The organism is Sphingomonas sp. CFBP 13714, from assembly GCF_014842205.1.
In the GTDB taxonomy this organism is placed as follows: Bacteria; Pseudomonadota; Alphaproteobacteria; order Sphingomonadales; family Sphingomonadaceae; genus Sphingomonas; species Sphingomonas aerolata.
This window is the reverse complement of sequence record NZ_JACYVG010000002.1, coordinates 167403-225073: the sequence shown is the minus strand read 5'-3', so window position 1 is coordinate 225073 and position 57671 is coordinate 167403. Positions and strand designations below refer to the sequence as shown.

Here is a 57671-nt window from a genome sequence, read left to right as displayed (position 1 = left end):
ACCCGTTCGTCCTGAGTAGGGACTGAGCGAAGTCGAAGGTCCGTATCGAAGGATGTGCCCCAAGCGGGCCGATCCTTCGATACGCCGCTTCGACAAGCTCAGCAGCTACTCAGGACGAACGGAAGAAGTTTAGGAATACACCATGCGCCCATCCGGCCGTGCCCCAGACCAGATGCGCAGCATCACGATCGAACCCCGCTTCACCAAGCATGCCGAAGGCTCCGTCCTGATCGGCTTCGGCGACACCAAGGTGCTCGTCACCGCCAGCATCGAGGAAAAGGTCCCGCCGTTCCTGCGCGGCAAGGGCGAAGGCTGGGTGACCGCCGAATACGGCATGCTCCCGCGCTCGACTAACACGCGCAACAACCGTGAAGCGGCCAAGGGCAAGCAGTCGGGCCGCACGCAGGAGATTCAGCGCCTGATCGGCCGTTCGCTCCGCGCCGTCACCGACCTGAAGCTGCTCGGCGAGCGCCAGATCGTTCTGGACTGCGACGTGCTTCAGGCCGACGGCGGCACGCGCACAGCGTCGATCTCGGGCGCCTGGGTCGCGCTGCGGCTCGCGATCGACGGGCTTCTGGAAAGCGGCAAGCTGACCGCCGACCCGCTGACGCAGAAGGTCGCCGCGATCAGCTGCGGCATCTATCAGGGCAATCCGGTGCTCGACCTCGATTACATCGAGGATTCGGGCGCGGACGCGGACGCGAATTTCGTCCTGCTCGAAAACGGCAACATCGCCGAGGCGCAGGCGACCGCCGAGGGCGCGACCTATGACGAGGAGGCGCTGCTCCGCCTGTTGCGGCTCGCCCGGATCGGCTGCGCGGACATCTTCGCGGCACAGGCCAAGGCGGTCGCCAAGTGAGCGGCGAAGGCAGCACCCCCCAGGCGATCCGCAAGCTCCAGCCCGGCAAGCTTGTCATCGCGAGCCACAACAAGGGCAAGGTCCGCGAGATCGCCGACCTGCTCGCGGGCCGCGGCTTCGACGTCGTGTCGGCGGCGGATCTCGACCTGCCCGAGCCGGTCGAAACGGGGACGACCTTCTTTGTCAATGCCGAGCTGAAGGCACGCTCCGCCGCCGACCTGTCGGGCTATCCCGCGCTCGCCGACGATAGCGGGCTGTGCGTCGATGCGCTGGGCGGCGATCCGGGCGTGTACACCGCCGACTGGGCGGAGACCCCGAACGGTCGCGACTGGTCGATGGCGATGCAGAAGGTCGAGGATGCGCTCGCCGCCAAGGGTCCCGACGCGACCCGCGGCGCGCATTTCGTCAGCGTGCTCGCACTCGCCTGGCCCGACGGCCATGTCGAATGGTTCGAAGGCCGCGCCGAGGGCACGCTGGTCTGGCCGCCGCGCGGCAAGGTCGGCTTCGGCTATGACCCGATGTTCGTGCCGCTGGGCCATGACCAGACCTATGCGGAGCTGCCGCACGAGACGAAGAACGCGATCAGCCACCGCAATGTCGCGTTCGAACTGCTGAAAGCCGCCGTGTTTTGAAACGCCGCCGGGCCGTCACCCCCCGTGACGGTCCGGCGCTCTCGGGTGCCTAGTAACTCCGCTCGCCCACCACATTGCCCGGCGGCGAATAGCGGCACACCAGATAATCGTCGCGTTCGTTGCTCGCCATCGCGCATCCCACCGCGGTCGAATTGCGCCAGACGATCTGCGTGTAGTGCGCGACATCCTCATATTTGCCGGTGCGGCTGAACGCGGGCGTCACGCCGTTGACGAAGTCCTTCCGTTCGGCAACCCAGTGGCCGATCATCTCGGGATAGGCATAGGCATAGCGCGTGCCGGTCCACAGATTCTCGCCCTCGCGGCCGGGCCCCTGAACCTGATGCGCGTGCGCAAATTTGCGCGTGTTGGCCATTTCCTCGGCATAGGCGCGCGCGGTGGTCGCCAGCGTATCGCTCCATATCAGCGGCGGAACACCCACCGCCGCCCGCGCGGCATTATGCCCGTCCATCATCGCCGCCTTGAGAAGCGCAGGCCCGCGGGGCGCCGGCGCCTGCGTCTCGCGCCGCTCCACGACGCGTTCCGGCCCCTGCGCGCAGCCTGCGGCAAGCAACGCCGCCGCAACTGCCAGACCCAACCGAACCGTCATTACGCTTCCTTCTGTCGCTCCGTGCGACCATATGCGCGAGATAATGCCCCCGATCGAAACGCCAAGCCCCGCCCCGCCGCCTTCGGGGGACCTCGCGCTCTACGTCCATTGGCCGTTCTGCGTGTCGAAATGCCCCTATTGCGACTTCAACAGTCATGTCCGTGATGGCGTCGACCAGGCGGCGTGGCGCGCGGCGCTGCTCACGGACCTTGCACACGAGGCGTCGGTCCTGCCGGGACGCAAACTCCAGTCGATCTTTTTCGGCGGCGGCACGCCCTCACTGATGCCGCCCGCAACGGTCGCCGCGATCCTCGACGCCGCCGAACGCGCCTGGGGCTTTGCCGAGGGAATCGAGATCACGCTCGAGGCCAATCCCTCCTCGGTTGAGGCCGCGCGCTTCGCCGACCTGGCCAGTGCGGGCGTCAACCGCGTGTCGCTGGGATTGCAGTCGCTCGACGATCAGGCGCTGAAATTCCTCGGCCGCGCGCATGACGTGAACGAGGGGCAGGCGGCGCTGGCGACCGCGCAGAGCGTCTTTCCGCGCGTGAGTTTCGACCTGATCTATGCGCTCCCCGGCCAGCGGCTTGCCGACTGGCGCGCCGAACTCGCGCGCGCGCTGAGCTTCGGGACCGAGCATCTGTCGCTCTATCAGCTCACCATCGAACCCGGTACGCGGTTCGCGACCGAAGCGCTGGCGGGCCGCATCGTCATCCCCGACGGCGACAGCGCAGCCGACCTGTTCGAGGCGACGCGCGCCGACACCGCCGCCGCCGGGCTCCCCGCCTATGAAACCTCGAACCACGCGCGACCGGGGTCGGAGAGCCGGCACAATCTCGCCTATTGGCGCTATCAGGATTATGCCGGGATCGGCCCCGGCGCGCATGGCCGCCGCGGTGGCCTGGCGACGGTGCGTCGCAAGAAGCCAGAAAACTGGCTCACCGCGATCGAGCGCAACGGCCACGGGATGGAGGTCGAGGACCCGCTCACCCCCTCGACGCGCGCGACCGAGGCGCTGTTGATGGGACTGCGCCTGGCCGAGGGAGTCGATCTCGACCGGATCACGCGGCTCAATGGCGGCGCGATGCCGGTCGATCTCGCCGCGGTGGCGCGGCTCGAAGCGCTCGGGCTGATCGCCCACACGCCGGGCCGGCTGCGCGTGACCGATGCGGGTGCGCTCCTGCTGGACGCGATCCTGCCGGAGATCGTGACGGCGTAACGCCCCCACCCATGTCATTCCCGCGGAGGCGGGAAGCCAGACTGGCTAGCCGCGCGACTCGAATCGCAACCGATCATCCGTATGGATCCCCGCCTCCGCGGGGATGACGAACGGAGTCGGCGTCAGCCGCCGAAGCCGCTCGGCGCGGGCGAGACAACAGTGGTGGTCCCCCCGCGGATTTCCTTCACCTCCAGCGCGCGCTCGGCGACATTGTCGCGGCCGAAGCGGAACGCACCGTCGATGCCCGAAAAGCCGTCGCCATCGCGCAGCCGCGACACGGGGAACGCGGTCCCCGGCTTCCAGTCGCGCGCGATCCGCACCGTCAGCAGCACCGAATCATAGCCGAGGCTCGACAGGCGGTACGGCCCGCTGCCGAAGCGTGCGCGGTATTTGGCGGCATATTGCCGGTACAGCGTATCCGACACGCTAGCATACCAGGCGCCGTTCAATGCCGGCTTGGCGGCGACGCTCGATTCGGAATTCCACAGCTCGGTGCCGAGGATCCGGGTCGATGCGCCCGCCCCGCGCTTCACCAACGCCGCCGCCGACGCCGCGGTAGAACCACTGTCGGCGATCAGCACGGCGTCATAGGGTGCCTTCGCCGCGAGCCGCGTGACCGCCCCCGACACGCCACCGGCGGTCCGGCCATAGGTCTGCAGCGACACGACCTGGCCGCCCGCCCCCTCGACCGCGCGGAGGAATGCGGTCGAGGCGCGCTCGCCATACAGTCCGTTCGGGACCAGCCCGGCAAAGTTCGACACGCCGCGCTCGCGCGCGAAATCGACGACGCGCGAAATCGACTGGGTCGGCACATAGCCCATCAGATAGGCGCCGTTGCCGGCCACCCCGAGATCGTTCGAGAAGCTCAGCACCGGCACGCCCGCCGCGCGCGCGATCGGCGCGACCGTGCGCACGTCCTCGGACAACAGCGGCCCCAGGATCAGCTGCGCACCCTCTGCGATCGCGCGCTGGGCCGCAGCCGCGGCACCCGTCGCGGTATCGTAATTGGTGATCCGCACGCGCTGGTTCTGCGTGTCGAGCAGCGCCATCATCGTCGCATTGGCGATCGACGTGCCGACCCCCGCATTGCTTCCCGACAGCGGCACGAGCAGCGCGACGCGGTTGCGCTCGGCATCGCGCGGGATGCCGGTCTCGACCCCGATCGTGGGCGTGTCGGCAGGACGGGTGGTGGGGCGCTGCTGCGACGGCTCGACGGGACCGCGCGGGACGATCGTCTGGCACGCGCCCAGCAGGCAGGCCATCGTAAGTGCCGCCGAGCGCCCAAACGCGCGCATCCGGTGCCGGGCCGATTGCCCTATCGTCGCTGCGTCTGCCATGACAATCCCCATGAACCCTGAAACTCCACTGAACCCCGGCCTTTACATCGTCGCGACGCCGATCGGCAATCTCGGTGATCTGTCGCCGCGTGCCGCCGATATCCTCGCGCGTGCCGACGTCGTCGCGGTCGAGGACAGCCGCGTCACCGCCGGTCTGCTCCGCCATGTCGGGACCAAGACGCCGATGGTCCCCTATCATGATCACAGCGCCGAGGGCGTCCGCCCCGCGCTGATCGCGCGGATGGCGACCGAGGCGGTGGCGCTGGTGTCCGACGCGGGCACGCCGCTGATTTCCGATCCCGGATTCAAGCTGGTGCGCGACGCGCGCGCGGCGGGGCATCTCGTGGTGACGATCCCCGGCCCCTGCGCCGCGGTCGCCGCGCTCACGCTGGCGGGCCTGCCGACCGATCGCTTCCTGTTCGTCGGCTTCCTGCCGTCCAAGGCGCATGCCCGGTCGGAGGCGATCGCCGAGATCGCGACGATCCGCGCGACGCTGGTGCTCTACGAATCGGGTCCGCGTCTCGGTGCCAGCCTTGCCGCGCTCGCCGAAGGACTCGGCGACCGTGAAGCGGCGGTCACGCGCGAGATCACCAAGCGGTTCGAGGAGGCGGTGACCGGTACGCTGACGACCCTCGCCACCCGCTACGCCGACGCGCCGCCGCGTGGCGAGATCGTCATCGTCATCGCGCCCCCCGGCGACGCCCCCCCGGCCAGCGCGGAGGACGCCGACACGGCGCTGGCCGATGCCCTCACCCGCCTCTCCACCGGCCAGGCCGCGAGCGAAGTTGCGAAGGCACTCGGGCTCGACCGCAAGACGCTCTACGCCCGCGCGCTCGAACTGAAGGCGAAGGGGTGACCCTCCCGGCCCCCCGCCCCTCCCGCAGGCGGACGGCGAGCACCGCCGATCGACAAGTCGCGGAAGCTGCGGGGCGGCGCGGGGAGCGGCTGGCCGGCTGGTGGCTGCGACTGAAGGGCTGGAGCATCCTCGACCGTCGCGTCCGGACGCCTGCGGGCGAGGTCGACATCGTCGCGCGCAAGGGGACGCTGGTCGCGTTCGTCGAGGTGAAGACGCGCGCGACCGCCGCCGAACTCGACTTCGCGATCGACGAGCGGCGGCTCGCGCGGGTCGCCGCGGCGGCAGAGTTTTTGATGCCGCGCTATGCCGGACCCGGCGACGATATCCGCGTCGACGTGATCCTGCTCGCCCCCGGCACACGCCCCCGCCATATCGAGAATGCATGGATCGGCTGAGCGGGTCGGGTGACTTGCGGCCCGCGCGCACCTACATGCGCTCGACCGCATAGAAGGAAGACGCATGAGCCTCACCGTCGCCGTCCAGATGGACCCGCTCGACAGCATCAATATCGCGGGCGATTCGACCTTCGCGCTGATGCTCTCCGCACAGGAGCGCGGGCATCGCCTGTTCCATTACGCGGCGGAGGATCTCAACTACCGCGACGGCCGGGTCTGGGCGAAGGCGCACCCTGTCACCGTGCAGCGCGTGACCGGCGATCACTTCAGCGTCGGGGAGCCGGTGAACCTCGATCTCGGCGACGAGGCCTCCGTCGTGCTCATGCGGCAGGACCCGCCCTTCGATCTCGGCTACATCACCGCGACGCATCTGCTCGAGCGGATCGCCGGCAAGACGCTGGTCGTGAACGACCCCGCACAGGTCCGCAACGCACCCGAAAAGGTGTTCGTGCTCGACTATCCGCAGTTCATGCCGCCAACGCTCGTCACGCGCAGCCTCGACGAGGCGCGCGCCTTCCTGGCCGAACACGGCGCGATCGTGATCAAGCCGCTCCACGGCAATGGCGGCAAGGCGATCTTCAAGGTCGAATCGGATGGCGCCAACCTGTCCGCGCTGATCGAGGTGTTCAACATGACGTGGCGCGAGCCGCACATGGTCCAGGCGTTCCTTCCCGACGTGGCCAAGGGCGACAAGCGCATTGTTCTGGTCGACGGTGAAGTCGCCGGCGCGATCAACCGCCTGCCGGGCGAGGGTGAGATCCGCTCCAACCTCGCGGTCGGCGGCTCGGCGGAAAAGACCGAGCTGACCCCGACCGAGCGCGAGATCTGCGCGGTCCTCGGACCGGAACTCAAGAAGCGCGGGCTGCTGTTCGTCGGCATCGACGTGATCGGCGGCAAGTGGCTGACCGAGATCAACGTCACCTCGCCCACCGGCATCGTCGCGATCGAACGGTTCGACGGTACCGACGTCTCCGCGATGATCTGGGACGCGATCGAGGCGAAAGTCGCGGCGCGGTAGGAAAACCACCATCCCGGTTCAGGCCGGGATGGTGCGACCGCGCTGTCGAGGGAACACATGCGGCCTCCCGGAAGTATCGGTTAGCCATGACCGAATTCATCATCAACCTGATCGCCTGGGGCGGCTATTTCGGCATCTTCCTGCTGATGGCGCTCGAGAATATCGTGCCCCCCGTGCCGTCCGAGGTGATCATGGGGCTAGGCGGCATTGCCGTCGCGCGCGGCCATATGGCGGTCGTGCCGCTGATCGTCGCGGGGACGGTCGGATCGGTCGCGGGCAATTACTTCTGGTATTATATCGGCCGGAACATCGGCTACGAGCGCTTCCGCCCGTTCGTCGAGCGGCATGGCCGCTGGCTGACGATCGAATGGTCCGACATCGAGAAGGTCCATCGGTTCTTCGTGAAACGCGGCGGCTGGGTCATCTTCGTCTTCCGCTTCATGCCGACCTTCCGGACGATCATCTCGCTGCCGGCGGGGATGACGTACATGCCGTTGTGGAAGTTCGTGATCTGGACCGCTGCGGGCAGCGCGATCTGGAACACCGTGCTCGCCTATGCGGGCATCCTGCTCGGCTCGCGCTTCCAGCAGCTCGACCGCTATGTCGGCCCGGTTTCGGTCGCGACGTTCGTCATCATCGCGCTGGCCTATGGCTGGCGCGTGCTGACATGGAAGCCGAAAGGCTGACCCTGCGCTACGCCCGCGGATGCGCGTTGCGGTACACGTCCATCAGATGCGCGGCGTCGACCTGCGTATAGATCTGCGTCGAGCTGAGGCTCGCATGGCCGAGCAGCTCCTGCAACGCGCGCAGGTCCGCCCCGCGTCCCAGCAGATGCGTCGCAAAACTGTGGCGCAGTGCGTGCGGCGTCGTCCGCTCGCCCAGCCCGAGCCGCCCGCGGGCCCCGCGAACCGCCCGGCGCACGATCGCGGGGGCGAGCGGGCCACCCTTCGCGCCCCGGAACAGCGGCTCCCCCGGCACCAGCGCCCAGGGGCACGCTGCGACATAGGCCTCGATCGCGGTCCGGACCTGCGGCAACAGCGGTACGATCCGCGTCTTGGCGCGCTTGCCGGTCACCGACAGCGTCTCGCCGAGCGGCAGGATCGCCGGCGTCAGCAGCAGCGCCTCGCCGATTCGCAGCCCCGCGCCGTATAGCAGCATCAGCACCGCCCAGTCGCGCGCGCCGATCCACGGCTCGGCAGCGTCGTCGGCGACCTCCCCGGCCAGCGTTACCGCCTCGGCCGGCGAGATCGGGCGCGGCACGCCGCGCTGGACCCGCGGCCCCTTCAGTCGCGGCGGTTCGGCATCCGTATTCGCCCATGCGAGGAAACCGCGCACCGCGGACAGCTCGCGCGCCGCCGATGCATTCCCCAGCCCCTGCCCTCGCCGATAGGCCAGATAGGCGCGAAGATCCGCCGTGCTCGTCCGGCCCAGCGCCGCGCGGTCGACCGCCCCCGCCCAGTGCCCGACGAGGAACGCCGTCAACCGCTCGGCGACTGCGCGATAGGCGCGCACCGTGTGCACCGACCGCATCCGGTCCCGCGCCAGATGCGTCGCCCAGAGCATCGACGGGGGAAGCGTGTCGGGTGAGGTCATTCCGGCATGCTAGAGCGTTTGAACGACAAAGAAAATTAACTAACGCAGGCCTATTCGAAGACATGTCGCTCCCCGAGTCCGCCCCTCGCGAAATGCCCGGATCACCATCGCGTTTTGCTTCGGCCGACGAGGAACGCCGGGTGGCGACGCTCAACGCGCTCGCGCTGCTCGATACCGAACCGGAGCGCGAATTCGACGCGCTCGTCGCGCTGGCAGCCGAAATGCTCGACTGCCCCAGCGCGATGATGACGCTGATCGATCGCGACCGCTTGTGGATCAAGGCCGCCAATGACGGTGAACGCGGCGAGATCGCGCGCGACGTGACCATGTGCAACGTCACCATTCAGGGATCGGCGCCGCTGGTCGTGGAGGACCTGTCGGGTGATTCGCGATTCGCTGCCAACCCCCTGGTTGCCGCCTCCGACGGGGTGCGATTCTATGCCGGTGCCCCGATCCACGCGATCGCCGACGACGGACGACGTCACCCGATCGGCGCGCTGTGCGTGCTCGATACCCATCCACGCAGCCTGAACGCGGCCGGGCGGAAAGCGCTTGTGCATCTCGCCACGCTTGCCGAAGCGGCGATCGCCGCGCGGACCGCGGCAATGCAGGCGCTGGCGATCGCGGTGACCGCGGATCGCCAGTCGTCCGTTCTCGCTCGCCAGGACCGCATCTTCCGCCAGGCCGAGCGGATGGCGGCAATCGGATCGTGGCGGGTGCTGTGGCCCGACGGTCCGCTCGAATGGTCCGACGGCGTCTTCCGGATCCACGAGCTGCCGCTTGGCGCGCAACCCGACCCGTCCAAGGCGATCGATCACTATCCCCCCCATGCCCGCGAACAGATCGCGCAGGCGCTCACCGACGTCATCCGCACCGGCGTCCCGATCGATCTCGAACTCGACTTCACCACTGCGCTGGGCAATCCACGACGCGTGCGCGTGCAGGGCGAGCTCGAACATGCGGCCCAGCGCAACGTGGACGGTCCCGTCGCGATCGTCGGCATCTTCCAGGACGTGACCGATCGTCACGCGCTCGAACTCACGCTGCGACGCACGGCCGAAACCGATGCGCTCACCGGCCTCGCCAACCGGGCCGCGTTTGACCGGGCGCTCGACGCGGCCATCACGCGTGCGCGTGCGGAAGCGACGCCGTTGCTGCTCGCGCTGGTCGATCTCGACGGGTTCAAGGCGATCAACGATACGCTTGGCCACAACGCGGGCGACGACGTGCTGCGCGGCGTCGGCCAGATCCTGCAGGCGCCATGGCTCCGCGGCAGCCTCGCTGCCCGGCTTGGCGGTGATGAATTCGCGGTGATCGTCGACGACCCCGCGCTGGTCGGTGCACCCGACGAGATCGTCAGTCGGCTGCAGGAGGCGTTGCAGGTGCCGGTCTCGGTCGACGGCCTGGCGATGATCAGCGCGGGCACGGTCGGCATCGCCGCGCTCGAACCCGATTGCCAGACGGTCCGTGATTTCGTCCACCGCGTCGACATCGTCCTCTACCGCGCCAAACGCGAACGGATCGGCGAACGGCGCCGCGCCGCCTGATCGGGTTCACCGCGATGCGCGCCGCGACGACGACCACACGCCGCTAAAAGGTTTCCGTCGAGTCGATCTGCCCCCATATGCGTCGGCCATGTTGTCGCGCGCCCGTGTCCTGATCCTCAACGCCGCCCTTGGGCCGCTCGACTACCGCGTGCCCACGGGCATGGACGTCGCGCCCGGATCGATCGTCGTCGCGCCGCTCGGCCCGCGCCAGCTGCTCGGTGTGGTGTGGGAGGCGGAGCGGATGCCGTCGGATGCGGAGGTCGGCGACAACCGCCTGCGCAATCTGCTCGCGGTTGCGGACGTACCGCCGCTCGGTGCGCCGCTTCGCCGGCTGATCGAATGGACCGCCGATTATTATCTGGCGCCCCCCGCCTCGGTGCTGCGGATGTCGCTCGCCTCGACTTCCGCGCTCGAGGGCGCGCGCACCGCGACCGAATATCGCGCGACCGGCACGATCCCCCCGCGCCTGACGCCGCAACGCGAACAGGCGCTCGAACGGATCGGCGACCGCCAGGGCCTGATCCGCGAGCTGGCGCAGCTCGCCGAGGTGAGCGACGCGGTCATTCGCGGTCTCGTCAAGGTCGGCGGGATCGAGGCAGTCGAGGTGGATATCGACAGCCCCTATCCTGTCCCCGACCCGCTGCATCACGTCCCCTTGCTGTCGCCCGATCAGCGCGCAGCGGCGGACTCGCTCGTCAAAGGCGTCGCCGACCACATCTTCACGCCGACATTGCTCGACGGCGTGACCGGTTCGGGCAAGACCGAGGTCTATTTCGAGGCGGTCGCGCAGGCGATCCGCGACGGCCGCCAGACGCTGGTGCTGCTGCCCGAGATCGCGCTGACCGAGCCGTTCCTCAAGCGCTTCCACGACCGGTTCGGCTGCGAGCCGATCGCGTGGCATTCGGGACTGCGGTCGACCCAGCGACGACGCGCGTGGCGTGCGATCGCGAGCGGCGAGGCGCTGGTCACGGTCGGCGCACGCTCCGCGCTGTTCCTGCCCTATCGCGATCTTGGCCTGATCGTCGTCGACGAGGCGCACGAGACCAGCTTCAAGCAGGAGGAAGGCGTGCATTATCATGCGCGCGACGTCGCGGTGATGCGCGGCAAGTTCGAGGGATGCCCGGTCATCCTCGCCTCCGCCACGCCCGCGATCGAGACCCGCCAGCAGGTCGCGACCGGCCGCTATGCCGAACTGAAGCTGCCCGGCCGGTTCGGCGTGGCGGAGATGCCGACGATCGAGCCGATCGACCTGATCAAGGAGCCGCCCGAGCGCGGTCGCTGGCTCGCCCCGCGGCTGGTCCAGGCGATGCAGGCGACACTGGAGAAGCGCGAACAGGCGCTGCTGTTCCTCAACCGCCGGGGCTATGCACCGCTGACGCTGTGCCGCACCTGCGGGCACCGGTTCCAGTGTCCGAACTGCACCGCGTGGATGGTCGAGCACCGGCTGACGCGGCGGCTCGCCTGTCATCATTGCGGCCATGCCGAGCCGACGCCGCGCGTCTGTCCCGAATGCCAGGGCGAGGATACGCTCGTCGCTTGCGGTCCCGGCGTCGAACGGATCGCGGACGAGGTCGCCGCGCTGTTTCCCGAGGCGAAGACCGCGGTCGTCACGTCGGACACGATCTGGTCGCCCGCCAAGGCAGCGGAATTCGTCGACCGGATGGAGGCGGGCGATATCGACATCGTCGTCGGCACGCAGCTGGTGACCAAGGGCTATCACTTCCCCAATCTGACGCTGGTCGGCGTGGTCGATGCGGATCTGGGGCTCGACGGCGGCGACCTGCGCGCGGCCGAGCGCACCTTCCAGCAGATCCGCCAGGTGTCGGGGCGTGCTGGGCGCGGCGAGAAGCCCGGCCATGTCTTCATCCAGACGCACAGCCCCGCCGCGCAGGTGATGCAGGCGCTGATCACCGGCGACGCCGACGCCTTTTATGCGGCCGAGACCGAGGCGCGTAAGGATGCGGGCGCCCCGCCCTTCGGTCGTTATGCCGCGATCGTCGTCACGTCCGAGGATCAGCGGTGCGCGCACGAAACCGCCAATCTCGTCGGGCGAAGCGCGCCGCAGGTCGAGGGGATGCATGTCTATGGCCCCGCGCCCGCACCGCTCGCGATGCTGCGCGGCCGGCACCGCTACCGCCTGCTCGTCCATGCGAAGCGCGCGCTCGACGTACAGGACGTCATCCGTGCATGGCTCGGCACGCTCGACTGGCCGTCCAAGGTACGCGTTACCGTCGACGTCGATCCCTATAACTTTCTCTGATACGACAGCAACCGACGCTTAACCGCTTGCACGCTATCCAGGGTGGATGTCGGCGCAGCGTGTTACCCCGATCCAATGGCTGCGCGCGCTGGCGGCGACGATGGTCGTCGCCGCGCATGCAGCGAACCTGGTCGATGCGGGTCCGGTCCGGATCACCGGCGCGTTCATCCCGTCGGTGCCCAATCTCTCCGTGGTCGGCATCAGCGGCGTCGATCTCTTCTTCGTCATCAGCGGCTTCGTCATGGCGCAGTCGCTCGCGACCGCACCACGCGATCCCTGGGGTTTTCTCGTCCAGCGCTGGCGCCGCATCGTCCCGCTCTTCGCGCTCGCCAGCATCGCCTATATCCTCGTCGCGACCGAGCCGCAGCCGGTCGAGGCGATGCTGATGTCGATCACCGTCCTCCCGCTGCTCGATGGCGCCGACTATCATCAGCCTTCGCTCTATGTCGGCTGGACGCTGGGCTTCGAATTTGCCTTCTACGCGCTCGTCGCACTCGCGATGACCGCCCGCCACCACAGGACCCGGTGGCTGCTGGTCGCGACGCTCACCGTTGCGCTGCTCGGCTGCATCGTCCAGCCCGGCTGGGCGCCGGCGCGGCTCCTCTTCAATCCGATGCAGCTGGAATTCGCCTTTGGCCTGCTCGTCTGGATCGCCTGGCGACGGGGCATCACCGCACCCGTCGCGGCGATGGCCACGGTTCTGGGAACCGCGCTGCTCGCTATCGGTATCGCCGTCGGGCTAGGTCCCGCGGTCTCGGGCGATGTCCAGGCGGCAGTCGCCGGCACCTCCGGTCTTGCACGCAGCTGGACCTGGGGGCTGCCCTGGGCGCTCGTCCTGCTCGGGGTGATCGACACGCCGGGTGGCGGCCGGTTCGACCGGATCGTCGCGCGGATCGGCGACGCCTCCTATTCGACCTATCTCGTCCACCCTTGCCTGATCGCGCTGCTGTGGCGCATCGGCGGGATGTTGCCGGAATGCCCGGCGCTGGTCTTCGTCGCGCTAGTCGTGACACTGTCGACGGTCGCGGGGCTCATCGTCCACCGCTGGATCGAACGGCCGCTGCTGCAGGTCTTAGCCCGGCCGCGCAAGGCGGCAGCGCCCGTCGCTACCGACGCGGCGCTCGCCTGAGGCGGTTTACTCGCCCGCCTGCTCGGCGAGGATGGTCAGGCCCTTGGCGTTGACCTCGGCGAAACCACCGCGGATCGCTATCGTCTCGGACGTGCCGTTCTGCGTCCGGTACACCTGCACGCTTCCGTCACGGACGGTCGACATGAACGGCGCATGGCCTTCCAGCACGCCGAAGTCGCCTTCGGTGCCGGGGACGACGACCATATAGACCTCCTCCGACCGGACGAGCTTTTCTGGCGTGACGAGTTCGAAATGCAGCATCTTGTTTGCCTTCTCCCTCTCCCGTCGGGGAGAGGGTCGGGGTGAGGGGCAGTACCGGGCGAGAGCGCTCGTGGCGGCCCCTCACCCCAACCCTCTCCCCCGAGGGGAGAGGGAGTAGCAGAGGCTTACGCCTCCGCAGCCATCTTCTCGGCCTTGGCGACCGCTTCGTCGATGCCGCCGACCATGTAGAAGGCGCTCTCGGGCAGGTGATCATACTCGCCCTCGACCACCGCCTTGAACGAGCGGACGGTGTCCTCAAGCTGGACGAACTTGCCGCTGATGCCGGTGAAGACTTCGGCGACGTGGAACGGCTGGCTCAGGAACTTCTGGATCTTGCGCGCACGCTGCACGGTGAGCTTATCCTCCTCGGACAGCTCGTCCATGCCGAGAATCGCGATGATGTCCTGCAGCGACTTGTACTTCTGCAGCGTCGACTGGACCGCACGCGCGGTGTCGTAATGCTCCTGGCCGACAACGCGCGGCTCGAGCAGACGCGAGGTCGAATCGAGCGGATCGACCGCCGGGTAGATGCCCAGCTCCGAGATCGCACGGTTGAGGTTGGTCGTCGCATCGAGATGCGCGAACGACGTTGCCGGTGCCGGATCGGTAAGATCGTCCGCGGGAACGTACACGGCCTGCACCGAGGTGATCGACCCCTTGTTGGTCGAGGTGATGCGCTCCTGCAGCGCGCCCATGTCGGTCGACAGCGTCGGCTGATAGCCCACGGCCGACGGAATGCGGCCGAGCAGCGCCGAAACCTCTGCGCCCGCCTGCGTGAAGCGGAAGATGTTGTCGACGAAGAACAGCACGTCCTGGCCTTCGACGTCGCGGAAATATTCGGCGATCGTCAGGCCCGACAGTGCAACGCGTGCGCGTGCGCCCGGCGGCTCGTTCATCTGGCCGAATACGAGCGCGACCTTCGAGCCTTCCGACTGCGGATTGCCGTCGGCGTCCTTGGCGATGACGCCCGCGTCGAGGAACTCGTGGTACAGATCGTTACCCTCGCGGGTACGCTCGCCGACGCCCGCGAACACCGAGGTGCCGCCGTGGCCCTTGGCGATGTTGTTGATCAGTTCCTGGATCAGCACGGTCTTGCCGACGCCGGCGCCGCCGAACAGGCCGATCTTGCCGCCCTTTGCATAAGGTGCGAGCAGATCGATAACCTTGATGCCGGTGACCAGGATCGCGCTCTCGGTCGACTGATCGACGAACAAAGGCGCCGATGCGTGGATCGGGGCGGTCTGCTCTGCGCCGACGGGGCCGCGCTCGTCGATCGGCTCGCCGATGACGTTGAGGATGCGGCCGAGCGTCTTCGGGCCGACGGGCACGCGGATCTGCGAGCCGGTGTCGGTGACGGTCTGGCCGCGGGTCAGACCCTCGGTCGCGTCCATCGCGATCGTGCGGACGGTGTTCTCGCCGAGATGCTGCGCGACTTCGAGGACGAGCCGGTTGCCGTTGTTATCGGTTTCGAGCGCCGACAGAATCGCGGGCAGGTTGTCGGGGAAATGCACGTCGACGACCGCGCCGATCACCTGCGAGATGCGACCCGTGTTGTTCGTTGCCGCCACTGGGGCGATGGTCTCTGGGGCGGTTGCCATTATCTGCTTCCTTGGGCTTACTTGAGCGCTTCGGCGCCCGAGATGATTTCGACCAGCTCGGTCGTGATCGCGGCTTGGCGTGTACGGTTATACTGGATCGAGAGGCGCGTGATCATGTCGCCCGCGTTGCGCGTGGCGTTGTCCATCGCGTTCATGCGGCTGCCCTGCTCCGACGCTGCGTTTTCGAGCAGCGCGCGGAAGATCTGGATCGCGACGTTGCGCGGCAGCAGATCGGCGAGGATCGCTTCCTCGTCGGGCTCGTACTCGACCACGGCTTCCGCCGGTGCGTTGGGTTTTGCCTCTGCGCCGGGGATGGTCGAGAGCGGCACGGGAACGATCTGGATGCCGGTCGGCACCTGGACCAGCGCCGACACGAACTTGGCGTAGAACAGATGCGCGACGTCGAACTGACCCTCGCCGAAGCGCTTGATCAGGTCCTCGGAGATCGCCTGCGCGTCGCTGAACGCGAGCTTCTTGATCCCGCCCATCTCGTGATCGGCGAGAATGTCGTTCGGGAAGAAGCGCTTGATCACACGCCCCTTCTTGCCGGCGACATAGAATTTCACGGTTTTGCCGGCCGCGATCAGCTCCTCGGCCTTGCGGCGTGCCGCACGGACGATGTTGGTGTTGAACGCACCGGCCAGACCACGCTCCGACGTCGCGATGACGATCAGATGGACCTGGTCCTTGCCGGTCCCGGCCAGCAGCGGCGATGCGCCCGGCGCGATGCCGACGCGCCCGGCAAGGCTCGCCATCACCGCTTCGAGCCGCTCGGCATAGGGCCGGCCGGCGACCGCTGCGTCCTGCGCACGGCGCAGTTTCGCAGCGGCGACCATCTTCATCGCCTTGGTGATCTTCTGCGTCGACTTCACCGAGCCGATACGGATCTTGAGTGCCTTGAGGCTCGCCATCTACGTCCCTTTGTTCCCCCGCGACGGCGGAGGCCCAGCCTGCCCCCGCATCAGCGGGGGCATGTTCTACTTATGCAAACGTCTTGGCGAACGCCTCGAGCGCTGCCTTCAGCTTGTCCTTCGCCTCGTTACCCAGATCGCGGGTATCGCGGATCAGCTTGAGCACATCGGCATGGTTCGCGCGCATGTCGGCCAGCAGTGCCTGCTCGTAACGGGTCACGTCGGCGACGGGCACCTTGTCGAGGAAACCGCTGGTGCCGGCGAAGATCGAAACGGTCTGCTCCTCGAACGGCAGCGGCGAGAACTGCGCCTGCTTGAGCAGCTCGGTCAGACGCGCACCGCGGTTGAGCAGCTTCTGCGTCGACGCATCGAGATCCGACCCGAACTGCGCGAACGCCGCCATCTCGCGATACTGCGCGAGCTCGAGCTTGATCGAGCCCGACACCTTCTTCATCGCCTTGGTCTGTGCGGCCGAGCCGACGCGGCTGACCGAGAGACCGACGTTGATCGCCGGGCGCACGCCCGAGAAGAACAGGTCGGTTTCGAGGAAGATCTGGCCGTCGGTGATCGAGATCACGTTGGTCGGGATGTACGCCGAAACGTCGCCCGCCTGGGTCTCGATGATCGGCAGCGCGGTCAGCGAGCCGCCGCCGTTCGCGTCCGACATCTTGGCCGCACGCTCGAGCAGACGGCTGTGGAGATAGAACACGTCGCCGGGATAGGCTTCACGGCCCGGCGGACGACGCAGCAGCAGCGACATCTGGCGGTAGGCGACGGCCTGCTTCGACAGATCGTCGTAGCAGATCAGCGCGTGCATGCCGCGATCGCGGAAATACTCGCCCATCGCGACGCCGGTATAGGGCGCGAGATACTGGAGCGGTGCGGGGTCCGACGCGGTGGCTGCAACGACGATGGAATATTCCATCGCGCCATTCTCTTCGAGCGTCTTGACGAGCTGCGCAACGGTCGAGCGCTTCTGGCCGATCGCGACATAGACGCAATACAGCTTCTTCGACTCGTCGTCGCCCGCGTTCGCGGTCTTCTGGTTGATGAACGCGTCGATCGCGACCGCCGACTTGCCGGTCTGGCGATCGCCGATGATCAGCTCGCGCTGGCCACGGCCGACGGGAACGAGTGCGTCGATCGCCTTGAGACCGGTCTGGACCGGCTCGCTGACCGACTGGCGCGGGATGATGCCCGGCGCCTTGACCTCGACGCGGCTGCGCTCGGTCGTGTGGATCGGGCCCTTGCCGTCGATCGGGTTGCCGAGACCGTCGACCACGCGGCCGAGCAGCTCCTTGCCGATCGGCACGTCGACGATCGTGCCGGTGCGCTTGACGATGTCGCCTTCCTTGATCTCCGAGTCAGACCCGAAGATCACGACGCCGACATTGTCGGCCTCGAGGTTGAGCGCCATGCCCTGCACGCCGTTCGAGAATTCGACCATCTCGCCGGCCTGAACGTTGTCGAGGCCGAAGATGCGCGCGATGCCGTCGCCGACGCTCAGCACCTGGCCGGTCTCGCTGACCTGGGCCTCGGTGCCGAAATTGGCGATCTGATCCTTGATGATCTTCGAGATTTCTGCGGCGCGGATATCCATGGTCAGCCTTTCATCGCCTGCGCGAGCGTGTTCAAACGAGTGCGGATCGACGAATCGATCATCTGGCTGCCGACGCGGACGACGAGTCCGCCCAGCAGCGATGGGTCGACGTTGAGGTCGACAGAAACTTCACGGCCGACCCGCTGGCGGAGCTGATGCTTCAGCTCGATCACCTGCTCTTCGGACAGCGGATGCGCAGAGGTCACTTCGGCCGCGATCTCGCCGCGATGCTGCGCAGCAAGCGTGCGATACGCCTTGATGATCTTGGCCAGCGCGCCGAGCCGGTGGTTCTCGGCCAGTACGCCCAGGAAATTCTTCGTGGTCGCATCGACGCCAAGCTCGTCGGCGACGGCGGAGATCGCCTTCACCGCCGCGCCGCGCGATACCATCGGGCTCGTCGTGAGGTCGCAGAGCGTGTCGGACTGCGCCAGCGCGTCGCGCACGGTCGACAGGCTCTGCTCGACCGCGTCGATCGTCTTGGCGTCACGCGCCAGTTCGAACAGGGCGAGCGCATAACGCCCACCTAAGCTCGCCTGGATAGCGCCGCCGCCGTTACCGGGAAGTGTCTCCACGGACCTGTCAATCCTCGTCTGAAACCGAATGTCGCCGTCCCACAAGGGAAGAGGGCGCGAAAGCACCTCTACCGGGACGCGGCGCGGGTAGCATCGGGTTCCACCATTGGCAAGCCGGGCGGGCGGCCGAGACGACTGGTTTGTGACTGTTTTGTCATCGGCAGATGGTTGGAAGGCCCACCTCACCCTCTTCGTCATCCCCGCGCAGGCAGGGATCCATATCCTCCGGACCCAGCGCATTCATCGCAGGGCCTGCCACTATGGGCTCCCGCCTCCGCGGGAATGACGATAATGGTCGGAACAGGATCACACGACAAGGAATCGGAATGACCGGCACGATGAAAAGCATGACGATGTCCGACGGCGCGACGATCGCGGTCTATCATGCGCAGCCGACAGAAGACCGTCGCGGCGGGCTCGTCCTCGTGCAGGAGATCTTCGGCGTCACCGACCATATCCGCGATCTGTGCGACGAATATGCCGCCGATGGCTATGAAGTGCTGGCCCCCGCCTTGTTCGACCGCGAACATCCGGGCTTCGAGGCGGACTATTCGGGTGACGGCCTGGCCCGCGGGATCGAGCTCGCGCGGCAACTCCACCCCTTCGAACTGTCGCTGACCGACGTCCAGACCTGCATCGACTCGCTCGCCCCCGCCGGGCCGGTGTTTGTCGTCGGCTATTGCTATGGAGGGTCGGTCGCGTGGTTCGCCGCAACCCGCCTCACCGGCGTGGCCGCCGCGAGCGGCTATTATGGCAGCATGATCCCGGCGGCGGCCGACGAGGAGCCCAAGGTCCCCGTCATCCTCCATTTCGGCCGCCACGATCACGGCATCCCGATGGACGGCGTCGAGCAGGTGATCGCCAAGGACTGGCCGAACGCGACCGTGAATGTCTACGAGGCGGGCCACGGCTTCAACTCGGATCGCCGCAAGGATTATCACGAGCCGAGCGCCGATCTGGCAAAGGCCCGCACGCTTGCGCTGTTCCACGCGAACGGCGGCTGACAAGCGCTGGCGTCTGCTCCCCGGTTTAACCGCAAGCCGCGGGATGCAGCACCCCGACCGACGCGCTACATCTTGGCCATGACGCACATCGCCCCAGATCCGGACACCGCCTGGACCGCCTTTGCCAACCGGGACCGGGCGTGGGACGGTCGGTTCATCGTCGCGGTGAAGACCACCGGCATCTATTGCAAGCCGAGCTGTCCGGCCCGCCATCCCAGACGCGAGAATGTCGTCTTCCTTGATGACCCGGCTAGCGCCCGTGCGGCCGGGTTCCGGGCCTGCCTTCGCTGCATCCCGGACTCCGTGGGCCGCGACCGGATCGCGGTCGCCGCCGCCGTCGCGCTGCTCGAAGCCACGGACGACCGCCTCTCGCTCGACCAGCTCGCGGCGCAGGCGGGCTATGCGCCGCATCATTTCCACCGGCTGTTCAAGCGCGCGACCGGGGTCACGCCGGCCGCCTATGCCCGCGGCCTGCGCAGCGCACGCGCCGCCGACGCGCTGACCCGGGAGGCGCACGTCGCCGCCGCGATCTACGATGCTGGCTATGCCGCGCCGAGTCGCTTCTACGCCGGCGCCGCGTCGCGCATGGGGATGCCGCCGAGCGTCTGGGCGCGCGGCGGCGACGGGGTCCGGATCCGCTGGACGATCGTCGCGACCAGCCTCGGTCCGCTGCTGATCGCCGCGACCGATACGGGGCTGTGCCGCGTGGCGTTCGACGAGGACGCGGCCGCCCTCGTCGCACGCTTTCCCAGGGCGATCGTCACGCCCGGCGATACGGCACTCGCCGATCTCGCGGCGCGCGTCGTCGCCAGCGTCGAATCACCCGAGCGCCAGCACGACCTTCCGCTCGACGTCCGCGGCACCGCGTTCCAGGAGGCGGTCTGGCAGGCACTCGCCTGCATCCCCGCGGGCGAGACGCGCACCTATACGCAACTCGCCGCTGCCGCCGGCACCCCGGCCGCGGTCCGCGCAGTCGGCAGCGCGTGCGGCGCCAATCCGATCGCCATCCTCATCCCCTGCCACCGCGCGCTTCGCACCGACGGGACACTCGGCGGCTACGCCTATGGCCTCGATCGAAAACGTGCGCTGCTGGCAAAGGAAGCGCAGCGCCAACCCGCCCCGTTACGAACACACGCAGGTAATCCCCAAACGCCGACATCGTGACGACGGTCGGGGTGCAGGCCCCCGCGCACCGCCCTCCCTGCTAGTTCGCCGGCGTCGGCCCCGACGGCGTCACCACGACCGTCTCCCCCCGTGCCTTTGCAAGCGCCAGCATCGCCGCGGGCCCCGTCACGCCGGTATCGAGGATCGCGATCAGCCGCGCCGCCGGGTTGTCCGCCGACTGGTGCGGATCATAGGCGAGCGGGCGCAGCGCGCGTCTGGCGGCATCGGTCTGACCATCCATGATCGCCTGCGCCGCGACCTTGAAGCGCAGCGCCGGGTCCTGCGGCACCAGCTCGAGCGCGCGACCGATCCCCAGGATCGCGGCCGCGCTGGGAGCCTCGCCCGCCGCGGCGAAGCTGTCATAATAGAGCGACAGCGCCTCGGCATCGTCCGGCGCCTGGCGATTGGCCGTGACGATCCAGCGCCGTGCCGCACTCCATGCTGAAGCGTCGCGCGGCGTCGCCGCAGCGGCGCGCCGCATCAGCACCTGCGCCTTGTACAGCATCGCCTGGCGCGACGTCGGATCGGCGGCGAGCGCGCGGTCGGCAGCACCCAGCGCCGCACCGTCCTGCCCCGCATCATACGCCATCTCGGCCAGCCAGCCCTGCGAGAGCGCATCGTCGGGATAGGCTGCCGCGATCCGGGCGGCGCGCGCGAAGATCGGTGAGGCGGTGGCACGGTTGACGCCGCGCTCCGACTGCATCCGCAGCTCGACCATCGCCGCGGCGCCCGGCGACAACGGAGTCACGACCACCGGCGCGACGGGCAGCTTATCATATGCGATCCGCAGCCCCGGGATGCGCGACTGGCGAAGATACGCATCGAGCGCCTTGTCGAGCGTGCGCAAGTCGCCGAACGCCGCAGTGGCCGCAGCAACGCTCGGCGTCCCCGCGTTCAGCGCGGTCAGATACTGCTGGAACTGCCGGTCGCGCGCCGCGTCGAACATCAGATAGTGCGTCAGCAACCAGCCGCGCCCGTACATCACCCCGCGCTGCTCGTCGGTCAGCTTCTGCCCGGTCGCGAACAGGGTCGCCGCGGGCACCGGCTTGGCCGCGAGCAGGCTGTACGCCCGGTGCTGCGCCGCGCCGCCGAGCTGGACATACTCCTTCTCGAACGCGGCGGTCGAGACGAACTCGGCATAGCCCTCGGAGAACCATGCCGGATAGGCGGCGGCGTAATTGCCAAGCAGGAAGTGATGCGCATATTCGTGAAACAGGACGATCTGCGGGATCCCGCCGCCGCGCGTCGAGCGGCTGCCGTCCCCGCCCTCGTCGATCCGCGGGGTGAAGGCGACCGACCCGCTCGCGCGCGGAAGGTAGAATCCGGCGATGCCGCGATCGCCGGACAATCGGCGGATCGCCGCGACATCGTTCGCGACATAGACGGTAACGCGGTTCGCGCCCTTCGCGCCGGTGCCCTCCGGGGTACGGTGGAGATGGCGGATCGCCCCGTCGAACTGCTCGAGCCGCGTCGCCATCGTCGTGAGCGCGGCGGGCGGCATGTCGGCATAGATCTCGAAATGATCGGAGGTCGCGCGCGCCCATTTCGCCGCCGCCGGCGTCCAGGACGCGACCAGTCCCGCCATGATCGTGACGCTCCACGCCACCCCATGCCTAACGCTGTGTATTACCCGCATCGCCATCCCCCTCGACCCCGCCATCCTGCCATGCGGATCGGCGCGTGCCGAGGGGGTAAACGAGACTCGATCAGTCTGCCGACGCGCAGGAATAGACGAGCTTCTCATTGGGCAGCGGCGGCAGCGTGGCCCGGACCGCCGACTGCTGACCGACCAGCCGCGTGATCGCCGCCGGATCGTTCGTGCACTGCCCCGGCGTGTCGCCACGCGCCGCCCGCGCCGCGGTCATCCCCGCCGCCGACATCAGATAGCGCGTATTGGCATAGGTGCGCGTCGCCGGGTCGAACGATAGTAGCGACACCGTCTGTTCGGCCTCGGGCACCAGCACGCGCTCCCACCGGCCATTGCCCGCGACATATTGCGTCTTGCCGTTGACGCAGCCGCCCGCGCCCCAGCCGAGCGGCACGTCTTCGCTCGACGAGATCGTGATCCGGCTCCGCTCGGGGATCAGCCGGCACATTAGCCGGCCGAGCGCCTTGTCCTCGACCACCGGCCCCGATCGCGCGACCGACGCCGTGGGAAGGTCGACCGCGCCCGACGGCCTGGCCACGAACACGACGACCGCCGCGACCACCGCGACGCCACCGCCTGCTGCCGTCCAGATCGCCGCACGCTGCCGGCCGCGCGATTCGAGCAGCCCCGCCGCACCGATCCCGAGCGCGCCTGCGACCAGCAGCAGCCCCGCGATCGCCATGACGTTCTCGCGCCGCCGCTCCGCCTCGATACGCGCCTGTTCCAGCGCGCGTTCACGCGATAGCGCCGCCTGCGTCGCCACATCACGCCGCGCCGCCGCCGCATCGGCCGCCGCGCGCACGTCTGCGTCGCTGTCCTGCCGCAACCGCTCCTCGATCGAGGTGCACGGCGTTCCGACCGCGCTATAGGGCTGCTTCGCCTCGCGCAGGAACGCGGCGAGTTCGGTATCCGCGATCGCGAAACCGAACGTCGAATCGCCTTCCTCGCCGCGCGTGATCGCGGAATTGACGCCGATCACCCGCCCGCACCGGTCGAGCAGCGGCCCGCCCGAATTGCCGCGTGCGATATTGGCGGTGTGCAACAGCACCTCGACATCGCTCAGACTGCGCCGGCCCGAGAACACGCCCTCCGACCGCACCGGGCTGGTCGGGCGGATATAGTCCGCGGCCGAGCGCGCGGTGGCGAGGTCGACATTGCCGGGAAAGCCCAGCGACACCACCGCCCCGCCCTCATCGATCGGTCCCGTATACAGCGCGGTCTGCGGCAGGCGCGCGCCGGTGAACTCGATCAGCGCCAGATCGCGCTGCACGTCATAGGCAATCACCTTGCCCTGATAGGATTTGTCCCCCTCAGTCGGCACAACGCCGACGACGACATTGTCGGGATAGCGTTCCGCCAGCTCGACGACATGCGCGTTGGTGACGATCCGGTTGGGCGCGACTGCGAAGCCGCTGCCATGACCGAAGCCGACGACCTGATCGTCGACCACCGCGATCGTCACGACACGCACGACCCCTCGCCCGGTCGCGCTGATGTCGTCGGCGCTGGCGGGGGCGGCGATGCCGATGAGCGCGGCGAGCGGAAGGGCGAGCAGGGATAGCAGGCGGATCAGCATGCGCCCCCCTTATCCGCCCGCGCGCCGCGGCAGAACCCGTTTCCGGACGCCGCGCGGTCGCCGACCGATTGGTTAGCGAATTGGCAAGGCTTCGCCGGTAACCCCGGCATTAACGATCGAGGGACTGGTGCATGAGCGCGTTCGGACGACGCAGTGGGATGAGTGGCGGAACGGCAGCGCGGCCCGCGTTCGGAGTCGCGCGACCGATGCAGGGCGGTGGCCCCGCCCCGCGACCCGATCCCGAGGGCGGCGCGCAATTCCCTGCGCTCGACACCCTCCTGCCGATGCCCGGCGAGACCGAGGGCGGCGTGCCGATCGGCCAGGTCGACGCGATGCAGCGACTCGCCGATCGTCAGGCCGCGTCGGGCGATGCGGGCGCGAGCAAGGTCGAGGGCTTCGAACAGTCGATCCACAAGATTAAGGAACAGGTACTCCCCCGCCTGCTCGAACGCGTCGATCCCGAGGCTGCGGCGACGCTCGGCAAGGACGAGCTGGCAGAGGAATTCCGCCCGATCATCGGCGAGGTGCTCGCCGAGCTGAAGCTGACGCTCAACCGCCGCGAACAGTTCGCGCTGGAAAAGGTGCTGGTCGACGAGCTGCTCGGGCTCGGGCCGCTCGAGGAATTGCTCGCGGATCCGAACATCACCGACATCATGGTGAACGGCCCCGAACAGACCTATGTCGAGCGCAAGGGCAAGCTCGAGCTCGCCCCCATCCAGTTCCGCGACGAGGAGCATCTGTTCCAGATCGCGCAGCGGATCGTGAACTCGGTCGGCCGCCGCGTCGACCAGACCACCCCGCTCGCCGACGCCCGCCTCAAGGACGGCAGCCGCGTCAACGTGATCGTGCCGCCGCTGAGCTTGCGCGGCACCGCGATCTCGATTCGTAAGTTTTCGGCCAAGCCGATCACGCTCGACATGATGGCCGGGTTCGGCAGCATGAGCCCCAAGATGGCGACCGCGCTCAAGATCGCCGGTGCCTCGCGGTTTAACGTCGTCATCTCGGGCGGTACCGGTTCAGGCAAGACGACGATGCTCAACGCGCTGTCGAAGATGATCGACCCGGGCGAGCGCGTGCTGACGATCGAGGATGCGGCGGAGCTTCGCCTGCAACAGCCGCACTGGCTGCCGCTCGAGACGCGCCCCGCCAATCTGGAGGGCCAGGGTGAGATCAGCATCCGCGATCTCGTCAAGAACGCGCTGCGTATGCGCCCCGACCGGATCATCCTGGGCGAAATTCGTGGCTCCGAGTGTTTCGACATGCTCGCGGCGATGAACACCGGTCACGACGGATCGATGTGCACGCTCCACGCCAACTCCCCGCGCGAGGCGCTCGCGCGTATGGAGAACATGGTGATGATGTCGGACATCAAGGTGCCGAAGGAGGCGATCTCGCGTCAGATCGCCGATTCGGTCGAGCTGATCATCCAGGTGAAGCGCCTGCGCGACGGCTCGCGCCGCGTCACCAACATCACCGAAGTCATCGGCATGGAGGGCCCCGTGATCGTCACGCAGGAGTTGTTCAAGTTCGAATATCTCGACGAGAGCGCGGACGGCAAGATCCTCGGCGAATACCGCTCGATGGGCCTGCGTCCTTACACGCTCGACAAGGCCAAGCAGTTCGGCTTCGATCAGGCCTATCTCGAAGCCTGTCTCTGATCCCTGCTGACCGCATAAAGGACAGGTGGTTGAGACCGTGCTAGAAATGCCAGTCTGTGTGTGCCCAGTTCCGGACGTTCAGGTCGTCTGCGCGACTACCCAAGGATTGTCGTTTATTGATTTTGATCTGATGATCTTGTTCGAGTTGTTTTACCTGTCCTCCGAACGGTGATTGTAAAGCGAGCGGCGGACCGTCCGGCCCAAGAGCGCGCCAGCGTTATCAGCGTCGATATGCACCACCAACCTCCATCCAGCTTAGCTTTTCTCGTTCGTCACCGAATGGTGTTGTTGTGTGCACTGTTGATCGTGCTGGGCTTGGCCGAACGGCTTGCATTTTTGCCGGTGCGCACGTCGGACATGGGGATCTATCAAACGCCATGGTTGCAGGCTGCCGAACGGGCAGGCGGAAGCTATCTGCGACACAAGTTCACTAACTACACGCCATTCTACGAACATTGCATGGCGCTCATGGCGCTGTTTCCCGGAACCGCGGTCCTGCGGATCAAGATCTCTGGGGTATTGTTTGACGGGGTGCTGGCATTTACCGTCACGCGTCTCGTGCCGCGAGGCAGACGACTGCTCGCCGCGGCAGTTACGCTGGCGCTGCCGACCATCGCGATGAATTCGGCCCTGCTCGCCCAGTCCGATGCGATCTATGGGGCCATGGTCGCTGCTTGCATCGCCGCTGCTCTGCGAAAGAAGCCGGTATGGGCAATGCTTGCCTTCTCGGCTGCCATTGCGGTCAAGCTGCAAGCGCTTTTGGTCGCGCCGTTGCTTGTGCTGCTGTGGCTGGACCGTCGCCAACCTTTATGTTCGTTTGCGCTTGTCCCGCTCACGTACGTGCTGTTCGCGCTGCCCATGGCCATGGCGGGCCGTTCAGCGATCGAGATCTTTGGCGTCTACAGCCAGCAATACGACTTTTTTGCAATCCTGTCCGTCAATGCGCCGAATGTCTGGCAGGTTGGGCAGAGCATGATGAGTTACGAACGCGGCCTGATGCTGGGCCTGCCCTGCGCGGTGATGCTGACGGGTACTGCCATCCTGCTGCTATGGCGCGCAGGCACGCTGCATGCGCGCAACGGGCTTCTGTTGGCTGCGGCGATCCTGCTGATCATTGTCCCCTACGTCACACCTAAAATGCATGATCGATACTTCTATCTGGTCGATCCGGTTATGGTAGCGCTGGCTTGCCGTGACCGTCGTTTCCTTGCACCCATGCTCCTCGCCCAAACAGCGTCTCTCCTGTCCTATGTGCCATTTATTGCCGACAGCTACATCGCGTTTGACCCGGTATGGGGCCGCGCCGGCGAGGTCGCGCAGGTAACCAGGCTCAATTACGGGATACTGCCCCTGTTCGGCGCCGTTGCGATGGGGGCTGCGCTGATCCTGTTGATGGGTGAGGCGTACCGGTGTGCCAAATGGGACACCGGCATTCTACGACGCTGGCCTTGGGGGGGCGGTTTTCAGGCTTATCGCTTCGCGGACGACGGGCGGCACTCGCTGTCGGGTACGCGGTAGGCGTCTGACGGACAACGCCGCCGTCGTCAGGAGCGACGGGACAAGCGTCGGACCATTGCAATGGAAGCGTAAGACAGCGGCAGGAAGGGCAGACAGCGCACTCTTACGTGCGAGCGGCGCACCAGTCTGGATGAACGGCGCCGACAAACTGCGGCTTCACCAGACGCCGCCCGGCCGGTTTCCTCTCTAGCCTACCTGCCCCCGAGGGAGGTGCAGCTTGTAAGGCCCCGCCAACGCGCTAGGGACGGGTGCACATGCGTATGCTTACCCTCGCCATCGTCCCGCTATTGGCGGTTCTGAGCGTTTCGGCGCGGCAGCCGGCATCGCAGGCCGTGCCCGAGGCCAATCCGTCCGGTTCCACCCCCGGCACATCCCCCGGCCCCGCCACTTCCCCCGCCGACCGCGACCAGGGCGTCGCCCGTCTTGCCGCCGATACCGAAACACGCTGGGTGCCATTCGACCTGACGCCGGGCAACCAGATCCGGTTCGCGATGCAGATCGACGGGCGCAGCATCACCGCGATCCTCGATACGGGGGTCAGTTATACGTTGCTCGCCGACACCTCCCCCGCGGTCGTCCGGCGCGCGCTGAAGCCCGGCGGGCGGGCGAGTGCGATCGGCGGGTCGGTTGCGCTGCGCTGGATGGCGACGCGGTCGATCGTGCTCGGCGGGCTGACGCGCAGCGGCGGCGGCGTCAGTGTCGCCGCGCTGCCAGCGCTCGCGACCGGCAGCGCGACCGCGGTCGACCTGCTGGTCGGGCGCGACCTGCTCGCCGCGCATGCGCTCGACATCGATTATGCCGCGCGCCGCTTCCGGCTGATCCCGACCGGACGGCTGCCCTTTGCGGGCGAGACCGCGCCGCTGACGATCTCGTCCGATCGCCGCGTCTATGAAAGTGCGATCCGGATCGGCACGCACGCGCTGGCGCCGATCGTCGTCGATACCGGCGATGGATCGGCGATCACCGTGACCGCGGCGGGCTGGCGCCGTGCCGCGCCGCCGGGGCTGCCGACCACCACCGCTATCGCCTATGGGCTCGGCGGCTCGGTCATCAGTGGCCTCGCGATCGTTCCCGAGATCCGCGTCGGCACGCTCGTCGCGCGCGACACCGAGGTGCGGATCGAACCCGAGGCGGGCTTTTCGCAGTCGATCGGCGCCGCCGGGCGGCTCGGCTCGGGGTTTCTCCAGCATTATCGCGTGCTGCTCGACCCGAGCGCGGCGCGGATGGTCCTGCGCCGCGGCGACGTCGCCGATCCCCGCCCGATCCGATCGACCAGCGGTCTGCTCATGGGGGTCGAAAGCAACCGGCTGAAGGTCCTGCACGTGATGCGCGGCGGCCCGGCCGAGGCGACCGGGTGGCAGGTCGGCGACCTGATCTGTTCGATCGACGGCCAGCCCATCCCCCGCGACTATCCAACCAGCCCGCTGGCGAACTGGACCATCCGCTCACCCGGCAGCGTCGTCCGGCTCGGGCTGTGTGACGGTACGACGCGCACACTGACGCTCAGGACTTTCTACTGATGACATCGGCCACGACTGCACCGTCCGGATCCCGCTGGACGCCTGCGCTGATCCTGCTGCTGATCGCGCTGGCGATCCGCGCCTGGGATTTCGGCAATCCGGTGATTGCCGTCGACGAGCAATATTATCTGCTGGTCGGCGACCGGATGCTGCACGGCGCGATCCCCTTTGTCGACATCTGGGATCGCAAGCCGATCGGGCTGTTCCTGCTGTTCGCGGCGATCCGGCTGCTCCCCGGCGACGGGATCCTCGCCTATCAGCTCGTCGCGACCGGCTGCACCTGGCTGACTGCGGTCCTCGTTCATCACGGCGCGATCCGGATCGGCGCGACGCGGCGTGGTGCGCTGGCGGCGGGAGCGACCTATCTGGCCGGGCTGTCGCTGCTCAGCGGCGGCGGCGGGCAGGCGCCGGTCTTCTACAATCTGCCTATCGCCATCGCCGCGCTGCTGACCTTCCGCCTGCCCGCACTCGCGGCGGCGAACGACCGCCGCGCGATCGTGCGTGGCGGCGCGCTGGCCTGCCTGCTCGCAGGGATCGCGATCCAGATGAAATACACGCCCGCCTTCGAGGGCGCGTTCTTCGGGCTGGCGCATCTCTGGTTCCACCGCCGCACCGGCGCGCCGGTCTCAGCGACGCTGGGTGCGGCGCTGCTATGGATCGCCGTCGGCCTCGCGCCGTCGCTCGCCGCGCTCGGCTGGTACACCGCGCACGGCCTGTTCGCGACCTTCTGGTTCGCCAACGTCACCTCGATCTTCCTGCGCCCGGGCTATCCGCTCGGGCAGGTGGTGATGCGGCTGCTCGGCATCCTCGTCCAGCTGCTGCCGCTGATCGCCGCCGCGGCGATCACCTGGCATCGCCGCGCGCATCTCGGGATCGACCGTGCGGTCGCGCGGCTCGCCTTTGGCTGGCTGATCGCGGCGTCGCTCGGCTTTCTCGCGATCGGAACCTTCTTCGATCATTACGGCCTGCCGCTGGTCGCGCCGCTGGCGATCGCCGCCCCGCCCGCGCTGTCACGCCATGCGAAGCTGCTCGCGATTGCGCTGATCGTCCCCTTCACGATCCTCGCGGTCGAACGCGTCGTCCGGCGCGACGACGCCCCCGGCGCCTATGCGCTGGCCCGCATCGTCCAGGCGAACAGCGGCGACGAATGCCCTTATGTGTTCCGCGGCGACACGGTCACCTATCTGCTCGCGCGGACCTGCGTGCCGACGCCCTACGCCTTTCCCAACCTGCTCAGCCTGTCGACAGAACAGGGCGCGACCGGGATCGACGAGGCGGCCGAGGTTCGCCGCATCCTCGCCAACCGTCCGCCGGTGATCGTCACCTCGACGCGCCGCCTGTCGATCTGGAACGTCGGCAGCCTGCGCGCGCTGAAGGCGACGCTCACGAGCAACTATCGCCTCGTCTTCACCACGCGCCGCCTGAAGGATCGCAGCGCCGTCTATCTGCGCAACGACCGCATGTTCGTCGCGCCTGGTCAGCGGGCCCCGTCGAGTCCCGTGCCCACCGCCGCCGACGGCAGGTAACGCGGCGCGGTCCGCGCGTTGGCGAGCTGTTCATAGGCATAGCCTGCGTTCAGCACCGTTCCGTCGCCGTAGCGTGTCGCGATGAACGACAGCCCGACCGGCAGTCCGCGGACCAGCCCCATCGGCACGGTCAGGTTCGGATAGCCGGCGACCGCGGGCAGTTCGCTCGCGCTCGGTCCGCCATATTGGTCGCCGTACACTGGCTCGCTGAGCCAGGCGGGGCCATAGGTCGGCTCGACCAGCACCGTCGCCCGCGCGGTCTTCAGCATCGCGTCGATCCCCTCCGCGCCTGCGAGCCGCAGCGATTTCGCACGTGCCGCCTTGTAGGCCGGGTCGTCGAGCCCCTTGGTCTTGGCCGCCGCCTCGAACGTCTCCTGCGCGAAGAACGGCATCTCCGTTGCTGCATTGGCGCGGTTGAACGCGATCACCTGGTCGAGCGTCCGGGTCCGCACCGCTGCGGGGGTGGTCGCGAGATAGGTGTCGAGATCGGCCTTCAGCTCGGTCTGGAGCACCAGCAGCTCCGCCTCGCCGATCCCGTCGAGCTTGGGCTGCTTGACCTCGACGAGCACCGCGCCCGCGGCCTTGAGCACGCCCAACGCCACCTCGTACCGCGCCGCGACGTCCGCGGTCATCTCGGGCCGGACGACGCCGATCCGCAACCCCGAGAGTGCGCTGGTCGACAGGGCGGCGGCATAGTCGCGCTTGTACGCGCCTGCCCCCGCGGTCGCGGCATCCGCCGGATCCGCCGCGATCATCGCCGAGAACATCGTCGCCACGTCGCGCACGCTGCGCGCCATCGGCCCGGGCGTGTCCTGGCTATGGCTGATCGGCACGACATGCGTGCGGCTGACCAGCCCGATCGTCGGCTTCAGCCCGACCAGCCCGTTGATCGACGACGGGCACACGACGGAGCCATCGGTTTCGGTGCCGATCGCGGCTGCTGCAAAGCTCGCCGCGATCGCCGCGCCCGACCCGCTCGACGATCCGCACGCGGTCCGATCGAGCGCATAGGGATTGCGGACCAGCCCGCCGACCGCGCTCCACCCGCTCATCGACCGGGTCGAGCGGATGTTCGCCCATTCGCTGAGGTTGGTCTTGCCGAGGATCACCGCCCCCGCCGCGCGCAGATGCGCGACCACGGGCGCGTCGCGGCGCGTCATATTGTCCTTGAGCGCCAGGCTGCCCGCGGTGGTCGGCATCGCGTCGGCGGTCTCGACATTGTCCTTGATCAGCACCGGCACGCCGTGCAGCGGCCCGCGCACCCGCCCCGCCCGACGCTCGGCGTCGAGCGCCTTGGCCTGGGCCAGCGCGTCGGGATTGAGCGCGATCATGCTGCGCAGCGTCGGCCCCTTGCGGTCCATCGCCGCGATCCGCGCGAGATATGCCCGGACCAGATCGACGCTGCTCGCCGTCCCCGCCGTCATGCTCGCCTGGAGCTGTTCGATCGAGCGTTCCTCGACCGCGACGGTCCTGGCCGCCGCCGCCATTGGCATGGCGGCGGTGGCGAGCAGGATTCCGGTGATAATATGGCGCATTTTCAGTCCCCCTTTGGCCTGACGCTATCGGGGATCGGACGGCGCGCCAAGCGCCCTGGCGGGTCAGCCGACGAAGGCGCGCTCGATCACGAACGTACCGGGCTTGGAATTCGCGCCCTCTTCAAAGCCCTGCGCCTCGAGCATCACCGCGAACTCCTTGATCATCTCGGTCGATCCGCACAGCATCGCGCGGTCGGTCTCGGGGTTCAGCTTCTGGTCGCCGCGCACCGGATGGCCAAACAGCGACGCGTCCTCGATCAGCGCACCGATCCGCCGCGTGGTGCGGAACGGCTCGCGCGTGACGGTCGGGATGTAGTGGAACTGCGTAGCTGCCTCCTCGGCGATCAGCGGATCTTCGGCGAGCAAGGCGACCATCTCGTCGTGATAGGCAAGGTCGCTGACGCGGCGCACGCTGTGCACGACGATCACCTGTTCATAGGCCGAATAGACGTCGGGATCGCGCATCAGGCTGAGGAACGGCGCGAGGCCTGTGCCGGTCGAGAACATGAACAGCCGCTTGCCCGGGAGCAGCGCGTCGAGCACCAAAGTGCCGGTCGGCTTCTTGCCCAGATACACTTCGTCGCCCGGCTGGATCAGCTGGAGCTTCGAGGTCAGCGGGCCGTCCTCGACCTTGATCGACAGGAATTCGAGCTCTTCCGAATAATGCGGGCTCGCGATCGAATAGGCGCGCATGATCGGCTTGCCGCCGTCCTGGGGGAGGCCGATCATCACGAATTCGCCCGAGCGGAAGCGGAAGGTCGACGGGCGCTCGATCGCGAAACTGAACAGATGCTCGTTCCAGTGGCGCACCCACAGAACCTTGGCGTTGAGGAACGCGGGCGTTTCGGGGATCAGCGCGGGCGCGCGCGTTTCGGCGACGATAGGGGCGGTCATGCGTTTTCCTTGGCCTGCGCGGGGGGGCGTTGGCGGATCGATGGCTTGCGAAACGGTCGCATTATTGGCGCGCGGGGTATGGGTCAACAACAGCAAAGCTTGGGGGGGCACAAAGCACGCCGCAACAAAACGCTCGTCATTCCCGCGCAGGCGGGAATCCAGACTGGCAACGCTCTCCCTTAAATCGCTGACAGCGTAGGTTATGGATCCCCGCCTGCGCGGGGATGACGAGTGGTTAGTGGATTGACGAATGCCGGCAATGGCGGCGTTGTCGTCGTGCCACCTGTTCCCCATATTCCCCCTCGATGGCCATCCAGATCCGCACCAGCCTCGCCGAGCCCGAAACCGGCGACACCTTCGTCCCGCACCGCCCGACCGCGCGCCCCGCAAAGGTCGAGGGTGGCAAGCGGTTCAAGCTCGTAAGCGACTATGCGCCTGCGGGCGACCAGCCGACCGCGATCGCCGAACTCGTCTCGGCGATCGGCGAGGGCGAGAAGGATCAGGTGCTGCTGGGCGTCACCGGCTCGGGCAAGACCTTCACGATGGCGAGTGTGATCGAACGCGTGCAGCGGCCTGCGCTGATCCTCGCGCCCAACAAGATCCTTGCGGCGCAGCTCTACGGCGAAATGAAGTCGTTCTTTCCCGACAACGCGGTCGAATATTTCGTCAGCTATTACGACTATTACCAGCCCGAAGCGTATGTCGCGCGGTCGGACACGTATATCGAGAAGGAGTCCTCGACCAACGAGTCGATCGACCGGATGCGGCATTCGGCGACGCGCGCGCTGCTCGAACGCGACGACGTGATTATCGTCGCGTCGGTATCGTGCCTGTACGGCATCGGCTCCGTCGAGACCTATTCGGCGATGATCTTCGACCTGAAAAAGGGCACGACCGTCGACCAGCGCGAGATCGTGCGCAAGCTCGTCGCGCTTCAGTACAAGCGCAACGACGCGGCGTTCCAGCGCGGCAATTTCCGCGTGAAGGGCGACACGCTCGAGATCTTCCCGTCGCATTACGAGGACAGCGCGTGGCGCATCTCGTTCTTTGGCGACGATATCGAGGAGATTACCGAGTTCGACCCGCTGACCGGTAAGAAGGTCGCGTCGCTCAACTCGGTGCGCGTCTATGCGAACTCGCACTATGTGACCCCCGGCCCGACGCTCAAACAGGCGGGCGAGGCGATCAAGCACGAGCTGGCCGAGCGGCTGAAAGAGCTGGTGCTCGAGGGCAAATTGCTCGAGGCGCAGCGGTTGGAGCAGCGGACGAACTTCGATCTCGAAATGATCGCGGCGACAGGCAGCTGCGCGGGGATCGAGAATTACTCACGCTTTCTTACCGGCCGCATGCCGGGCGAGCCGCCGCCCACTTTGTTCGAATATCTGCCCGACAATGCGCTGCTGTTCGTCGATGAGAGCCATGTCACGATCGGCCAGATCAACGGCATGTCGCGCGGCGATCACCGTCGCAAGCTGACGCTTGCCGAATATGGCTTCCGCCTTCCCTCGGCGATCGACAACCGGCCGCTCAGGTTCAACGAATGGGACGCGATGCGCCCGCCGACGACCTATGTCTCGGCGACTCCCGGCAGCTGGGAGATGGAGCAGACCGGCGGCGTGTTCGCCGAACAGGTCATCCGCCCGACCGGGCTGATCGATCCGCCTGTCGAGATCAAGCCGGTCGAGGAGCAGGTGCAGGACCTGATCGTCGAGGTCGGGAAGACCACCGCGCTCGGATACCGTACGCTCGTCACGACGCTGACCAAGCGGATGGCGGAGGATCTGACCGAATATATGCACGAGGCGGGCATCAAGGTCCGCTACATGCACAGCGACGTCGAGACGCTCGAGCGTATCGAACTGATCCGCGACCTGAGGCTTGGCGTGTACGACGTGCTGATCGGCATCAACCTGTTGCGCGAGGGGTTGGACATCCCCGAATGCGGGCTGGTCGCGATCCTTGATGCGGACAAGGAGGGCTTCCTGCGGTCCGAGACCTCGCTGATCCAGACGATCGGTCGCGCGGCGCGTAACGTCGACGGGCGCGTGATCCTGTATGCCGATCGCGTCACGGGCTCTATGGAGCGCGCGATGAACGAGACCGCTCGGCGCCGCGAAAAGCAGGTCGCGTACAACACCGAGCACGGCATCACGCCGACGACGATCCGCCGCAACATCGGCGACATCATCGCGCATGTCGCCAGCCAGGATCAGGTCACCGTCCCGATCGACGAGGACCGCCCGCACATGGTCGGGCATAACCTGCGCGCCTATATCGAGGATCTTGAGAAGCAGATGCGCAAGGCCGCGTCGGATCTGGAGTTCGAGACCGCCGGGCGGCTGCGAGACGAAATCCGGCAGCTGGAGAACGAGGAGCTTGGCCTGCCAGTCGACCAGCAAAAGGCGCCGGTCATCGGCCGCTCGAACGAAGGCAAGCCGGGCACGCGCAAGACACGGTACGGGAAGAGCCAGAAGATGCGGATGGGTGGCTCTCGGTCTCGCTGAGCCGCCCATTCCCCTCTTCGTCACCCTGACGAAAGTCAGGGCCCAGAGCCGCGGACGCTGCGGTCAACAACTCTGGGTCCCGACGTTCGTCAGGATGACGGACGGATCGGCCCGCGCTCGCGTCAGCCGACGACCAAATCCTCGCTGCTCGATCCGTAATAGCTCGCCACCCGGTCGGCATAGGCCTGGTCGAAGACCGGCGCGTTGTTCGACCAGCTCGGGCCGCCTTCAAGCACGCGCTTGTCGATCGTCACCACATACAGATCACGCACCGCATCGAACTGGAGCAGCGCGAACGGCAGCGGGTAGAAGCTCTTGCCCATGCCCAGAAACCCGCCGAGGCTCAGTACGGCATGCGTCGCGCGCCCGGTACCCTTGTGCACCATGAAGGCATAGACGGTCCCGACCGCGTCGCCATCGCGGCTTTCGACCTTCATCGTCCCCGAAATATTGGCCTGGACGAGCAGCTGGGTTGGGGTCTGGGCAACGGTATCGGACATGGATCGTCTCCTGATTTACAGTGTTCCGTCGCTGAACCGGTAGCAGCGTGCGCCGGTTCCCACGCGACCGCGGTTGTCGCGCCTTGAGCGGGCGCCGGGCGTGCCGCATAGCGGGTCATGCGCGCCCACACCCCTATCGCCGCCGGCTGGCCCATCGCCGCCGGCCTCGCCACGCTGACGCTGATCGCCGGTTGCGTCGCGCCACCGCGCGCCGAACCGCCGCCGCCGCCACCACGCGTCGAGGCGCCCGCCCCAGCCCCACGCCCCGCCCCGCTCGCGGCCGACTGGCGCGACTGGCCCTATACGCCGGGAAGCTGGACCTATCGCCGCGACCCGCACGGATCGGTGGCGAGCTTCGGAACGCAGACGGCGCTGCCAGTGCTCACCCTGCAGTGCGATACCGGCACGCGGCAAATCCATCTGTCGCGCACTGCGGCGGCGGCCACGCCGATGACGATCCGCACGTCGAGCGTCACGCGCGCGCTGTCGGTCCAGCCCGGCAATACGCCCGGCACCGTGACGGCGACGCTGCCGGCCAGCGATCCGCTGCTCGAGGCGATGGGGTTCAGCCGCGGTCGGTTCGTGATCGACCAGCAGGGCCAGCCTGCCCTCGTCATCCCCTCATGGGCGGAAATCGAACGCGTGACCGAGGATTGTCGCGGGTAAGGGCGGGCATCTTCCCAGCGTGCCGCACAGCCTTTGAGGATTGCGCGAAATCTTCTGCAAAACAAGACTTGTATCAACAGGGCACCCGGCACACATTGCGGTTGCGGTCAGGCTTGGCCGCGTTTTTTCAACAAGCGAAAGGAGGTGATCCGATGTCTCATGGTTCAGCAGTGAGTTCGGTTCGGTTCGTTCGGGGGACGCGCTACTGATATCCGACGGCATGTGCGGGAGGTATCGCCCTCCAATCAACGCACATGGCACAGGATGAGGTGGTACGCATGGTCCTCCGGGCTGGAGCTCTCCGGCCGCTGACCATGTCAGGAGGTTGTCGGGTCGTCGTGAGACGCCCCGGCAACCTCTTTTCATTTCTGGGTGCTTTTGGTTTGGGAATGCGGGCGTGACCCCGCATCTTTGAGAGAACGGTCCTCCCCCAACCCACACCGTCATTCTGACGAAAGTCAGGATCCAGAGCCACGCAGGTTGCCCCTAATTACCCTGGATCCTGACTTTCGTCAGGATGACGGGACGGGCGACGGCTAGCCGCCCTAGCGCACGCGCCGCTTACAAAAACGCCTTGGCCCGGTTGAGCACGAGGCTGCACATCTTCGTCTTCACCTGTCCGCCGAGATTGTCGAGCGACAGCCCCTGACCGTTCGGCGCCTGAAGCTCCCCCGCCTGTCCAGCTGCAAAGCCAGGCGACGTCCGCACGCCCTGCCGCCCGGTCAACCGCTGCAGGATCGACTGCGCGCCCGCTGCCTGGCCCGTCGCAGGAGCCTGCGTCCGGGACTGGGGCGCCGTTTGCCGCCCGGCTAACGCGCCAAGTGCCCCGCCCTGACCGAGCAGGTTGTTCTTGAGGCAGTAGCCTAGCAGACCTGCCGCATTGCCCGCACCGATCGAACCGATGCCCGACGTGCCACCGCCAAGCAGGCCACCCAATCCGCCACCCAGTCCGCCGCCGAGCCCGCCAAGACTGTCACCCAGGCTACCGAGGCCCCCGCTGGACGTACGGGGCACGGGCGCGGGTGCCCCGCTCTGGGCAACGGCGCTCGTCGTCATCAATGTTGCGACCGCGATCGCGACGACGGGGTTGGCGGGCTTGAACATACGAAACTCCTCTGGTTCGCAAGCTCAACGGAAGGGCCGCCCTCCCCGTTCCACGTCATCAGGACGAGCGGTCACGCCGGCGCGAGCAACCGCTCCCGCGCGATCTTCTCGCGCCAGACGAGTGGCGCCAGCTGGTGGACGTTCTCGCCCGCCGAATCGACCGCGACGGTCACCGGAAAATCGGCGACCTCGAATTCGTAGATCGCTTCCATACCCAGATCCTCGAAGCCGACGACCTTCGATCCCTTGATTGCGCGTGCAACAAGATAGGCCGCACCGCCGACCGCCATCAGATAGGCCGACTTGCGCTCGGCGATCGCCTTGGTCGCGTCGGCGCCGCGCTCGGCCTTGCCGACCATCGCGAGCAGGCCCTGGTCGAGCATCATGCGCGTGAACTTGTCCATCCGCGTCGCTGTGGTGGGGCCAGCGGGGCCGACCACCTCGTCACCGACCGGATCGACCGGCCCGACATAATAGATCACGCGGCCACGGAAATCGACGGGCAGCTCCTCGCCCTTGGCCAGCATGTCGGCGATCCGCTTGTGCGCGGCGTCGCGGCCGGTCAGCATCTTGCCGTTCAGCAAAAGGCGGTCGCCATGCTTCCACGTCTGCACGACCTCGGGCGTGAGCGTGTCGAGATCGACGCGGATCGCGGCCTTGTCGGGCGTCCAGTTGACGTCGGGCCATTCCTCGAGCTTCGGTGCCTCCAGATACACCGGCCCCGACCCGTCGAGCACGAAATGCGCGTGGCGCGTGGCGGCGCAGTTGGGGATCATCGCGACCGGCTTCGACGCGGCATGCGTCGGCCAGTCGAAGATCTTGACGTCGAGGATGGTAGAGAGTCCGCCCAACCCCTGCGCGCCGATGCCGAGCGCATTGACCTTGTCGTAGATCTCGATCCGCAGCGCCTCGATGTCGTTCCTGGGGCCCCGCTCCTTCAGCTGCGCCATGTCGATCGCGCCCATCAGCGACTGCTTGGCGAGGATCATCGACTTTTCCGCGGTGCCGCCGATGCCGATGCCGAGCATCCCCGGCGGGCACCAGCCGGCGCCCATCTGCGGGATCATCTCGAGCACCCAGTCGACGATCGAGTCGCTCGGGTTCATCATCTTGAACTTGGACTTGTTCTCGCTGCCGCCGCCCTTGGCCGCGACGTCGATCGACACCGTGTTGCCGGGCACCATCTCGACATGCATCACGCTCGGCGTGTTGTCCTTGGTGTTGCGGCGCGTGAAGGCGGGATCGGCGAGGATCGAGGCGCGCAGCTTGTTCTCGGGGTTGAGATACGCCTTGCGCACGCCTTCATCGACGACCTCCTGCAAGGAGCGGGTCGAATCGAGACGGCAGTCCTGGCCCCATTTGACGAAGATCGTGACGATGCCGGTATCCTGGCAGATCGGGCGGTGGCCTTCTGCGCACATCCGGCTGTTGGTCAGGATCTGCGCGATCGCATCCTTCGCGGCGGGGCTCTGCTCGGCCTCGTACGCGACGCCCAGCGCGCGGATGTAATCCATCGGGTGATAGTAGCTGATGAACTGGAGCGCGTCGGCGACGCTTTCGATCAGGTCGGCTTCGGTGATGACGGTCATGCAGCGCCTTTACGGATACGGGTTTGCAGGCGTCTTAGCGGCGATCGGGTGATTTATGAAGATAGGGTCGGCCGGGCGATCGCCGCGCGACCCGCCACGACGTTCGCGCTTGCACGAGGTCCGACGTGTGAGGTTCTCCAAACAAAAGGGGCTGGAGTGGACACATCACCACTCCAGCCCCTTACTTTGATTACGTGCGGCAGTCTTACATCGGCGGCGTCAGACCATCCTTGCCGACCGCGACGGACCTCGCCCCCGACGCGCCGGCCGAGGTGATCGCGAACAGCTTCTGGCCCTTTGCGAGGATCGAACGCTCGGCCGGCTCGAACCGGACGATCGGCGTGCCGACGGGCACGACGACCTGTGCCTTGCCGCCCTTGTACGAGATGCTGAGCTTGGTTTCGCCGGGCTTGCCCGCGCCGCCGGTGACCGTGCCGTTGGTCATCCCGCTCTGCTGGTCGACCGTGCCGTTGGTCATCGCGCTCTGCCCGTCGACGGTGCCGTTGGTCATTGCACTCTGCCCATCGGCCGCGCCGCCGCCAGCGGCCGCGACCACGCCGGGAACGTCCCAAGGATAATGGCCCTCGCCGGTCCCGCGCATCGCCTCGGGGAAGATGACGAGCTCGACCGCGCGCAGCGCGTCGTCGGGACCGGTCGTCGCGGTGCCGATGAAGTCCCCGTCCTTCAGCGTCGACAGATCGGACTTCACCACCCAGGCGACCTTGGTTTTGGCGTCGAGCGGCACGCTGACCGACTTGCCGTCATAGGTCTGGACGGTCACTGTATCGGCGCCGACCGCGGTGATCACGCCGCGGACGCGGGTGACGTCGGGCGCTGCGCTCGCCGCCGCGCTGGTATTGACGGTGGCAGTGTTGGCGCCAGTCGATGTCGTGTCGCCACAGCCGCCAAGGACCGCGATCACGCCACTCAACAGCATCAGTTTTTTGGTCACCATCGCATTGGATCCTTCGAATATCATGGCGCGCGGTGCCATGACGGCATCGGCGAACGGTGTGCGGCCGGCCACAAAGACATGGTCGGTTCGGTTCAACGCCGTAAACGAGCAACCGGGCGCATCCCGCCGACCCGATGCTCGGAGACGCGAGATATCGGCGTGACTCCGGCTATCCTGGCGACAGCGCCATACGTAGAGGGTGACGATGCAGGATCTACGAAACATCGTCATTCTGACGGGCGCAGGAATTTCTGCCGAAAGCGGCATCGCGACGTTCCGCGGCCCGGGCGGCTTGTGGGAAGGACACCGGGTCGAGGATGTCTGCACGCCCGAGGCGCTCGCCGCGGATCCGGAGTTGGTGCACCGATTCTACGATCTGCGCCGCGCGGCGCTCGCGGGCGTCGAGCCGAATGCGGCGCATCATGCGCTGGCTCGGCTGGATGCGGCGTGGCCGGGCGAGTTGCTGATCGTGACGCAGAACGTCGACGACCTGCACGAGCGCGCGGGCGCGACGCGGATGCTGCATATGCACGGCGAACTGCGGTCGGCGCTGTGTGCCGTCTGCGGCGCGCGCGAGCCTTGGGCCGGCAGCTTGCCAGAGGGGGCGATATGCGGCGCCTGCGGATCGGCGGCGCTGCGGCCCGACATCGTGTTCTTCGGCGAGATGCCGTACCAGATGGAGCGGATCGAGGCGGCGCTGGCGCAGGCCGATCTCTTCGTGTCGATCGGGACGTCGGGGGCGGTGTATCCGGCGGCCGGCTTCGTGCAGACCGCGGCCTATCACGGCGCCGCTACCTTGGAGCTGAACCTCGCCCCCTCGATGGGGAGCGTGTTCTTCGAGGAGACGCGGATCGGCGCGGCCGGAATGCTGGTGCCAGCGTGGGTCGATGAGGTCCTGGGGCGATAGTCAAGGGGTAAGGACGGCCGCGACGCGCGCGCGCTTGAGCGACCGGACGTAGAACCAGATGCCGGCGCCGATCATCGGCACGCTCAGCGTCTGCCCCATCGTCAGCCCCCACCACAGATGGTCGAGCCCGGCATCGGGCTGGCGGACGAATTCGAGCAGGAACCGCGCGGTGCCGTACAGGATCAACCCCGCCCCGAGCAGGTGTCCGGGGCGAAGCCGCGCGTCGGTGCGCCAGAACAGATAAACCAGCACGATCATGCTAAGTCCGCCCTCGATCGCGGCTTCGTAGAGCTGGCTCGGGTGCCGGGGGATGCCGTCATGCGTGCCCGGAAAGATCACCGCCCAGGGCAGCGAGCTTGGCCGACCCCACAACTCCCCGTTCACGAAATTGGCGATCCGCACCAGCACCAGGCCGAACGGCGTCGCACACGCGACGTAATCGCACACCCGGAGCAGCGACAGCCGGTGGCGCCGCGTGAACAGGACCAGGCTGATGATCACCCCCAGGAACCCGCCATGCAGCGACATGCCGCCCTGCCATAGCTTCAGCACGTCCAGCGGCGCGCGCCAGATCTCGGGCCGGTAGAAGACGCAATAGCCGAGCCGACCACCGATGATGATGCCCAGCGTCAGGTAGAAGACGAGATCGTCGACATGCCCCGCCGCCATCGGCGCACCGGACCGGCGGAGCATCCTCCGCAGATACCACCAGCCCAGCGCGATCATCGCGATATAGCTGAGCGCGTACCATCGGAGCTGGAACAGGCCGAAATCCAGAGCCACCGGCGACAGATGCAACTGGTCGTAGCGGATCGCGGACGTCGCATCGATCAGGGTCGGCATCGCGTGGTCCTCGTCCGGGTCAGCCGGTGAGGTCTACGGTAGCATCAATAGATTTCAGGAGGTCGCGGGTTTGGTACAATGGGCATGAGCGTGACGGAGTGCCGAGCCGAACTCTGTCATCCGCCCGAACGCTACCACCCCGGCGAAGGCCGGGGTCCAGTTGGGAAGGCCTGAATAACGGAGCGCTGTCCGTCGTGACGCCCGTCCCCCAACTGGGCCCCGGCCTCCGCCGGGGTGGAGTGTGGTGGTGGTGGTCGTGGTCGCGGGTCAGTCGACCCAGTCGAGGCCTATATCGCGGTACACTTCGCGGTCTTCGTCCCAGCCCGGCTTCACCTTGACGTGCAAATACAGATGTACCGGCTTGCCGGTGATCGAGGCGAGTTCGATCCGTGAGCGGGCGCCGATTTCCTTGATCCGCACGCCGCCCTTGCCGAGCACGATCGCGCGCTGCGTCGGGCGTTCGACGAGGATCTGCTGGTGGATCTCCAACGACCCGTCCTGGCGCTCGATATACTGCTCGGTCTCGATCGTGCTCGCATAGGGGAGCTCGGCGTGGAGCTGGAGATAGAGCTGCTCGCGCGTCACTTCGGAGGCGAGCGCGCGCTCGGTCGAGTCGGAGACCTGGTCTTCGGGATAATGCCACGGACCTTCGGGCATTGCCTTGGCGAGCTGCGTCTTGAAGTGCGCAAGGCCGTCGCCGGTGCCCGCGCTGATGAAGAACGTTTCGGCGAAGGGAAGCAGCGCGTTCAGCTTTTCCGCGTGGATCAGGAGCTTGGTCTTGTCGGCGAGATCGACCTTGTTGAGGATCAGCCAGATCGGTTCGGTGCGGCCGACCAGCGACTCGACGATCGTCGTGACCTTGCCGCCGATCCCGCCCTTGGCGTCGACGACCAGCGCGATGATGTCCGACCCTTCCGCGCCACCCCAGGCGGCGGCGACCATCGCGCGGTCGAACCGGCGCTTGGGCTCGAAAATGCCGGGCGTGTCGACGAGCAGGATCTGCGTGTCGCCTTCGATCGCGACGCCCATCAGCTTGGCGCGGGTGGTCTGCGCCTTGGGGCTGACGATCGCGACCTTCTGGCCGACGAGCGCGTTGACGAGCGTCGACTTGCCTGCGTTCGGGGCGCCGACGATGGCGACGAGGCCGCAATGCTTGGTATTGGGCGTGGTATTCGTTTCAGTCACATATGCTCTTTTCGAACTGGTGTTGTGCGCACCTGTACAGGGAAAACGGCTGTCCGTCATCGCGTCGCGGATACTTCGAGAAAGGGAGTTTGTTCGCGCGGAGCCGCGGAGGACGCGGAGGTGGTGCGATCGGGGCAAGGTCGTGCCCAACGAGACACCGAGATATTCGGCGGCGCGTGATCGCAGCGGCCGCGAGCCTCATTCGCAGCATCTCCGCGTCCTCTGCGCCTCCGCGCGAACAAAACTTTTTTAGCCCAGCTTCTCCAGCAACGCCTTGGCCGCCGCGGTTTCGGCTTCCTGCTTGCTCGAGCCGGTCGCCGTCGCCTCGGCGAGTTTGCCGATCGAGACCAGCATGGTGAATTTGGGCGCGTGGCCGGGGCCGGTACGCTCGACGATCGTATATTCGGGCGGCTTGCGGTTATGCGCGGCTGCCCATTCCTGAAGCGCGGACTTGGGGTGCTGCGGCGCCTTGGCACCGGCCTGGACGCGGTCCCCCCAGGCGCCGCGGACGAACGCACGTGCGGCGTCGAGCCCGGCCTCCTGGTACCAGGCGCCGATCAGTGCCTCCATCACGTCGCCCAGCACATTGTCGCTGTCGCTGGCGCCGTCGTCGCGCGCCTGCTTGCCGAGCTTTAGATGCGCGCGCACTCCGAGCTCACGCGCCACCTCGGCGCAGACCGGGCCCGTGACGAGCGCGTTCAGCCGTTTCGACAGCGACCCTTCGGGATCAGTCGCGAACAGTTCGTACAACCATTCCGCAACGATTAGCCCCAGGACGCGGTCGCCGAGAAATTCCAGCCGCTCGTAATTCGCCTTCGCCTGGCTGCCATGCGTCAGTGCGCGCTCATAGGGTGCCAGATCGCGCGGCCGGCGACCGAACACGCCCGCCAGCCAGTCGCCGAGGTCGCTCAAAAGCCTTCCCCGATCCGCTCCCAGCGCGCGGCGCTGACCCAGGTCCAGGGTTTCAGCCATTCGGCATTGCCGTCGGTCGAGAAGAAGCTGACGACCGCCTTGCCCTCGACATTCTCGAGCGGGACATAGCCCATCCCACTTGGTGCGGGGAACCGGCTGTCCCCGCTGTCGTCGCGGTTATCGCCCATCACGAAGATATGGCCGGCAGGCACCGTATAGACACCCGTGTCGTCGCGATCGGGCAGCTGCGCCTGGTCGAGCACGGAATAGCTGCGGCCGCCGGGCAGCGTCTCGCGGTAGCGCGGATAGCGACAGATCTGGACGCCGTCGGCGACATCGACGAACGGCGCGCCGCATTTCTCCGCATCGAAATTGGCGGTCAGCGGGATCGTGAAGTCGGCGATCCGCGCCTTGGGGATCGCGGTGCCGTTCAGGTACAGCGTCCCCTGCCGCATCTGGACGGTCTCGCCGGGCAGGCCGATCACGCGCTTGATGACGTCGTGATCGAGCACTTCGGGCGCGCGGAAGACGACGACATCGCCGCGCGTCGGCGTGCTGCCGAAGATGCGGCCGGGGATCAGCGGCACGCCACCCGGCAGCGACCAGCGCGAATAGCCGTAGCTCCACTTCGACACGAACAGATAATCACCGATCAGCAGCCGGGGCAGCATCGATTCGGACGGAATGCTGAACGGCGCGAAGATGAAGCTGCGCAGAATCAGCACAACCACCGCCAGCTTCAGCAGGAAGCGGAACGTCTCTGCGGTTTCGGATCGGGCCGGTTTGGTCTTCGCGTCTTTTGCCATGGCCGCGGGTTTGCTCAACCGGCGCGCGCCGTCAAGCATATGCAGCATCCGCCATGTCCGGAGACGATCCGGACACCCCCGGAGACCCAATCGCCGCCCGGGACGTTATGGTGTTCTTGCTCGCGTCGCCGTATCGGTGCGCACGAATTCCAAATCGGAGACTTTGCATGACCGCCGACTGGTCCAAACTCGAAGCCCTGCCCGCCGCCAAACTCACCGACCTGTTCGCCGCCGACTCTGAGCGGTTGTCCAAGCTGAGCCTCGACGTCGCAGGCATCCACTTCGACTGGTCGAAGACGCACCTGACCGCGGACATGATCAGCGCGTTCGAGGAGATGGCCAAGGCGCAGGACCTGTCGGGCAAGCGCCAGGCGATGTTCGCGGGCGAGATCGTCAACGTCACCGAAGGCCGCGCGGTCGAGCACACCGCCGAGCGCGGCGAAGGCAAGCCCGAGAGCGTCGCGATCGCACAGGCGAGCCATTCGCGGATGCGCACGCTGATCGACGCGATCGAGGCGGATGCGCTCGGCCCCGTGCGGCATATCCTGCATGTCGGCATCGGCGGGTCCGCGCTGGGGCCGCAATTGCTGGTCGACTCGCTCGGGCGCGACGACAAGCGTTATGATGTCGGGATCGTCGCCAATGTCGACGGCGTCGCGCTGGAGGACGTGTTCGAACGCTTCGATCCGGCCGCGACGTTGCTGGTGGTCGCGTCGAAGACCTTCACCACGACCGAAACGCTGATGAACGCCGAAGCGGTGCTTCAGTGGATGAATGAGCATAATGTCGAGGATCCGTACGGCCGCGTGATCGCGCTGACCGCGGCGCCCGAAAAGGCGATGGAATGGGGCGTCGACGAGACGCGGATCCTGCCGTTCGCCGAGAGCGTCGGCGGGCGCTACTCGCTGTGGTCGACGATCGGTTTTCCGGCCGCGATCGCGCTCGGCTGGGACCGGTTCGAGGAACTGCTCGAGGGGGCGGCCGAGATGGATCGCCATTTCCGCCTCGCCGCGCTGCACGAGAATGCGCCAGCGCTCGCCGCGTTCGCCGACCTCTATTACACGCAGATCCGCCATGCCGAGACGCGTGCGACCTTTGCCTATGACGAGCGGTTGCGGCTGCTGCCAAGCTATCTTCAGCAGCTGGAGATGGAGTCGAACGGCAAGTCGGTGACCGCGGATGGCCAGCCGCTCGGGCGGCCTTCGGCGGCGATCACCTGGGGTGGGGTCGGCACCGAGGCGCAGCATGCGGTGTTCCAGCTGCTCCACCAGGGCACGCATCTGGTGCCGGTCGAGTTCGTCGCGTCGATCGAGCCGGGCGACACGCTGCCCGAGGAGCATCACAAGGCGCTGTTGCTCAACGCCTTTGCGCAGGGTGCGGCGTTGATGGCGGGCAAGCAGGTCGAGGATCCCGCGCGCAGCTATTCGGGCGACCGGCCATCGTCGACGTTGCTGCTCGACGATCTCGACGCGCGCACGCTGGGCGCGCTGATCGCGTTCTACGAGCACCGCGTGTTCGTGAACGGCGTGCTGCTGGGGATCAACTCGTTCGACCAGTTCGGGGTCGAGCTGGGCAAGGAAATGGCAAAGGCCGCGGAGAAGGGCGGGCAGACGTTCGATCCTTCGACGGACGATTTGATCAAGCGCGCCTTCGGGTGATTTTTGGGGTGGGCGTGCGCTGATTGCGCCCCACCCCATTCCGCCACCCCGGCGAAGGCCGGGGTCCAGTTGGGCGAACCCCAGTTTATCACAGTGAGGCCTTCCCAACTGGGCCCCGGCCTTCGCCGGGGTGGTATTTGGGGGGGGACCATGCGCGCGCCTCAAGCGTTACCGCGCTATGCTCATCCTCCTCGCCGTAGCGCTCGCCGCCTCCCCTACCCTCGCGCAGATGCGATGGGATCGCCGCGTGTTGATCGTTGCGGCCCCCTCCCCGCAGGACCCGGAACTCGCCGAGCAGCGCCGCATCCTCGACAACTGGACTGCGAAACGCGACGAGCGCGACCTCGCTGTCGTCGAAATCGTCGGCGATCAGGTTCGCGGCGCCGGCGACACCGCCCCCGCGCTGCGCCGCAAGTTCCGCCTTCCCGGGACCTTCACCGCGATCCTCATCGGCAAAGATGGCGGTGAGAAACTGCGCAGCGCACACCCCTTCCCCGCCGCCGTCCTGGAGCGGACGATCGACGCGATGCCGATGCGCAGGGCGGGTCGGCGATAGAGCTAGCCGATCACCCTGATCGCCGCATCGGTCTTGTCCGTGCATCCCCCCTGCCCCAGATGGCATCCAAAGCCGCAGCGCGACGTACAAGGATAGCCCGTGACCGATACCCAATTCGACTATGACCTCTTCGTCATCGGCGCCGGCTCGGGCGGCACGCGTGCATCGCGCGTTGCCGCCGCGCACGGGGCACGCGTCGCGGTCGCCGAGGAATATCGCGTCGGCGGCACCTGCGTCATCCGCGGCTGCGTGCCGAAGAAGCTGCTGATCTACGGCGCCCATTTCGCCGAGGATCTGAAGGACGCCAAGCGCTTCGGCTGGCAGGTGCCCGACGATTGCGCGTTCAGCTGGCCGACGCTGCGCGACAACGTCATGGAGGAGGTCGACCGGATCAACGGCGCCTACACTCAGACGCTCGAGAACAACCATGTCGACATCATCCACCAGCGCGCGGTCGTCTCGGGCCCCAACGAAGTCACACTTGCCGACGGCAGCAAGAAGACCGCGGCGAAGATCCTGATCGCGGTCGGCGCGCACCCGCTGGTGCCGGACTGCCCCGGTGCCGAGCACGGCATCACCTCGAACGAGGTGTTCCATCTCGACGACGTGCCGAAGCGCGTGCTGATCGCGGGTGCGGGCTATATCGCCAATGAATTCGCCGGCATCTTCCATCAGTTCGGATCGCACGTCACGCTGATCAACCGCACCGACGTGATCCTGCGCGGCTATGACGAATCGATCCGCGACCGGCTGCTCCAGATCTCGATGAGCAAGGGCATCGACTTCCGCTTCAACGCGGCGTTCCAGGGGATCGACAAGGGCGAGGACGGTTGCCTGACCGTGCATACCAGCGGGCACGAGCCGATCGTCGTCGATCTCGTCCTGTTCGCGACGGGCCGCCTGCCGAACACCAAGGGCCTCGGGCTCGAGACGGCCGGGGTCGAACTTGACGCGGCGGGCGCGGTGGTGGTCGACGAGGACAACCGGTCGAGCTGCGACAGCATCTTCGCGGTCGGCGACGTCACCAACCGCATCCAGCTGACCCCGGTCGCGATCCGCGAGGGGCAGGCGTTCGCCGACACCTTCTTCGGCAACAAGCCGACCCGCGTCGATTACGCCAACGTCCCCGCCGCGGTGTTCAGCCACCCGCCGATGGCCGGCGTCGGCATGACCGAATCGCAGGCCAAGCAGGCACTGGGGTCGGTGAAGGTCTACACCTCGGACTTCCGGCCGATGAAGAACGTGCTGGCAGGGCGCAACGAGCGCTCGCTCTACAAGATGATCTGCGACGGCGAGACCGACCGCGTTGTCGGCATCCACATGATCGGCCCCGACTGCCCCGAGATCCTCCAGTCCGCCGCGGTGGCGGTGAAGGCGGGGCTCAGCAAGGCCGATTTCGACGCGACTGTCGCGCTGCACCCGACGATGGCGGAAGAGCTCGTCCTGATGAAGTAGCGCCTAGTCGACGAACACCGCCGCGCGCTTTTCGAGATTGGCGCGGACCTGTTCGATCTGATTGGGCTTGCGCATCACCTGCCCCTGCGCGTCGCTTTCGGCGCGCAGGATCGCCGCCGAGTCCGCATCCGCGGCGAGTGTGTAGAGCGCCTTTGAACCCCGGATCGCCTGCGGGTTCTTCGCGGCGATCGCACGGGCCATCGTCATCGCGGCGGCATGGGGATCCTCGTCCAGCCGCGTGACGAAGCCGTGATGCAGCGCCTCCGCCCCGTCGAACTCGCGCGCGGTGTAAGTCAATTCGCGCAGCACGTCGTCGCGCGCCAGAGTCCGCCAAAGCGCGATCCCCGCCATGTCGGGTACCAGCCCCCAATGCGTCTCGCGGATCGCGAACCGCGCCTGCGGGTGGGCGATGCGGATATCCGCGCCCGACATGATCTGGAACCCGCCGCCGAACGCGACGCCGTGGACCGCGGCGATCACCGGCATCGGCAGGGTGCGCCAGCCCCAGGCGACCTGCTGTACCAGATTGGCATCGCCATACGCCCGGTCATCGAGCGACAGCCCCGACCCGCCGCCCGCCATCGACGCCATGTCGAGCCCCGCGCAGAACGCCCGCCCCTCACCCGACAACACGACGACGCGCACCTCGGCCATCCCCGCCAGCCGGTCGATCGCAGCGGCGATCCCCTCGAACATCGCCGGGTCGATCGCGTTCATCTTGTCCGCGCGGTTGAGGCGGACATCGGCGATCCCGTCCGCGACGGCGATGGTGACCCGGTCGTTCATGGCGATCCTCTCTCATGATCTCGTTGCGCTCGATGCTAGCCCCGCCCCGCATGTGCGGCAATGTTGCGTGGCGGTCGCTGGCGTGTAGAGGTCGGGGTATGGATGGCTTCGACGCAGAGCGGTTTACACGACATGGGTTCGGCGGGCACGGCGCCGCGCTCGGGATGCGCTATCATGCGCATGGCGCGGACTGGGCGGAGCTCGCGCTGCCCTATGACGAAAAGCTGATCGGCGATCCGGCCAGCGGCGTGATCGCGTCGGGGCCGATCATCACGATGATGGACATGGCCGCCAGCATCGCGATCTGGATCCGCCGCGCGGCGTTCGTGCCGCACGCGACACTCGACCTGCGCGTCGATTACCTGCGCCCGGCGACACCCGGCAAGACGGTGATCGGACGCGGCGAATGCTATCGCCTCACGCGGTCGATCGCGTTCGTCCGCGGCCAGGCGCATGACGGCGATCCCGCCGATCCGCTTGCGCATGTCGCGGGCACGTTCATGGTGCTCGGGTCATGGTGAGCACGCTGCCACCTTATGCCGCAACGCTGGGCGTCGAGATCGAACGCGACGCGGAGGGTCGGCCGGTGCTGCTGATGCCGTTCGGCGACGACGTGATCGGCCGCCCCGGGTTCCTCCACGGCGGCGCGATATCGGGGTTGCTCGAGGTCGCGGCGATCGCGGCGCTCTACCATGCGATCGAGACCGAGGGGCCTGACGACGCCAGCGTACGGATCAAGCCGGTGACCGTCACCGTCGATTTCATGCGCGGCGGCCGCGACAAGCCGACGCGCGCGGCAGGCGTGGTCACCCGGCTCGGCACGCGCGTGGCCAATGTCGAGGCGACCGCGTGGCAGGACGACCGCGACAAGCCGATCGCGGCCGCGCGGATGAATTACCTGATCGTCCGCGACTGACCCCGCCTCCCGCCCGCGGGCAGGAGGCAGCGCAGTCTTACCGCGCCGTCAGCTTGATCAGACGCCCCTGCGATTCGCCGCCGTCCTCCAGCACCCAGATCGCGCCGTCGGGGCCCTGTTCCACTTCGCGAATACGCGCGCCCATGTCCCACTGGTCGCCCTTGGCGGCATTGGTGCCGTTCAGGTCGACGCGGACGAGTGATTTCGACGACAGCCCGCCGATGAACGCATCCCCCTTCCACTGCGGGAACATGCTGCCGGAATAGATCATCAACCCGCCGGGCGAGATCACTGGGTTCCACGACACCTTGGGCGCCGCATAGCCGTCGCCGGGCGTGTGGTCGGGAATGTCGCGCCCGTCATAATGGCTGCCGTTCGACGCGTTGGGCCAGCCGTAATTCTGGCCGGGCGTGATCAGATTGACCTCGTCGCCGCCCTTCGGCCCCATCTCCTGCTCCCAGAGATTGCCCTGCGCGTCGAATGCGATGCCGAGCAGGTTGCGGTGGCCATAGCTCCAGATCTCGGGTGCGAAGCCCTTGGCCGCGAGCGGATTGCCAGGCGCGGGCTTGCCGTCGAGCGTCAGGCGAAGGACCTTGCCAAGCGTGACCTTGGGATCCTGCGCCGGGGTGAATTTCTGGCGGTCGCCATTGGTGAAGAACAGATATTTGCCGTCGGGCGAAAACGCGATGCGACCCGAATAATGGCCGTTACCCTCGACGAACGGCCGGGCGCTGAAGATCACCTGGATCTCGCCGAGCCGCTCGCCCCCACCACCGTCAGGCCGCAACCGACCTCGCGCGAGGACCACCCCCTTGCCGCCCGCACCCGCCGACGAATAGCTGAAATACACGCGTTTGCTCGTCGCGAAGTCGGGCGCGAGGACGACGTCCATCAACCCGCCCTGCCCTGCCGAATCGACGGTGATCGTCGCGACCGTCTGACGCTGCTTCCCATCGGCAGAGACGAGCAGCATTTCACCGGCCTTCTCCGTCACCAGCATCCGCCCGTCGGGCAGTACCGTCATCGCCCAGGGCGACTCGAAATCGGCGACGACCGTTTCGCTGAACGGCTTTTCCCCCGCCGCGGGCTGTGCGGAACAGGCGGCCGCGGCGAGCAAAGTGGCGGATATCAGGCCGGTGGCGGCCAATGTGCGACGGATCATGATCTTCTCCCGGAAATCCCTGCGCCAACGCGGCGTGACGAACGAAGGTTGCTCCCGCTTGCGAAGCGTTGTCATCGCGGGTATGGAGATCCTACTTTCTCTACATCGCCAGATGAAGAGGCTGCGGGGTTCGCTCCGCGGCGCTGATCACCTGTGCTTTGGCCCTGTTTGGAATTGCGATGGCGAATATCGCCCTGTTGACCGAATTGATCGAACCCGAAGCCAAGGCGCTCGGCCTCAGCCTCGTGCGCGTGCGCATGCAGGGCGGCAAGTCCGATCCGACGCTGCAGGTGATGGCCGAGCGTCCCGACACCCGCCAGCTGGTGATCGAGGATTGCGCCGAACTGTCGCGCCGCATCTCGGACAAGTTCGATGCGCTCGAGGCCGAGGGCAAGGACCCGGTCGGCGAGGACGCGTACCGTCTCGAAGTGTCGAGCCCCGGTATCGACCGCCCGCTGACCCGGCTCCAGGACTTTGCCGATTGGGAAGGCCAGGAAGCGCGTATCCGCCTCGTCGAGCCGTTCGAGGATCGCAAGCAGATCTCGGGCAACCTGATGGGCGTCGAGGGGACCAAGATCACCGTCGACGTGAACAAGCACAAGATCATGACGATCGACTTCGCCCAGGTGGCCGATGCAAAGCTCGTCATGACCGACCGACTCATCGCCGCGACCGCGCCGCTTTCGACCGAAGGCGCGGACGAGGTTTTCTATCAAGATACGTCCGATGAGCCTGATGCTCGCGGCGTCGAGACCGAAGAAGGACAGCATTGATGGCCACGGCAGTCACCGCAAACCGCGCGGAACTGATCGCGATCGCGAATTCGGTCGCGTCGGAGAAGATGATCGACAAGGCGATCGTGATCGAGGCGATGGAGGACGCGATCCAGCGGGCGGCTCGCTCGCGCTACGGCGCCGAGAACGACATCCGCGCCAAGCTCGACCCGAACACCGGCGATCTGCGCTTGTGGCGCGTCGTCGAAGTGGTCGAGGCCGTCGACGACTATTTCAAGCAGGTCGACGTCAAGGGCGCGCAGAAGCTCCAGAAGGACGCGGCGCTCGGCGACTTCATCGTCGATCCGCTGCCCCCGATCGAATTCGGCCGCATCGCCGCACAGGCTGCCAAGCAGGTCATCTTCCAGAAGGTCCGCGACGCCGAGCGCGAGCGCCAGTTCGAAGAATATAAGGACCGCGCAGGCGAGATCATCACCGGCGTCGTCAAGCGCGTCGAGTTCGGCCATGTCGTCGTCGACCTGGGCCGCGCGGAAGGCGTCATCCGCCGCGACGCGCAGATCCCGCGCGAAGTCGTGCGCGTCAACGACCGCATCCGCTCGCTGATCCTGAACGTCCGCCGCGAGAACCGCGGTCCGCAGATCTTCCTCAGCCGCGCACACCCCGACTTCATGAAGAAGCTGTTCGCGCAGGAAGTCCCCGAAATCTACGACGGCATCATCGAGATCAAGGCCGCAGCCCGCGATCCCGGTTCGCGCGCCAAGATCGGCGTGATCAGCCATGATTCGTCGATCGATCCGGTCGGCGCGTGCGTCGGCATGAAGGGGTCGCGAGTTCAGGCCGTCGTGCAGGAAATGCAGGGCGAGAAGATCGACATCATCCCCTGGTCGCCCGACATCGCGACCTTCGTCGTCAACGCACTGCAGCCGGCCTCGGTCAGCCGCGTCGTGATCGACGAAGAGGAAGAGCGCATCGAGGTGGTGGTTCCCGACGACCAGCTTTCGCTGGCGATCGGCCGTCGTGGCCAGAACGTGCGGCTCGCGTCGCAGCTGACTGGCAAGGCGATCGACATCCTCACCGAGGCCGATGCCTCCGAGAAGCGCCAGAAGGACTTTGTCGAGCGTTCGGCAATGTTCGAGAAGGAGCTCGACGTCGACGAGACGCTCGCACAGCTGCTGGTCGCCGAAGGGTTCACCAGCCTCGAGGAAGTCGCCTATGTCGAGGTCGAGGAGATCGCCGGCATCGAGGGCTTCGACGAGGATCTGGCTGGCGAGTTGCAGAACCGCGCGACCGAGGCGCTCGAGCGTCGCGACGCGGCCAGCCGCGAAGAGCGTACCGCGCTCGGCGTGGAGGACGCGCTGATCGACATGCCGTATCTGAACGAGGCGATGCTCGTCACGCTCGGCAAGGCGGGCATCAAGACGCTCGACGATCTCGCGGATCTTGCGACCGACGAGCTCGTCGAGAAGAAGCGCGCCGAACCGCGCCGCCGCAACGACGACGCGCCCAAGCGTCCCGAGCCCAAGGGCGGCATCCTCGCCGAATATGGTCTCAGCGACGAACAGGGCAACGAGATCATCATGGCCGCGCGCGCGCACTGGTTCGAGGACGAGGCCCCTGAGGCTGACGCCGTCGAGGCGGACGAGGCGCCGGTGGAAGAGGCTTCGGCCGAGGACACTGCAGCTGAGGACACTGCGGCTGAGGACACTGCGGCGGATGACGTCGTGGCGGATGACGCTGCGGACACGACCGACGCGAAGAGCGAGGACGACAAGGCCTGATGCCGTTTGTCAGCATCCGCATTTCGGGGTCCGCGACCAAGGACCAGAAGGCCGGCATCGTCGCCGACGTCACCCAGTCGCTCGTCGAGCGGCTGGGAAAGAACCCGGCTGCGGTGCAGATCGTGATCGAAGAGGTGTCGACCGAGAATTACGGCGCGGGCGGCCAGCTGCTGGTCGATCGCGACGCCCCGAAGACGACTCCGGCGCAGGAGGACGCACATGCGGAACCCTCCCGATGAGACGCTAGGCGCTACCGACGACCTTCCTTCCTCCCCTCCCGCAAGCGGGAGAGGACCGAAGGGTGGGCGCCCGGCCTCGGCTAAGAACAAGGGTGCAGGTGGGCGCGAGCCTAACCCATCCCGCGTGCGCGAGGGGGATGAAGACGCCCCCATTCGCAAGTGCATCCTATCGGGCGAGCGCGATGTTCGGCCACATCTCGTGCGACTCGCGCTTGCGCCCGACGGGCAGATCCATCCCGACGTGCGTGCCAAGGCGCCTGGTCGTGGTGCGTGGATCGGCGTCACCCGCGTCGAGCTCGAGGCTGCGATCAAGAAGGGCAAGCTGAAAGGCGCGCTCGCGCGTGCGTTCAAGACCGGCGAGTTCGCAATTCCCCCCGAACTGCCCGCGCAGATCGAAGCCGCGCTCGAGCGCAACGCACTCGACCGGCTTGGGCTCGAATCGCGCTCGGGCACCGTGCTGATTGGCTCGGACCGGATCGAACAGAATGCGCGCCAGGGCAAGCTGAAGGCGCTGTATCATGCGTCCGATGCGGCCGAGGACGGCAACCGCAAGCTCGACCAGGCGTGGCGCATCGGCAACGATGTCGAAGGCTCGGGCCTGCGGGGGTTGGCACTGCCTGCGTCACGTACCATATTGGCATTGGCGCTGGGGCGGGAGAATGTGGTACACATTGGCCTGACTGACCGCGCTGCAGCAAAGCGGGTGAGCGAAGCGCTCGACCGTTGGCTGCATTTTATCGGCCCCGAACCTTCTCCCGTGTCTTGCGAAACGGCCTCGCAGGGCGCATCGGCGTCTCAACAAAACGGGACGTCACCCATAACAGGGGCGTCCGGATCGACCGGACACAGCCCGGCCGTGGACATGACTGAGGAATTTGAGTGAGCGACACGGACAACGAGAAGCCGAAACTTGGCATGCGCGCACCTTTGGGTGTGAAGCGCACGGTCGAGACCGGCCAGGTGAAGCAGAGCTTCAGCCACGGCCGATCGAATACGGTGATCGTGGAAACCAAGCGTGCGCGCGTCCTGCGCCGTCCGGGCGAGCCCGACGGTCCGGTCGCCGATGCGCCGGTTGCCGCGCCCGCGCCGGTTGCGGCCCCCGCACCGGCTCCGCAGGCGCGTGCGCCGCAGCCCGCCCCCGCACCGGTACGCCAGCAGGCACCGAGCAACCTGTCGCCGCAGGAGCGGCAGGCCAAGCTTCTCCGCGAGGCGGAAGAGCAGCGGATGAACACGCTCGAAGAAGGGCGTCGTCGCCAGGAAGCCGAGCGCGCCAAGGCCGCCGAGGACGAGCGCAACCGCATCGCCGAACGCGCGCGTGCCGAGGCGGAAGCCAAGGCTGCACCTGCGCCGAAGCCCGTTGAGGCGCCTGCACCTGCACCGGCACCCGTCGTCGAAGCAGCGCCGATCGTAGCGCCGACGCCTGCTGCCGCGCCGGTTGAAGCCCCCGTTGCGGTGGCCCCTGCCCCCGCTGCGGCCCCGGCACCCGCGCCGACTCCGACGCCAGCTCCGGTAGCGGTGCCAGCACCGGCTCCCAAGCCGGCGCCCGCGCCTGTCGCACCGCCGGCCCCGCCGCCGATTCTCGAATTGTCGCGCGATCCGTCGATGCCGGCACCCCGCCGGTTCTCGCCAGTCGCCCGTCCCGAGCGTCCTCCGCCGCCGCCGAAGCCCGTCCCGGCACCTGCACCTGCAGCGCCGGCGACGACGGCCAATGCCGGCACGACCGCAGCGCGCCCTGGTGCAACCGGTGCCAACGCGCCGGCCGGCGGCGTCCGTCGCGACGCACCCCCAGCCCGGCCGCAGCAGCGTGACCGCAAGGGCGACGATCGTCGCACCTCGGGCAAGCTGACCGTCAACCGCGCCCTCGGCGATGGCGATGGCGCTCGCGCCCGCTCGCTCGCCGCGCTCAAGCGTGCGCGTGAGAAGGAGCGTCGTGGCACCGGTGGTCCGCGCGAGCCGCAGGCCAAGCAGGTCCGCGACGTGGTCGTCCCCGAGGCGATCACCGTGCAGGAACTCGCCATCCGTATGGCCGAGAAGGGTGCAGACCTCGTCAAGGCGCTGTTCAAGATGGGCATGCCCGTCACGATGACGCAGACGATCGACCAGGATACGGCCGAACTGCTCGTCACCGAATTCGGTCACAACCTGACGCGCGTCAGCGATGTCGACCAGGATCTGGCGAACGACACGATTGACGATGCCGAGGAGACGCTGCGTCCGCGTGCCCCGGTCGTCACGATCATGGGTCACGTCGATCACGGCAAGACGTCGCTGCTCGATGCCCTGCGCGGCACCGACGTGGTGCGCGGCGAAGCGGGTGGCATCACCCAGCATATCGGCGCGTATCAGGTTACGCTGAAGGACAAGTCGAAGATCACCTTCCTCGACACGCCGGGCCATGAGGCGTTCACGCAGATGCGTGCGCGCGGTGCGGATGTCACCGATATCGTCATCCTCGTGGTGGCGGCGGACGACGGCCTGATGCCGCAGACGGTGGAGGCGATCGCCCACACCAAGGCGGCAGGCGTGCCGATGATCGTCGCGATCAACAAGATCGACAAGGAAGGCGCCAATGCCCAGAAGGTGCGCGAGCGCCTGCTGAGCGAGGAGATCGTGGTCGAGGACATGGGCGGCGACGTCCAGGACGTCGAAGTCTCCGCGACCAAGAAGATCGGTCTCGACACGTTGATCGAGAAGATCCAGCTCCAGGCCGAACTGCTCGAACTGCGCGCCAATCCGGATCGCGCGGCCGAGGGTACGGTGATCGAGGCCAAGCTCGACAAGGGTCGTGGTCCGGTTGCGACGATCCTCGTCAATCGTGGTACGCTCAAGGTCGGCGACATCTTCGTGGTCGGCGGCGAGAGCGGCAAGGTTCGTGCGCTGGTCGACGACAAGGGCAAGCAGATCAAGGAAGCCGGTCCGGCGATGCCGGTCGAGGTCCTCGGTCTGTCGGGCGTGCCGTCGGCGGGTGACCCGTTCCAGGTTGTCGAGAACGAGGCGCGTGCCCGCGAGGTCGCGGAATATCGTCGCAGCGTGAAGACCGACAAGCGGACGGCATCGGTTCCTGCCAGCCTCGAGAGCATGTTCTCGGCGCTCAAGGAAAAGCAGGCGATCGAATATCCGCTGGTCGTGAAGGCCGATACGCAGGGTACCGTCGAGGCGATCGTCGGGGCGATCAACAAGATCTCCACCGACCTGATCAAGGCGCGCGTACTGAGCTCGGGCGTCGGTGGCATCACCGAGTCGGACGTCACGTTGGCGGCGGCATCGGGTGCACCGATCATCGGCTTCAACGTTCGTCCGAATGCCAAGGCACGCGAGATCGCCGAGCGCCAGAAGGTCGCGTTCAAATATTATGACGTGATCTACGACCTGATCGACGAGATCCGGGCGGGCATGGCCGGCGAGCTTGGGCCGGAAGCGTTCGAGACGGTCGTCGGTCGTGCCGATATCCGCGAGGTCTTCTCGGCGGGCAAGCATGGCAAGGCGGCGGGTCTGCTCGTTACCGAGGGCAATATCCGCAAGGCGCTCAAGGCACGCATCACGCGCAACGACGTCATCATCTACCAAGGCGAAATCGCATCGCTGCGTCGCTTCAAGGATGATGTCGCCGAAGTCCGCGCCGGGCTGGAGTGTGGCGTGACGTTCACGTCGAACTTCGTCGACATCAAGGCCGGCGACGTCCTCGAGACGTTCGAAGTCGAGATGCGCGACCGCACGCTGTAATACTGAAACCCTCTCCCCCTCGGGGAGAGGGTTGGGTGAGGGGCAGTACCGGGCGGTAACGCCTGCGGCCGCCCCTCATCCCCACCCTCTCCCCGGAGGGGCGAGGGAGTTAGAAGAATGAAGACCGATACCCCAGAGATCAAAACCGTCCGCGCGCTGCGCGTGGGCGAGCAGGCGCGTCACGCGCTCAGCGACATCCTCGCGCGCGGCGACGTGCATGATCCGGTGCTCGAAAAGCACCTCGTCACGATCACCGAGG

Annotated in this window: 52 protein-coding genes (1 of these 52 only partly in view); 30 read left to right on the top strand and 22 right to left on the bottom strand. The window is 67.1% G+C overall.

The window, feature by feature from the left end; genetic code table 11:
- The first annotated feature begins 142 nt into the window (after nt 1-142).
- Together rph and rdgB are read left to right on the top strand one after the other, a co-directional pair.
- Nucleotides 143-859, top strand: a complete 717-nt coding sequence (rph, locus tag IFT54_RS05355; RefSeq protein ID WP_031393314.1) for a ribonuclease PH — start codon at nt 143-145, stop codon at nt 857-859.
- Nucleotides 856-1491, top strand: coding sequence for an RdgB/HAM1 family non-canonical purine NTP pyrophosphatase (gene rdgB, locus IFT54_RS05350; protein ID WP_192069864.1), 636 nt, complete (start codon nt 856-858; stop codon nt 1489-1491). Before rph ends, rdgB begins: the two co-directional genes overlap by 4 nt.
- Nucleotides 1492-1540: 49 nt before the next feature.
- Here the strand turns inward: rdgB and IFT54_RS05345 are convergent, their stop codons facing one another.
- A complete protein-coding gene (locus IFT54_RS05345; RefSeq protein ID WP_192069863.1) occupies nt 1541-2098 on the bottom strand; it encodes a CAP domain-containing protein in 558 nt (185 codons plus the stop codon).
- Between the two features lie 43 nt (nt 2099-2141).
- On the opposite strand from IFT54_RS05345, the gene hemW reads away from it, so the two are divergent.
- Complete coding sequence (hemW, locus tag IFT54_RS05340) at nt 2142-3314, top strand: radical SAM family heme chaperone HemW (protein ID WP_192069862.1); 1173 nt, start codon at nt 2142-2144, stop codon at nt 3312-3314.
- Nucleotides 3315-3436: 122 nt separating this feature from the next.
- Here hemW and IFT54_RS05335 read toward each other — a convergent pair whose 3' ends face one another.
- Complete coding sequence (locus IFT54_RS05335; protein ID WP_192069861.1) at nt 3437-4651, bottom strand: penicillin-binding protein activator; 1215 nt, start codon at nt 4649-4651, stop codon at nt 3437-3439.
- Nucleotides 4652-4661: 10 nt separating this feature from the next.
- Between IFT54_RS05335 and rsmI the strand changes: the two genes are divergently transcribed.
- From rsmI to IFT54_RS05315, 4 genes are all read left to right on the top strand, one after another.
- A complete protein-coding gene (gene rsmI, locus IFT54_RS05330; protein ID WP_243845804.1) occupies nt 4662-5507 on the top strand; it encodes a 16S rRNA (cytidine(1402)-2'-O)-methyltransferase in 846 nt (281 codons plus the stop codon).
- Nucleotides 5504-5902 (top strand): YraN family protein, encoded by a 399-nt coding sequence (locus tag IFT54_RS05325; protein WP_052149316.1) that lies wholly within the window; start codon nt 5504-5506, stop codon nt 5900-5902. Before rsmI ends, IFT54_RS05325 begins: the two co-directional genes overlap by 4 nt.
- Nucleotides 5903-5966: 64 nt before the next feature.
- Nucleotides 5967-6920 (top strand): glutathione synthase, encoded by a 954-nt coding sequence (gene gshB / locus IFT54_RS05320; RefSeq protein ID WP_192069860.1) that lies wholly within the window; start codon nt 5967-5969, stop codon nt 6918-6920.
- 86 nt (nt 6921-7006) lie between these two features.
- Complete coding sequence (locus IFT54_RS05315) at nt 7007-7606, top strand: DedA family protein (protein ID WP_031441513.1); 600 nt, start codon at nt 7007-7009, stop codon at nt 7604-7606.
- A 7-nt stretch (nt 7607-7613) separates the two neighbouring features.
- On the opposite strand, the gene IFT54_RS05310 is transcribed toward IFT54_RS05315, so the two are convergent.
- On the bottom strand, nt 7614-8513 hold the full coding sequence (locus IFT54_RS05310; protein ID WP_244648617.1) for a tyrosine recombinase XerC: 900 nt from the start codon (nt 8511-8513) through the stop codon (nt 7614-7616).
- A 140-nt stretch (nt 8514-8653) separates the two neighbouring features.
- Here IFT54_RS05310 and IFT54_RS05305 point away from each other — a divergent pair, with 140 nt between their 5' ends.
- From IFT54_RS05305 to IFT54_RS05295, 3 genes are all read left to right on the top strand, one after another.
- Complete coding sequence (locus tag IFT54_RS05305; protein ID WP_342354768.1) at nt 8654-10060, top strand: sensor domain-containing diguanylate cyclase; 1407 nt, start codon at nt 8654-8656, stop codon at nt 10058-10060.
- 88 nt (nt 10061-10148) lie between these two features.
- Nucleotides 10149-12320: a primosomal protein N' gene (locus IFT54_RS05300; protein ID WP_192069858.1), complete on the top strand. Its 2172-nt coding sequence runs from the start codon at nt 10149-10151 to the stop codon at nt 12318-12320.
- Nucleotides 12321-12366: 46 nt separating this feature from the next.
- The gene (locus IFT54_RS05295; RefSeq protein WP_192069857.1) at nt 12367-13449 is read left to right on the top strand and encodes an acyltransferase family protein; all 1083 of its coding nucleotides are present in this window, start codon (nt 12367-12369) and stop codon (nt 13447-13449) included.
- Between the two features lie 6 nt (nt 13450-13455).
- Here the strand turns inward: IFT54_RS05295 and IFT54_RS05290 are convergent, their stop codons facing one another.
- The 5 genes from IFT54_RS05290 to IFT54_RS05270 form a co-directional block, all read right to left on the bottom strand.
- Nucleotides 13456-13710, bottom strand: a complete 255-nt coding sequence (locus IFT54_RS05290; protein WP_031441853.1) for an ATP synthase F1 subunit epsilon — start codon at nt 13708-13710, stop codon at nt 13456-13458.
- 125 nt (nt 13711-13835) lie between these two features.
- Entirely contained in the window at nt 13836-15308 is a 1473-nt protein-coding gene (gene atpD / locus IFT54_RS05285; RefSeq protein WP_037530472.1) for a F0F1 ATP synthase subunit beta, read from the bottom strand.
- A gap of 17 nt (nt 15309-15325) precedes the next feature.
- Nucleotides 15326-16219 carry a F0F1 ATP synthase subunit gamma gene (locus tag IFT54_RS05280; RefSeq protein WP_056405313.1) on the bottom strand — a complete coding sequence of 298 codons (894 nt, stop codon included), beginning with the start codon at nt 16217-16219 and terminating at the stop codon, nt 15326-15328.
- Between the two features lie 70 nt (nt 16220-16289).
- Nucleotides 16290-17819, bottom strand: a complete 1530-nt coding sequence (atpA, locus tag IFT54_RS05275) for a F0F1 ATP synthase subunit alpha (protein WP_031394432.1) — start codon at nt 17817-17819, stop codon at nt 16290-16292.
- Between the two features lie 2 nt (nt 17820-17821).
- On the bottom strand, nt 17822-18391 hold the full coding sequence (locus IFT54_RS05270; RefSeq protein ID WP_342354767.1) for a F0F1 ATP synthase subunit delta: 570 nt from the start codon (nt 18389-18391) through the stop codon (nt 17822-17824).
- Nucleotides 18392-18717: 326 nt separating this feature from the next.
- Here IFT54_RS05270 and IFT54_RS05265 point away from each other — a divergent pair, with 326 nt between their 5' ends.
- Both IFT54_RS05265 and IFT54_RS05260 read left to right on the top strand, forming a co-directional pair.
- The gene (locus IFT54_RS05265) at nt 18718-19395 is read left to right on the top strand and encodes a dienelactone hydrolase family protein (RefSeq protein ID WP_192069855.1); all 678 of its coding nucleotides are present in this window, start codon (nt 18718-18720) and stop codon (nt 19393-19395) included.
- A 78-nt stretch (nt 19396-19473) separates the two neighbouring features.
- Nucleotides 19474-20559, top strand: coding sequence for a bifunctional transcriptional activator/DNA repair enzyme AdaA (locus IFT54_RS05260; protein WP_192069854.1), 1086 nt, complete (start codon nt 19474-19476; stop codon nt 20557-20559).
- Nucleotides 20560-20599: 40 nt separating this feature from the next.
- Here the strand turns inward: IFT54_RS05260 and IFT54_RS05255 are convergent, their stop codons facing one another.
- Both IFT54_RS05255 and IFT54_RS05250 read right to left on the bottom strand, forming a co-directional pair.
- A complete protein-coding gene (locus tag IFT54_RS05255; RefSeq protein ID WP_342354766.1) occupies nt 20600-22165 on the bottom strand; it encodes a hypothetical protein in 1566 nt (521 codons plus the stop codon).
- Between the two features lie 100 nt (nt 22166-22265).
- Entirely contained in the window at nt 22266-23783 is a 1518-nt protein-coding gene (locus IFT54_RS05250; RefSeq protein ID WP_192069853.1) for a S1C family serine protease, read from the bottom strand.
- Nucleotides 23784-23914: 131 nt separating this feature from the next.
- On the opposite strand from IFT54_RS05250, the gene IFT54_RS05245 reads away from it, so the two are divergent.
- The 4 genes from IFT54_RS05245 to IFT54_RS05230 all read left to right on the top strand — a co-directional run bounded on the left by IFT54_RS05245 (nt 23915) and on the right by IFT54_RS05230 (nt 30005).
- Nucleotides 23915-25441: a CpaF family protein gene (locus IFT54_RS05245; protein WP_166746812.1), complete on the top strand. Its 1527-nt coding sequence runs from the start codon at nt 23915-23917 to the stop codon at nt 25439-25441.
- A 168-nt stretch (nt 25442-25609) separates the two neighbouring features.
- Nucleotides 25610-26959, top strand: coding sequence for a glycosyltransferase 87 family protein (locus IFT54_RS05240; RefSeq protein ID WP_192069852.1), 1350 nt, complete (start codon nt 25610-25612; stop codon nt 26957-26959).
- A gap of 254 nt (nt 26960-27213) precedes the next feature.
- Nucleotides 27214-28479 carry a PDZ domain-containing protein gene (locus tag IFT54_RS05235; protein WP_244648615.1) on the top strand — a complete coding sequence of 422 codons (1266 nt, stop codon included), beginning with the start codon at nt 27214-27216 and terminating at the stop codon, nt 28477-28479.
- Nucleotides 28479-30005 (top strand): hypothetical protein, encoded by a 1527-nt coding sequence (locus tag IFT54_RS05230; RefSeq protein WP_192069851.1) that lies wholly within the window; start codon nt 28479-28481, stop codon nt 30003-30005. Before IFT54_RS05235 ends, IFT54_RS05230 begins: the two co-directional genes overlap by 1 nt.
- Here IFT54_RS05230 and IFT54_RS05225 read toward each other — a convergent pair.
- Both IFT54_RS05225 and IFT54_RS05220 read right to left on the bottom strand, forming a co-directional pair.
- Nucleotides 29957-31540: an amidase gene (locus tag IFT54_RS05225; RefSeq protein ID WP_192069850.1), complete on the bottom strand. Its 1584-nt coding sequence runs from the start codon at nt 31538-31540 to the stop codon at nt 29957-29959. The genes IFT54_RS05230 and IFT54_RS05225 overlap by 49 nt on opposite strands.
- Before the next feature lie 63 nt (nt 31541-31603).
- On the bottom strand, nt 31604-32434 hold the full coding sequence (locus IFT54_RS05220; protein WP_192069849.1) for a ferredoxin--NADP reductase: 831 nt from the start codon (nt 32432-32434) through the stop codon (nt 31604-31606).
- Nucleotides 32435-32739: 305 nt separating this feature from the next.
- On the opposite strand from IFT54_RS05220, the gene uvrB reads away from it, so the two are divergent.
- Nucleotides 32740-34938 carry an excinuclease ABC subunit UvrB gene (gene uvrB / locus IFT54_RS05215; protein ID WP_192069848.1) on the top strand — a complete coding sequence of 733 codons (2199 nt, stop codon included), beginning with the start codon at nt 32740-32742 and terminating at the stop codon, nt 34936-34938.
- A gap of 122 nt (nt 34939-35060) precedes the next feature.
- Here the strand turns inward: uvrB and IFT54_RS05210 are convergent, their stop codons facing one another.
- A complete protein-coding gene (locus tag IFT54_RS05210) occupies nt 35061-35438 on the bottom strand; it encodes a PRC-barrel domain-containing protein (protein WP_031395809.1) in 378 nt (125 codons plus the stop codon).
- A gap of 117 nt (nt 35439-35555) precedes the next feature.
- Between IFT54_RS05210 and IFT54_RS05205 the strand changes: the two genes are divergently transcribed.
- Nucleotides 35556-36104, top strand: a complete 549-nt coding sequence (locus IFT54_RS05205) for a hypothetical protein (protein WP_192069847.1) — start codon at nt 35556-35558, stop codon at nt 36102-36104.
- A 561-nt stretch (nt 36105-36665) separates the two neighbouring features.
- On the opposite strand, the gene IFT54_RS05200 is transcribed toward IFT54_RS05205, so the two are convergent.
- From IFT54_RS05200 to IFT54_RS05190, 3 genes are all read right to left on the bottom strand, one after another.
- On the bottom strand, nt 36666-37208 hold the full coding sequence (locus IFT54_RS05200; RefSeq protein ID WP_192069846.1) for a DUF2501 domain-containing protein: 543 nt from the start codon (nt 37206-37208) through the stop codon (nt 36666-36668).
- Nucleotides 37209-37279: 71 nt separating this feature from the next.
- Nucleotides 37280-38797, bottom strand: coding sequence for a fumarate hydratase (locus tag IFT54_RS05195; RefSeq protein WP_192069845.1), 1518 nt, complete (start codon nt 38795-38797; stop codon nt 37280-37282).
- Between the two features lie 205 nt (nt 38798-39002).
- Complete coding sequence (locus IFT54_RS05190) at nt 39003-39752, bottom strand: hypothetical protein (protein ID WP_192069844.1); 750 nt, start codon at nt 39750-39752, stop codon at nt 39003-39005.
- Nucleotides 39753-39957: 205 nt separating this feature from the next.
- Between IFT54_RS05190 and IFT54_RS05185 the strand changes: the two genes are divergently transcribed.
- Nucleotides 39958-40659 carry an NAD-dependent deacylase gene (locus IFT54_RS05185; RefSeq protein WP_192069843.1) on the top strand — a complete coding sequence of 234 codons (702 nt, stop codon included), beginning with the start codon at nt 39958-39960 and terminating at the stop codon, nt 40657-40659.
- Here the strand turns inward: IFT54_RS05185 and lgt are convergent, their stop codons facing one another.
- The 4 genes from lgt to lepB form a co-directional block, all read right to left on the bottom strand.
- Nucleotides 40660-41502, bottom strand: a complete 843-nt coding sequence (gene lgt / locus IFT54_RS05180; protein WP_192069842.1) for a prolipoprotein diacylglyceryl transferase — start codon at nt 41500-41502, stop codon at nt 40660-40662.
- A 267-nt stretch (nt 41503-41769) separates the two neighbouring features.
- Entirely contained in the window at nt 41770-42687 is a 918-nt protein-coding gene (gene era, locus IFT54_RS05175; protein WP_342354765.1) for a GTPase Era, read from the bottom strand.
- A 249-nt stretch (nt 42688-42936) separates the two neighbouring features.
- Nucleotides 42937-43599, bottom strand: coding sequence for a ribonuclease III (rnc, locus tag IFT54_RS05170; RefSeq protein WP_031440039.1), 663 nt, complete (start codon nt 43597-43599; stop codon nt 42937-42939).
- Nucleotides 43596-44405, bottom strand: coding sequence for a signal peptidase I (gene lepB / locus IFT54_RS05165; RefSeq protein ID WP_031395171.1), 810 nt, complete (start codon nt 44403-44405; stop codon nt 43596-43598). The genes rnc and lepB overlap by 4 nt, the downstream gene beginning before the upstream one ends.
- Before the next feature lie 167 nt (nt 44406-44572).
- Here lepB and pgi point away from each other — a divergent pair, with 167 nt between their 5' ends.
- The 3 genes from pgi (at nt 44573) to gorA (ending at nt 48074) form a co-directional block, all read left to right on the top strand.
- Nucleotides 44573-46063 (top strand): glucose-6-phosphate isomerase, encoded by a 1491-nt coding sequence (gene pgi / locus IFT54_RS05160; RefSeq protein ID WP_192069840.1) that lies wholly within the window; start codon nt 44573-44575, stop codon nt 46061-46063.
- Between the two features lie 178 nt (nt 46064-46241).
- A complete protein-coding gene (locus IFT54_RS05155) occupies nt 46242-46619 on the top strand; it encodes a DUF4174 domain-containing protein (RefSeq protein ID WP_192069839.1) in 378 nt (125 codons plus the stop codon).
- A 99-nt stretch (nt 46620-46718) separates the two neighbouring features.
- On the top strand, nt 46719-48074 hold the full coding sequence (gene gorA, locus IFT54_RS05150) for a glutathione-disulfide reductase (RefSeq protein ID WP_056679987.1): 1356 nt from the start codon (nt 46719-46721) through the stop codon (nt 48072-48074).
- 3 nt (nt 48075-48077) lie between these two features.
- Here the strand turns inward: gorA and IFT54_RS05145 are convergent, their stop codons facing one another.
- On the bottom strand, nt 48078-48860 hold the full coding sequence (locus IFT54_RS05145; RefSeq protein WP_192069838.1) for a crotonase/enoyl-CoA hydratase family protein: 783 nt from the start codon (nt 48858-48860) through the stop codon (nt 48078-48080).
- Between the two features lie 98 nt (nt 48861-48958).
- Between IFT54_RS05145 and IFT54_RS05140 the strand changes: the two genes are divergently transcribed.
- Nucleotides 48959-49381: a PaaI family thioesterase gene (locus IFT54_RS05140; RefSeq protein ID WP_192069837.1), complete on the top strand. Its 423-nt coding sequence runs from the start codon at nt 48959-48961 to the stop codon at nt 49379-49381.
- The gene (locus IFT54_RS05135; RefSeq protein WP_056405287.1) at nt 49375-49776 is read left to right on the top strand and encodes a PaaI family thioesterase; all 402 of its coding nucleotides are present in this window, start codon (nt 49375-49377) and stop codon (nt 49774-49776) included. The genes IFT54_RS05140 and IFT54_RS05135 overlap by 7 nt, the downstream gene beginning before the upstream one ends.
- A gap of 37 nt (nt 49777-49813) precedes the next feature.
- Here IFT54_RS05135 and IFT54_RS05130 read toward each other — a convergent pair whose 3' ends face one another.
- Complete coding sequence (locus IFT54_RS05130; RefSeq protein WP_192069836.1) at nt 49814-50938, bottom strand: PQQ-dependent sugar dehydrogenase; 1125 nt, start codon at nt 50936-50938, stop codon at nt 49814-49816.
- 179 nt (nt 50939-51117) lie between these two features.
- Between IFT54_RS05130 and rimP the strand changes: the two genes are divergently transcribed.
- The 6 genes from rimP to rbfA all read left to right on the top strand — a co-directional run.
- Entirely contained in the window at nt 51118-51711 is a 594-nt protein-coding gene (gene rimP / locus IFT54_RS05125; protein ID WP_037529486.1) for a ribosome maturation protein RimP, read from the top strand.
- The gene (gene nusA, locus IFT54_RS05120; RefSeq protein ID WP_192069835.1) at nt 51711-53450 is read left to right on the top strand and encodes a transcription termination factor NusA; all 1740 of its coding nucleotides are present in this window, start codon (nt 51711-51713) and stop codon (nt 53448-53450) included. Before rimP ends, nusA begins: the two co-directional genes overlap by 1 nt.
- Nucleotides 53450-53689: a tautomerase family protein gene (locus IFT54_RS05115; protein WP_031392998.1), complete on the top strand. Its 240-nt coding sequence runs from the start codon at nt 53450-53452 to the stop codon at nt 53687-53689. Before nusA ends, IFT54_RS05115 begins: the two co-directional genes overlap by 1 nt.
- Nucleotides 53690-53813: 124 nt before the next feature.
- Entirely contained in the window at nt 53814-54572 is a 759-nt protein-coding gene (locus tag IFT54_RS05110; RefSeq protein ID WP_342354764.1) for a DUF448 domain-containing protein, read from the top strand.
- Entirely contained in the window at nt 54569-57412 is a 2844-nt protein-coding gene (gene infB, locus IFT54_RS05105) for a translation initiation factor IF-2 (protein WP_192069833.1), read from the top strand. Before IFT54_RS05110 ends, infB begins: the two co-directional genes overlap by 4 nt.
- Before the next feature lie 117 nt (nt 57413-57529).
- Nucleotides 57530-57671: the 5' portion of a 30S ribosome-binding factor RbfA gene (rbfA, locus tag IFT54_RS05100; protein WP_031396110.1), read on the top strand. The gene runs 248 nt beyond the window's last position; only the first 142 of its 390 coding nucleotides appear in the window; its start codon is at nt 57530-57532; its stop codon lies beyond the right edge, outside the window.

Excerpts from the sequence above, each read along its gene's own strand:
- rph (WP_031393314.1), top strand. The coding sequence starts at position 143 with ATGCGCCCATCCGGCCGTGCCCCAGACCAGATGCGCAGCATCACGATC.
- IFT54_RS05345 (WP_192069863.1), bottom strand. The coding sequence starts at position 2,098 with ATGACGGTTCGGTTGGGTCTGGCAGTTGCGGCGGCGTTGCTTGCCGCA.
- hemW (WP_192069862.1), top strand. The coding sequence starts at position 2,142 with ATGCCCCCGATCGAAACGCCAAGCCCCGCCCCGCCGCCTTCGGGGGAC.
- IFT54_RS05335 (WP_192069861.1), bottom strand. The coding sequence starts at position 4,651 with ATGGCAGACGCAGCGACGATAGGGCAATCGGCCCGGCACCGGATGCGC.
- rsmI (WP_243845804.1), top strand. The coding sequence starts at position 4,662 with ATGAACCCTGAAACTCCACTGAACCCCGGCCTTTACATCGTCGCGACG.
- gshB (WP_192069860.1), top strand. The coding sequence starts at position 5,967 with ATGAGCCTCACCGTCGCCGTCCAGATGGACCCGCTCGACAGCATCAAT.
- IFT54_RS05315 (WP_031441513.1), top strand. The coding sequence starts at position 7,007 with ATGACCGAATTCATCATCAACCTGATCGCCTGGGGCGGCTATTTCGGC.
- IFT54_RS05310 (WP_244648617.1), bottom strand. The coding sequence starts at position 8,513 with ATGACCTCACCCGACACGCTTCCCCCGTCGATGCTCTGGGCGACGCAT.
- IFT54_RS05300 (WP_192069858.1), top strand. The coding sequence starts at position 10,149 with ATGTTGTCGCGCGCCCGTGTCCTGATCCTCAACGCCGCCCTTGGGCCG.
- IFT54_RS05295 (WP_192069857.1), top strand. The coding sequence starts at position 12,367 with ATGTCGGCGCAGCGTGTTACCCCGATCCAATGGCTGCGCGCGCTGGCG.
- IFT54_RS05290 (WP_031441853.1), bottom strand. The coding sequence starts at position 13,710 with ATGCTGCATTTCGAACTCGTCACGCCAGAAAAGCTCGTCCGGTCGGAG.
- atpD (WP_037530472.1), bottom strand. The coding sequence starts at position 15,308 with ATGGCAACCGCCCCAGAGACCATCGCCCCAGTGGCGGCAACGAACAAC.
- IFT54_RS05280 (WP_056405313.1), bottom strand. The coding sequence starts at position 16,219 with ATGGCGAGCCTCAAGGCACTCAAGATCCGTATCGGCTCGGTGAAGTCG.
- atpA (WP_031394432.1), bottom strand. The coding sequence starts at position 17,819 with ATGGATATCCGCGCCGCAGAAATCTCGAAGATCATCAAGGATCAGATC.
- IFT54_RS05265 (WP_192069855.1), top strand. The coding sequence starts at position 18,718 with ATGACCGGCACGATGAAAAGCATGACGATGTCCGACGGCGCGACGATC.
- IFT54_RS05260 (WP_192069854.1), top strand. The coding sequence starts at position 19,474 with ATGACGCACATCGCCCCAGATCCGGACACCGCCTGGACCGCCTTTGCC.
- IFT54_RS05250 (WP_192069853.1), bottom strand. The coding sequence starts at position 23,783 with ATGCTGATCCGCCTGCTATCCCTGCTCGCCCTTCCGCTCGCCGCGCTC.
- IFT54_RS05245 (WP_166746812.1), top strand. The coding sequence starts at position 23,915 with ATGAGCGCGTTCGGACGACGCAGTGGGATGAGTGGCGGAACGGCAGCG.
- IFT54_RS05235 (WP_244648615.1), top strand. The coding sequence starts at position 27,214 with ATGCGTATGCTTACCCTCGCCATCGTCCCGCTATTGGCGGTTCTGAGC.
- IFT54_RS05230 (WP_192069851.1), top strand. The coding sequence starts at position 28,479 with ATGACATCGGCCACGACTGCACCGTCCGGATCCCGCTGGACGCCTGCG.
- IFT54_RS05225 (WP_192069850.1), bottom strand. The coding sequence starts at position 31,540 with ATGCGCCATATTATCACCGGAATCCTGCTCGCCACCGCCGCCATGCCA.
- IFT54_RS05220 (WP_192069849.1), bottom strand. The coding sequence starts at position 32,434 with ATGACCGCCCCTATCGTCGCCGAAACGCGCGCGCCCGCGCTGATCCCC.
- uvrB (WP_192069848.1), top strand. The coding sequence starts at position 32,740 with ATGGCCATCCAGATCCGCACCAGCCTCGCCGAGCCCGAAACCGGCGAC.
- IFT54_RS05210 (WP_031395809.1), bottom strand. The coding sequence starts at position 35,438 with ATGTCCGATACCGTTGCCCAGACCCCAACCCAGCTGCTCGTCCAGGCC.
- IFT54_RS05205 (WP_192069847.1), top strand. The coding sequence starts at position 35,556 with ATGCGCGCCCACACCCCTATCGCCGCCGGCTGGCCCATCGCCGCCGGC.
- IFT54_RS05200 (WP_192069846.1), bottom strand. The coding sequence starts at position 37,208 with ATGTTCAAGCCCGCCAACCCCGTCGTCGCGATCGCGGTCGCAACATTG.
- IFT54_RS05195 (WP_192069845.1), bottom strand. The coding sequence starts at position 38,797 with ATGACCGTCATCACCGAAGCCGACCTGATCGAAAGCGTCGCCGACGCG.
- IFT54_RS05190 (WP_192069844.1), bottom strand. The coding sequence starts at position 39,752 with ATGGTGACCAAAAAACTGATGCTGTTGAGTGGCGTGATCGCGGTCCTT.
- IFT54_RS05185 (WP_192069843.1), top strand. The coding sequence starts at position 39,958 with ATGCAGGATCTACGAAACATCGTCATTCTGACGGGCGCAGGAATTTCT.
- lgt (WP_192069842.1), bottom strand. The coding sequence starts at position 41,502 with ATGCCGACCCTGATCGATGCGACGTCCGCGATCCGCTACGACCAGTTG.
- lepB (WP_031395171.1), bottom strand. The coding sequence starts at position 44,405 with ATGGCAAAAGACGCGAAGACCAAACCGGCCCGATCCGAAACCGCAGAG.
- pgi (WP_192069840.1), top strand. The coding sequence starts at position 44,573 with ATGACCGCCGACTGGTCCAAACTCGAAGCCCTGCCCGCCGCCAAACTC.
- IFT54_RS05155 (WP_192069839.1), top strand. The coding sequence starts at position 46,242 with ATGCTCATCCTCCTCGCCGTAGCGCTCGCCGCCTCCCCTACCCTCGCG.
- IFT54_RS05145 (WP_192069838.1), bottom strand. The coding sequence starts at position 48,860 with ATGAACGACCGGGTCACCATCGCCGTCGCGGACGGGATCGCCGATGTC.
- IFT54_RS05140 (WP_192069837.1), top strand. The coding sequence starts at position 48,959 with ATGGATGGCTTCGACGCAGAGCGGTTTACACGACATGGGTTCGGCGGG.
- IFT54_RS05135 (WP_056405287.1), top strand. The coding sequence starts at position 49,375 with ATGGTGAGCACGCTGCCACCTTATGCCGCAACGCTGGGCGTCGAGATC.
- IFT54_RS05130 (WP_192069836.1), bottom strand. The coding sequence starts at position 50,938 with ATGATCCGTCGCACATTGGCCGCCACCGGCCTGATATCCGCCACTTTG.
- rimP (WP_037529486.1), top strand. The coding sequence starts at position 51,118 with ATGGCGAATATCGCCCTGTTGACCGAATTGATCGAACCCGAAGCCAAG.
- nusA (WP_192069835.1), top strand. The coding sequence starts at position 51,711 with ATGGCCACGGCAGTCACCGCAAACCGCGCGGAACTGATCGCGATCGCG.
- IFT54_RS05115 (WP_031392998.1), top strand. The coding sequence starts at position 53,450 with ATGCCGTTTGTCAGCATCCGCATTTCGGGGTCCGCGACCAAGGACCAG.